The organism is Streptomyces sp. NPDC048018 (assembly GCF_043202995.1).
In the GTDB taxonomy this organism is placed as follows: domain Bacteria; phylum Actinomycetota; class Actinomycetes; order Streptomycetales; family Streptomycetaceae; genus Streptomyces.
The window spans coordinates 112850-170520 of the sequence record NZ_JBIDBK010000006.1; the positions used below are offsets into that span (position 1 = coordinate 112850).

Annotated in this window: 39 protein-coding genes and 1 tRNA gene (2 of these 40 running past the window's edge); 21 read left to right on the forward strand and 19 right to left on the reverse strand. The window is 71.7% G+C overall.

Annotated features, from left to right (window positions below):
- On the forward strand, positions 1-267 hold the final stretch of the coding sequence (lon, locus tag ACGF1Z_RS23830; RefSeq protein ID WP_393007141.1) for an endopeptidase La. The gene continues 2145 nt to the left of window position 1, outside the view; the window shows 267 of its 2412 coding nt (coding positions 2146-2412); its start codon lies beyond the left edge, outside the window; it ends in the stop codon at positions 265-267.
- 218 nt (positions 268-485) lie between these two features.
- Here the strand turns inward: lon and ACGF1Z_RS23835 are convergent, their stop codons facing one another.
- The 3 genes from ACGF1Z_RS23835 to ACGF1Z_RS23845 all read right to left on the reverse strand — a co-directional run bounded on the left by ACGF1Z_RS23835 (position 486) and on the right by ACGF1Z_RS23845 (position 3810).
- Positions 486-1637 carry a glutamate--cysteine ligase gene (locus ACGF1Z_RS23835; RefSeq protein ID WP_393007143.1) on the reverse strand — a complete coding sequence of 384 codons (1152 nt, stop codon included), beginning with the start codon at positions 1635-1637 and terminating at the stop codon, positions 486-488.
- A 267-nt stretch (positions 1638-1904) separates the two neighbouring features.
- On the reverse strand, positions 1905-2774 hold the full coding sequence (locus ACGF1Z_RS23840; protein WP_393007145.1) for a lytic polysaccharide monooxygenase: 870 nt from the start codon (positions 2772-2774) through the stop codon (positions 1905-1907).
- Between the two features lie 199 nt (positions 2775-2973).
- Positions 2974-3810: a lysozyme gene (locus ACGF1Z_RS23845; protein ID WP_393007147.1), complete on the reverse strand. Its 837-nt coding sequence runs from the start codon at positions 3808-3810 to the stop codon at positions 2974-2976.
- Between the two features lie 225 nt (positions 3811-4035).
- Between ACGF1Z_RS23845 and ACGF1Z_RS23850 the strand changes: the two genes are divergently transcribed.
- Positions 4036-4521: a MarR family winged helix-turn-helix transcriptional regulator gene (locus ACGF1Z_RS23850; protein WP_393007149.1), complete on the forward strand. Its 486-nt coding sequence runs from the start codon at positions 4036-4038 to the stop codon at positions 4519-4521.
- On the opposite strand, the gene ACGF1Z_RS23855 is transcribed toward ACGF1Z_RS23850, so the two are convergent.
- Positions 4496-5308 (reverse strand): hypothetical protein, encoded by an 813-nt coding sequence (locus tag ACGF1Z_RS23855; RefSeq protein ID WP_393007151.1) that lies wholly within the window; start codon positions 5306-5308, stop codon positions 4496-4498. The two genes, ACGF1Z_RS23850 and ACGF1Z_RS23855, sit on opposite strands and share 26 nt — an antisense overlap.
- A gap of 383 nt (positions 5309-5691) precedes the next feature.
- Here ACGF1Z_RS23855 and ACGF1Z_RS23860 point away from each other — a divergent pair, with 383 nt between their 5' ends.
- From ACGF1Z_RS23860 to ACGF1Z_RS23880, 5 genes are all read left to right on the forward strand, one after another.
- Positions 5692-8856 (forward strand): nitrate- and nitrite sensing domain-containing protein, encoded by a 3165-nt coding sequence (locus ACGF1Z_RS23860; RefSeq protein WP_393007153.1) that lies wholly within the window; start codon positions 5692-5694, stop codon positions 8854-8856.
- Positions 8853-9350 carry a roadblock/LC7 domain-containing protein gene (locus ACGF1Z_RS23865; protein ID WP_393007155.1) on the forward strand — a complete coding sequence of 166 codons (498 nt, stop codon included), beginning with the start codon at positions 8853-8855 and terminating at the stop codon, positions 9348-9350. The genes ACGF1Z_RS23860 and ACGF1Z_RS23865 overlap by 4 nt, the downstream gene beginning before the upstream one ends.
- Complete coding sequence (locus ACGF1Z_RS23870; RefSeq protein ID WP_376632370.1) at positions 9347-9760, forward strand: DUF742 domain-containing protein; 414 nt, start codon at positions 9347-9349, stop codon at positions 9758-9760. The genes ACGF1Z_RS23865 and ACGF1Z_RS23870 overlap by 4 nt, the downstream gene beginning before the upstream one ends.
- Positions 9741-10415, forward strand: a complete 675-nt coding sequence (locus ACGF1Z_RS23875; protein WP_393007157.1) for an ATP/GTP-binding protein — start codon at positions 9741-9743, stop codon at positions 10413-10415. Before ACGF1Z_RS23870 ends, ACGF1Z_RS23875 begins: the two co-directional genes overlap by 20 nt.
- A gap of 92 nt (positions 10416-10507) precedes the next feature.
- Positions 10508-11743, forward strand: a complete 1236-nt coding sequence (locus ACGF1Z_RS23880) for a styrene monooxygenase/indole monooxygenase family protein (RefSeq protein WP_393007159.1) — start codon at positions 10508-10510, stop codon at positions 11741-11743.
- A gap of 182 nt (positions 11744-11925) precedes the next feature.
- On the opposite strand, the gene ACGF1Z_RS23885 is transcribed toward ACGF1Z_RS23880, so the two are convergent.
- The 4 genes from ACGF1Z_RS23885 to ACGF1Z_RS23900 form a co-directional block, all read right to left on the reverse strand.
- Entirely contained in the window at positions 11926-13227 is a 1302-nt protein-coding gene (locus tag ACGF1Z_RS23885) for an NlpC/P60 family protein (RefSeq protein WP_393007161.1), read from the reverse strand.
- Positions 13228-13301: 74 nt separating this feature from the next.
- On the reverse strand, positions 13302-13580 hold the full coding sequence (locus ACGF1Z_RS23890) for a hypothetical protein (RefSeq protein ID WP_393007163.1): 279 nt from the start codon (positions 13578-13580) through the stop codon (positions 13302-13304).
- A 25-nt stretch (positions 13581-13605) separates the two neighbouring features.
- Complete coding sequence (locus tag ACGF1Z_RS23895; protein WP_393007165.1) at positions 13606-14328, reverse strand: TetR/AcrR family transcriptional regulator; 723 nt, start codon at positions 14326-14328, stop codon at positions 13606-13608.
- Positions 14329-14358: 30 nt separating this feature from the next.
- Positions 14359-15294: a diiron oxygenase gene (locus tag ACGF1Z_RS23900; RefSeq protein ID WP_393007167.1), complete on the reverse strand. Its 936-nt coding sequence runs from the start codon at positions 15292-15294 to the stop codon at positions 14359-14361.
- A gap of 231 nt (positions 15295-15525) precedes the next feature.
- Between ACGF1Z_RS23900 and ACGF1Z_RS23905 the strand changes: the two genes are divergently transcribed.
- Complete coding sequence (locus ACGF1Z_RS23905; RefSeq protein ID WP_393007169.1) at positions 15526-16644, forward strand: ferritin-like domain-containing protein; 1119 nt, start codon at positions 15526-15528, stop codon at positions 16642-16644.
- A 150-nt stretch (positions 16645-16794) separates the two neighbouring features.
- On the opposite strand, the gene ACGF1Z_RS23910 is transcribed toward ACGF1Z_RS23905, so the two are convergent.
- The gene (locus tag ACGF1Z_RS23910) at positions 16795-20007 is read right to left on the reverse strand and encodes an FG-GAP-like repeat-containing protein (protein ID WP_393007171.1); all 3213 of its coding nucleotides are present in this window, start codon (positions 20005-20007) and stop codon (positions 16795-16797) included.
- 610 nt (positions 20008-20617) lie between these two features.
- On the opposite strand from ACGF1Z_RS23910, the gene ACGF1Z_RS23915 reads away from it, so the two are divergent.
- Together ACGF1Z_RS23915 and ACGF1Z_RS23920 are read left to right on the forward strand one after the other, a co-directional pair.
- Positions 20618-28549 carry a ricin-type beta-trefoil lectin domain protein gene (locus ACGF1Z_RS23915; RefSeq protein ID WP_393007842.1) on the forward strand — a complete coding sequence of 2644 codons (7932 nt, stop codon included), beginning with the start codon at positions 20618-20620 and terminating at the stop codon, positions 28547-28549.
- Between the two features lie 16 nt (positions 28550-28565).
- Positions 28566-29048 carry an SMI1/KNR4 family protein gene (locus tag ACGF1Z_RS23920; RefSeq protein ID WP_393007173.1) on the forward strand — a complete coding sequence of 161 codons (483 nt, stop codon included), beginning with the start codon at positions 28566-28568 and terminating at the stop codon, positions 29046-29048.
- A gap of 66 nt (positions 29049-29114) precedes the next feature.
- Here the strand turns inward: ACGF1Z_RS23920 and ACGF1Z_RS23925 are convergent, their stop codons facing one another.
- From ACGF1Z_RS23925 to ligD, 7 genes are all read right to left on the reverse strand, one after another.
- Positions 29115-30596, reverse strand: coding sequence for a penicillin-binding transpeptidase domain-containing protein (locus tag ACGF1Z_RS23925; RefSeq protein ID WP_393007175.1), 1482 nt, complete (start codon positions 30594-30596; stop codon positions 29115-29117).
- Positions 30597-30635: 39 nt separating this feature from the next.
- Entirely contained in the window at positions 30636-32024 is a 1389-nt protein-coding gene (locus ACGF1Z_RS23930) for an FtsW/RodA/SpoVE family cell cycle protein (protein ID WP_393007177.1), read from the reverse strand.
- 251 nt (positions 32025-32275) lie between these two features.
- The gene (locus ACGF1Z_RS23935) at positions 32276-33604 is read right to left on the reverse strand and encodes an ATP-binding protein (RefSeq protein ID WP_393007179.1); all 1329 of its coding nucleotides are present in this window, start codon (positions 33602-33604) and stop codon (positions 32276-32278) included.
- Positions 33601-34404: a hypothetical protein gene (locus tag ACGF1Z_RS23940; RefSeq protein WP_393007181.1), complete on the reverse strand. Its 804-nt coding sequence runs from the start codon at positions 34402-34404 to the stop codon at positions 33601-33603. Before ACGF1Z_RS23940 ends, ACGF1Z_RS23935 begins: the two co-directional genes overlap by 4 nt.
- A 505-nt stretch (positions 34405-34909) precedes the next feature.
- Positions 34910-36997 carry a PBS lyase gene (locus tag ACGF1Z_RS23945; protein WP_393007183.1) on the reverse strand — a complete coding sequence of 696 codons (2088 nt, stop codon included), beginning with the start codon at positions 36995-36997 and terminating at the stop codon, positions 34910-34912.
- A 618-nt stretch (positions 36998-37615) separates the two neighbouring features.
- Entirely contained in the window at positions 37616-38608 is a 993-nt protein-coding gene (locus ACGF1Z_RS23950) for a DNA ligase (protein ID WP_393007185.1), read from the reverse strand.
- Entirely contained in the window at positions 38605-39699 is a 1095-nt protein-coding gene (gene ligD / locus ACGF1Z_RS23955; protein ID WP_393007187.1) for a non-homologous end-joining DNA ligase, read from the reverse strand. The genes ACGF1Z_RS23950 and ligD overlap by 4 nt, the downstream gene beginning before the upstream one ends.
- Before the next feature lie 69 nt (positions 39700-39768).
- On the opposite strand from ligD, the gene ACGF1Z_RS23960 reads away from it, so the two are divergent.
- The 7 genes from ACGF1Z_RS23960 (at position 39769) to ACGF1Z_RS23990 (ending at position 47948) form a co-directional block, all read left to right on the forward strand.
- Entirely contained in the window at positions 39769-40875 is a 1107-nt protein-coding gene (locus tag ACGF1Z_RS23960) for a Ku protein (protein ID WP_393007189.1), read from the forward strand.
- Positions 40876-41246: 371 nt separating this feature from the next.
- Positions 41247-42167, forward strand: a complete 921-nt coding sequence (locus tag ACGF1Z_RS23965) for a 4'-phosphopantetheinyl transferase family protein (protein WP_393007191.1) — start codon at positions 41247-41249, stop codon at positions 42165-42167.
- 502 nt (positions 42168-42669) lie between these two features.
- Entirely contained in the window at positions 42670-44286 is a 1617-nt protein-coding gene (locus ACGF1Z_RS23970; RefSeq protein WP_393007193.1) for a M4 family metallopeptidase, read from the forward strand.
- A 426-nt stretch (positions 44287-44712) separates the two neighbouring features.
- Positions 44713-45180, forward strand: coding sequence for a hypothetical protein (locus ACGF1Z_RS23975; protein ID WP_393007195.1), 468 nt, complete (start codon positions 44713-44715; stop codon positions 45178-45180).
- An 8-nt stretch (positions 45181-45188) separates the two neighbouring features.
- On the forward strand, positions 45189-46700 hold the full coding sequence (locus ACGF1Z_RS23980) for a hypothetical protein (protein ID WP_393007197.1): 1512 nt from the start codon (positions 45189-45191) through the stop codon (positions 46698-46700).
- Positions 46697-47374, forward strand: coding sequence for a hypothetical protein (locus tag ACGF1Z_RS23985; RefSeq protein ID WP_393007199.1), 678 nt, complete (start codon positions 46697-46699; stop codon positions 47372-47374). Before ACGF1Z_RS23980 ends, ACGF1Z_RS23985 begins: the two co-directional genes overlap by 4 nt.
- Positions 47375-47630: 256 nt before the next feature.
- Positions 47631-47948, forward strand: a complete 318-nt coding sequence (locus ACGF1Z_RS23990; protein WP_393007201.1) for a hypothetical protein — start codon at positions 47631-47633, stop codon at positions 47946-47948.
- 55 nt (positions 47949-48003) lie between these two features.
- Here ACGF1Z_RS23990 and ACGF1Z_RS23995 read toward each other — a convergent pair whose 3' ends face one another.
- From ACGF1Z_RS23995 to ACGF1Z_RS24005, 3 genes are all read right to left on the reverse strand, one after another.
- Positions 48004-48243 (reverse strand): hypothetical protein, encoded by a 240-nt coding sequence (locus ACGF1Z_RS23995; RefSeq protein ID WP_393007203.1) that lies wholly within the window; start codon positions 48241-48243, stop codon positions 48004-48006.
- Between the two features lie 461 nt (positions 48244-48704).
- Positions 48705-48783 (reverse strand) — tRNA-OTHER (locus ACGF1Z_RS24000).
- A gap of 411 nt (positions 48784-49194) precedes the next feature.
- Positions 49195-50880, reverse strand: a complete 1686-nt coding sequence (locus ACGF1Z_RS24005; protein WP_393007205.1) for a DUF6119 family protein — start codon at positions 50878-50880, stop codon at positions 49195-49197.
- A 144-nt stretch (positions 50881-51024) separates the two neighbouring features.
- On the opposite strand from ACGF1Z_RS24005, the gene ACGF1Z_RS24010 reads away from it, so the two are divergent.
- The 4 genes from ACGF1Z_RS24010 to ACGF1Z_RS24025 form a co-directional block, all read left to right on the forward strand.
- The gene (locus ACGF1Z_RS24010; protein WP_393007207.1) at positions 51025-53181 is read left to right on the forward strand and encodes an N-6 DNA methylase; all 2157 of its coding nucleotides are present in this window, start codon (positions 51025-51027) and stop codon (positions 53179-53181) included.
- 88 nt (positions 53182-53269) lie between these two features.
- Positions 53270-55267, forward strand: a complete 1998-nt coding sequence (locus ACGF1Z_RS24015; RefSeq protein WP_393007209.1) for an N-6 DNA methylase — start codon at positions 53270-53272, stop codon at positions 55265-55267.
- Entirely contained in the window at positions 55264-56580 is a 1317-nt protein-coding gene (locus tag ACGF1Z_RS24020) for a restriction endonuclease subunit S (RefSeq protein ID WP_393007211.1), read from the forward strand. Before ACGF1Z_RS24015 ends, ACGF1Z_RS24020 begins: the two co-directional genes overlap by 4 nt.
- On the forward strand, positions 56577-57671 hold the 5' portion of the coding sequence (locus tag ACGF1Z_RS24025; protein WP_393007213.1) for a type I restriction endonuclease subunit R. The gene runs 2100 nt beyond the window's last position; the window shows 1095 of its 3195 coding nt (coding positions 1-1095); the start codon lies at positions 56577-56579; its stop codon lies beyond the right edge, outside the window. The genes ACGF1Z_RS24020 and ACGF1Z_RS24025 overlap by 4 nt, the downstream gene beginning before the upstream one ends.

Consider the following 57671-nt stretch of genomic DNA (forward strand, 5'->3'; position numbering starts at 1 on the left):
CGGCAGGTCCGCACGGACGTCGCGATGACCGGCGAGGTCTCCCTGACCGGCCGGGTGCTGCCCATCGGCGGCCTGAAGCAGAAGCTGCTGGCCGCACACCGGGCGGGCATCACCACCGTCGTGATCCCCAAGCGGAACGAGGCGGACCTGGACGACGTCCCCGCCGAGATCCTGGAGAAGCTGGAGGTCCACCCGGTCACGGACGTCCGGCAGGTCCTGGAGATCGCCCTCACCCCGGCGGAGGTGGCGGTGAGCGCGGCGGCCTGACCCACCCGCCTGACGCACGCGGAGTCCGGCGGCCGGGCGCACCCGTCAGCCCACTGCCGGACGAGCCCGGGCGCCGGCGGCTCCGGGCGTACCCGGCGGCGACACGACGCGCCCCGGCGACGGCCGGCCCGACGCGCCCCGGCGTTCGGCGGCTCCCGGCACGCCCCCGCGTCCCGTGACGGGGCGCCCTCCCTGGCGGAGGGCGCCCCCTCGGCGTCTCAGGCGGGGACGGTACGGCGCACGGCGTCGGCCACGACCGGGGCCAGGCTCACCCCGCCGGTGTGCGCGGCGCGCTGGAGGTCGGCCCCGGTGCCCCGGGCGAGCAGCAGCTCCGTGCCGCGCACCGCCCGGTCGAGGTCGCCCGTGGCCCGCAGCGCCGGGGTGACATGGTCGACCAGGGCCTCCAGCACGGCTGCGGCCGGGGCCGGGCGCCAGGTCAGCGGGTGCAGCAGCTCGCCGCCGAGACCGAAACGGCTGGCCCGCCAGGCCGCGAGGCGCAGCACGACGGTCGGCACCGGGTCGGCCTCACGGCCGGCCCGCCAGGCCCGCGCCTCCGTCTCCACCAGGGCGCGCACGAGCACGGCGAGGAGCAGGGCGTCCTCGGGGTGCTGGCACACGTCGCCGACCCGCACCTCCACCGTCGGGTAGCTGCGGGACAGCCGGGCGTCGAAGTAGACCATGTGGTCGTCGACGAGCACCTCGCTCGCCAGCATCGCCCGCGTGGTCTCCTCGTGGGCGTCGACGTCGCCGTACAGCTCGGCGGGCCCGCTCATCGGCCAGCGTGACCACAGCTGGTGGCGCCAGCTTGCGTACCCCGTGTCCTGGCCCTGCCAGAACGGCGAGTTGGCGCTGAGCGCGAGGAGCGGCGCGAGCCAGGGCCGGATCCGGTCCAGGACCCCGACGCCCTCCTCGGCCGAGGCGAGGTGCACGTGGACGTGGCAGGCGCAGGTCAGTTTGTCGTCGATGAGACGGGCGTAGCGGTCCTGGATGAGCCGGTAGCGGTCGCTGGGGGTGAGGAGCGGGTCGTAGCGCATGGGCGCGGTCGCGAGCGCCGCGACCGCGACCCCCGCCTCCTTGGCCGCGGCCGCGGCGGCGGACCTGGCCTGGCGCAGCTGTTCGGCGAGCTCGTCCGCCGTGACGCACGGCCGGGTGCCGATCTCCAGCATCTCGCGGAACAATTCGGGCTTCACCGGCTCGCCCCGGTCCGCCTTCGGCCGCACGTCGGCGTGCCAGGCGGCGATCTCGGTGACGGTGCCGGCGAGCGGCTGCGGAAGCCCGCTCCCGGGATCGACCAGGAGCAGCTCCTCCTCCACCCCGAGCGTGCGTGGTCCCGGCCCGCGGTGGTAGTCCCACGGCTGCTGATCCCGCATGGAGTGCTCTCCTTCACGGTCGGACGAGGTGCGCTGGCGGCCGTTCGAACAGAGCTCTCCCGAAGCTTGTCCACGGAGGCACCGCCTCCCACCCGTCCCGGGACGGATGGCGTGAAATCGATACCGGAGCACCGGAAAGGCCCCGGGAAGAGGACGTCGAACGTCCTCTTCCCGGGGCCGGGGCGAGCGGGCCGTCACCCGGTTGTGCGCGGCCTCACCGGGTGCGTGGGGCGGGCGGCGGCGGGCGGGTGGGCGCGGCCGGTCGGTCTACGACTCGCCGCGGCGGCGGGTGAGGAGGAGGCTGCCCGCGCCGAAGACGGCGAGTGCTCCGGCGCCCGCGAGGGCGAGGGGGAGCGGGGACGCGGGCGTCTCGGCGATGTCGGCGGAGAGCGCCGGGGGCCGCTCGTCGCCGCCGTGGCCCGCGTGGCTGACCGTGGAGAGCGGTGCGCCCGCGGTGAGTTCGGCCTCGGTGGGTGCCTCGGCCGCGGCCGAGGCCGCCGTACCGCCGAAGGTGACGTCCGAGCAGCTGTAGAAGGCCTCGGGGCTGTCGTTGCGCTGCCAGACCATGTAGACGATGTGGCGGCCGGTGCGGTTCGGGAGGGTGCCGTTGAAGGTGTAGTAGCCGTCGGTCGAGGTGCGGGTGGTGGTGTGGACGGCGACGGGGGTGGTGTCGAGGTCGGACCACTTCAGCGGCTGGGTGGGGTCGAAGCCCGGCCTGGTGATGTACATCGTCATGGTGCCCGAGTGCGGGGCGGTGACCCGGATCCGGAAGCCGAAGGTGCCGGCGGCGACCGCCGTGGCCGGCCAGTCGGTGCGGGCCCAGTCGAGCGCGCGGTACTTCTCGCGGTTGGCCGAGCAGAGCTTTCCGTCGGGGATCACCGTCTGGTGCCTGCCGTCGGCGTTGGCGATGTTGACCTCGTTCCAGTCGTAGAGCGGCTGGGTGCCCGAGTCGGCGACGAGGTCCTTGCACACCTGCGAGTCGGGGGACTCCGGTCCCTCCGCGTAGCAGGCCGCGATCCGGCTGACCGGGTCGAACACGGCGCCGTGGGCCTGCGCGGCGGTCGGGGTGAGGGCGGTCAGCGCCGCCGCCGCGGAGAGCGCGGCGACGAGGGCGGGGGTGCGGCGGTAAGGCGGCATGCGGGGGCTCTCTCTCGTGCGTGGGGGAGTACGGGTGAGCAACACACTGCGGACGTACGGGAGTTGCCGGCCGTACGCCGCCCCGAGGGTCGCATTGGTCCATACCAATGGGCAAGGGGTGTGACGAAGAAGGCGGGCCCCCGGGTGTGCCGCTCACCCGAGGGCCCGCCGCCCCACGCACGCGTCGCTCGCGCGCCCGTCAGCCGTTGGCCAGGGCCTGCACCCGCGAGTAGTCCCCGTTGAAGTGGTTGTGGTCGCCGACCGTCGGGCCGGACGAGGTGTACTGCCACATCGTGTAGTAGCCCCAGCCGGCCGGCAGCGTGCCGACCTCGGAGGCGTACCGGGCGATCCACAGCGGGTTGGCGCCGGCGAAGCCGCCGTAGTTGCCCGTGCACTGGGTCCACCAGCTCGTCGCCGTGTAGATCACCGGGTCGCGGCCGGTCCGCGCCTTGTAGCGGTCCACGAAGTCCCGGATCCAGGCGACCATCCCGGACTGCGTCTTGCCGTAGCAGGTCGCGCCGTACGGGTTCCACTCGATGTCCAGCGCACCCGGGAGCGTCCGGCCGTCCCTCGACCAGCCGCCGCCGTTGTTCACGAAGTAGTCCGCCTGCGCCGCGCCCGTCGTCGTGTCGGGGGTCGCGAAGTGGTACGTGCCGCGGATCATGCCCACGTTGTACGAGCCGTTGTACTGCTGCGTGAAGTAGGTGTTCTTGTAGTACGTGCCTTCCGTCGCCTTGACGTAGGCCCACTTCACCCCGCTGTTCCACAGCGTCTGCCAGGCCACGTTCCCGTTGTGGCTGGAGACGTCCACGCCCTCGGTCTGGACGGCCTGCGCGGAGACGCCGCCGGGCGCGCCGCCCTGGCCGTCGTGCGCGATCACGCCCATGCCCATGTAGGCGGAGCCGCGGGCCGGCGCCTGCCGGGCGCCGGGGTCCTGGGCGGCGTCGGCGGTCCCGGAGAGGGGCAGCGGGAGGAGGAGGGCCAGGGCCGCGAGGGCGGCGCCGGCGAGGGTCGTTCCGGATCTGTGCACACGCATTGCGTGCCTCCGAAAGGCTCGGTGGGGGGAGCGAGGTCGACATGTCTATGGTGTGGACATGTCAGGCGGGGTCGCCGTGGACGACGCTACGCACGTAGACCCGCCGGCGGAAGGGGGCCAGGGGGCTGCCGTTGGTCTACGCCTGCGAAATACTGAAAGAGCTGCGGCGATGGCCCGCGGCGCAAGAAACTTTCAGCGAGCGGAAAGCGTGCGAGGGGTGCTGACGTGCACGTAAGCGGTACGGGGAGTGAATCCGGACCCGAGGGCGGGAGTGGTGTGGACCAGGAGTTCCTCGCCCTGGAGCGCGAACTGGCGGTCTTCCTGCGCCGCGCCCGCTCCCAGTCCGGCGAGATGGCCCGCGAGGTCCACCCCGAACTGGAGCCCGCCGCCTACGGACTCTTCGTGCGCCTCGACGACGCCGGACCCCAGCGCGCCACCGACCTCGCCGGCTATTTCGGCGTCGGCAAGGCCACGATGAGCCGCCAGCTGCGCGCCCTGGAGGAGCTCGGCCTGGTCGCCCGCGACCCCGACCCCGCCGACGGCCGCGCCTCGCTCGTCCGTCTCACCGAGGAGGGCCAGGGCCGCTTCCGGCACGTGCGGGACGCCCGCCGCGAGCGGTACGTGCGCAAGCTCGCCGACTGGGACCGCGCGGAGGTCGCGGAACTGGCCCGGCTGCTGCACCACTTCAACGTGCGGTCGGCGGAGGGCTGACCGGCCGCAGCTCCGCGTACACCGCCGTCGCGTCGTCGTGGAGCTTCCGGCGGCGGGTGCCGCCCGCCCCGGCGGCCGCCGTCTCCAGGGCCCGCACCCGGCGGAGCAGGCCGCTCGGGCCCTCCGCGTCGAGGACGTCGAAGAGGTCCGCCCAGTCGCCCTCGCCGAACAGCTGGACCCAGCGCGTCGCCCCGTCGCTGAGGGCGGCGAGGGCCCGGACCCGCGCCCGGGGGCTCGTGCCCGACACCGCGCGGGCCGCCACGGACGGGTCGGCGGCCGCCGTGAAGAAGCCGCCCTCCCGGTTGCGCAGCCGGTCCGTCGCCTCCAGGGAGCGCAGGATCACGTCCGGGACGTGGTCGAGCCGGTCGTCGAGCACGGCCCGCACCGCGCCGTCGGGGGACCGCAGGAGCACGGCCGCGTCCGACAGGACGAGGTGCTCCACCACCTCCGCGTCCCAGCGGGCCAGGGCCACCGTCGCCTGCGGAGTACGGACGTGAGAAAGGTCACAGGTGTCCCGGTGGGTGTCCGCGGTGCGCCGGATTGCCAGCGACAGGATCTCGGGCAGCGTCAGATCGCGTCGCGAAGCGGACAGTTCCGTCAAAGCGCCGCCGAGCCGCGCGGTGAACCAGGGCACCCCGTGCACGCAGCCGTCCTCGCCCGCCGGAGGCGTCACCCCGTCGAGGACCACCGCCACGCCCCCCGTCCCCGCGGCGGGCAGAGCGGCGGCCGCCCAGTCCTCATTGGGGCGTTCGGGACTGCCGGGGAGGGTCGCCGCTTCCGTACGCATGATCCACAGTCTGCCCCGTGTGCGCCCGGTCTGCATCGCTCCTTCACAACGCCTCCAAACGGCCGAATCTGGCCTATACCAAGGTGGCGTGGGGGTGCGCGAGCCCGGAGCCGCGGGCTCCGGGAAGCTGCGGGCGGGCATCCTGCCAAAGCCCGCGCGGAAGATCCAACCGGGGGTAGGCCCGGCGCCCCGGACGCCCCCGCGCGAAGTTGTTCGCCAACTCATGAGTGTTGTTCACTCGTTCGGGTGGCGGAGCGGCCGTTGCGAGTCCCCCGACCAGAACCGCTGAAATGGTCGGAAGACACACCAGGGGTGGGGGCTCTTACATGTGACCGGTCGTCACCTCTGCTTCATGGGCGGACGAGTCAAGGATGCGAGCACCGGTGCAGAAGAAGCGGCCTCGGAGCAACAACGGCACGCGGAGCCAGACCCCCGGTGACCCGCAGAGCCCCGGCCTGCCCGCCGAGCCCCCGGCCGGCCGTACGAAGCGGGTCCGCAGCCGGCTCGTCGCCGGCGTCGCCCTCGTCGGCATCACCGTGCTCGCCGCCGGAGCCCCCGCCGTCCTCACCGCGTCCGGCGACCTCGACGACACCGTCGAACTCGTCGCCCTCGCCGAGCTCGACCGCCAGGCCGTCACCCTCGCCCACTCGCTCTCCGACGAGCGCGACGAGGTCGTCGCCTACGTCGCCGCGGGCCGCGACGAGCAGTCCGGAGACGGCGCCGACAGCGGCCCCCAGCGCCGGATCACCGCGGCCAGGTCCGCCCGCGTCGACCGCCAGATCGACGAGATCCACGAGGCCGCCCCCGCCGACCTGCGCCGCGACCTCGCCGCCCTGCCCTCCATCCGCCGCGCCGCCCTCACCGGCAAGGGCGGCGCCCTGGAGGCCCACCGGGCCTACACCGACGTCATCGCCAAGCTCCAGGCCCTCGCCGACCAGCTCGCCGAGAACACCCCGGCCCGCGCCGCCGAGGCCGTCCGTGCCCCTGCCGCCCTCGGCCGGGCCAGCGAACAGGCCTCCGCCGAGCGCGGCCTGCTCCTGGCGGCCCTCGCCGTCCCCCGGCCCGAGTCCGGCGGCACCCGCCGCTACGACCCGTCCACCGGCTCCTACGTCACCGACCGGCCCGAGGGCGCCGCCGAGGCCGACCGGACCCGCAACGCCCTCTCCGCCGCCGCCCAGCAGGCCCGGGTCCGCGAACTCGCCGCCCTCGCCGACTTCGACCAGGCCGCCCCCACCGCCGCCCGCGACTCCCTGGCCGCCGGCGTCACCGGACCCGACGTCAAGAACGCCGAGCGCTACCTCGCCCGGCTCACCGACCGTCCCGAACTCTCCGAGTCCGAACTCGACACCGACCCGGTCCGCCTGGAGGCCGCGCTCTCCGCGCGCATCGAGCAGATGCGCGGCGTCGAGTCCGCGTTCGCCACCCAGCGCGCCGAACGCTTCGCCCAGCTCCGCGACGACGACGTCACCGCCCTCGAACTGCGCATCGCCTTCCTCGGTGGCTGCCTGATCATCGCCATCGGCATCTCCACGTACGTCGCCCGCAGCCTCACCCGGCCGCTCGCCGTCCTGCGCATCGGCGCCGCCCGGCTCGCCGCGGCCCCCGAGCCGCAGCACGAGCAGCCCCTTCGCTTCACCGGGCGCAACGACGAGTTCGCCCAGGTCGTCCGGTCCCTCAACACCCTCCAGGGCAAGCTCGCCGGGCTCGCGGGCCGCGTGGAACAGCTCGACGGCGAAAGCGCCGACCTGGCTGGCGCCCGCGACACCCTCGCCGCCGAACTCGCGGCCCAGCGGGCCGAGCTCCAGGGCCACACCGCCCTGCTCACCGCCGAGCTCGAACGCCTCCGCGGCACCGTCCAGCACACCTTCGTCAACCTCTCGCTGCGCAGCCTCGGCCTGGTCGAGCGCCAGCTCGGCGTCATCGAGAAGCTGGAAGAGCGCGAGCAGGACCCGGACCGGCTCGCCACCCTCTTCAAGCTCGACCACATGGCGACCGTCATGCGCCGCCACAGCGAGAACCTGCTCGTCCTCGCGGGCCACGAGCACCACCACGGCCACCCCGGCCCGGTCCCGCTCGTCGACGTGCTGCGCGCCGCCGTCAGCGAGATCGAGCGCTACGAGCGGGTCAGCATCCAGTCGCTGCCGCCGCACGCGCAGGTCGCCGGCTTCGCCGCCGACGACCTCAGCCACCTGCTCGCCGAACTGCTGGAGAACGCCACCTCCTTCTCGCCGCCCGACACCCAGGTCCAGCTCTCCGGCTGGCTGCTGGAGTCCGGCGAGGTCATGCTCTCCGTCCAGGACGGCGGCATCGGCATCACCGCGTCCCGGCTGGCCGAGCTGAACGCGCGGCTGGCCGACCCCGAGATCACCGACACCGACGGCGAGGGCCTCGGCATCCGCGTGACGGCACTGCTGGCCTCCCGGCACGGCGTGCGGGTCGAGCTGCGCGAGCAGAAGCAGGGCGGCACCGCGGCCGTCGTGGTCCTCCCGCTCCCGCTCCTCCCCACCGCCCCGCCGGCCGCGGTCCCGCCGACCGTCGCCGTCTCCGGCACGGGCCCGGCCGCCGTGGTCAACCTCCCGGGCTCGGTCGCCGAGGCCAACTCCAACACGCTGCCCTCGCGGCACCGCGACCCGCTGGTCGAGGCGGCGGAGCGGGCGATCGCGGCGGCCGGGGCGGAGCCGGAGACGCGGACCCCGACGGACCAGGCGCCCACGGCCGACCCTGTGGCCGCCGAGGCCACGGCGGCCCCCGGCTTCCCGGGGGGCGCCGCCGAGTCGGGCGCCGCCGAGTCCGTGTACGAGCCCGACGCGGGCGCTGCCGAGCCGGCGTACGGGACCGAGGCCCGCGCTGCCGAGCCGGCGTACGGGCCCGAGGCCGGGCTCCCGGTGCGTCCCGAGGCCGCGTACGCACCCCCGACCGAGGGGCCCGAGGCCGGGGCGTACGCCTCCGACTCCGTGGCCGCCTTCGGCGCGGGGCCCGCGTCCCCGGAAGCCTCCGGGCCCGACGCCGCCGAACCCGCGCCCGCCCCCGGCGAGTCCGTCTCCGAGACGACCCTCCAGGTCCGCCTGCCCGACCCGCCGCCCGAGCCGGACGCGCACGAGCGCGCCGCGGAGCAGCCCTCGGACGGGCACCAGGCACCGGCCACGCCCGAGCCCCTGGCCCGGCGCCGGCCGCCGGCCGTGGCCACCGCGCCCGACGCACCGACCGACCCCGCACCCGAGCCGGAGCCCGGCCCCGGGACGACCACGGGCGCCCCCGAGCCCGAGGCCGATCCCGCGGGTCCGCGCCCGGGCCAGTGGGAGCGGGTCACCGACAAGGGGCTGCCCAAGCGCACGCCGCGGATAGTGCGTCAGGCCGGTGCCCCCGCCGCGCCGGCACGCCGCGGTGGCGTGGACGCCGAGGCGTTGCGTCGGCGGCTCGGCGGTTTCCAGCGGGGAGCCGAGGACGGCCGCCGTGACGTGGCCGCCGAGATCCACGCCGCACAGACAGCACGGCCCGATGAGAACACGGAGAAGACGGGGGACACAGTCGAGGAGGCACGCAGTTGACTGCGACCGGAACATTCGGACTGAGCAGCGAGGCCCGCAACCTGCAATGGCTGCTGGGCAACCTCGTCGAGGAGGTGCCGGGCGTCCGCTCCGTCGCGGTCGTCTCCTCCGACGGACTGCTCCTGCTCTCGTCGGACCCGGAGGTGCAGGCGCAGGCCGCCGCACCCGACGCGGATCGGACCGCCGGGCCGCGCGGCTCCAGCGCCGACCTCGCCACCATCGTCTCGGGCATCGGCAGCCTCACCGTGGGCGCCGCCCGGCTGATGGACGGCGGCGGGGTCAAGCAGACGATGGTCGCGATGGAGGACGGCAGCGTCTTCGTCATGTCGATCAGCGACGGCTCGCTGCTCGGCGTGCACGCCGCACCGGACTGCGACATGAGCGTCATCGCGTACCACATGGCGCTCTTCGTCGGCCGGGCCGGACACGTCCTGACGCCCGAACTCCGCAGCGAGCTGGCCAAGTCCGCCCATGCCGTGGAGACCGACCGGTGACCGCCGCCGCGCACGCCCACCGGCTGCCGATACGCGGGGAGGGGCGCCGCCCCTCCCGGGTCCGTCCCTACTCGCTCACCGGCGGCCGCACCCGCTTCGGCCACATCCTCCTCGTGGAGACCTTCGTGGCCGCGCTCGAGGCGGCGCCCGAGCGCAAGGTCCTCACCGACGGAGGGCCGGCCGCGCGCGGGCTGATGCCGGAGATGCGGGCCATCGTCGAGGTCTGCCGCCGCATGCGGACGGTCGCGGAGATCTCGGCGCTCCTGAAGATGCCGTTGGGAGTCGTCCGGGTGCTCCTCAGCGACCTGGCCGACCAGGGAAAGATCCGTGTGTACGGGACCGGTCACGGTACCGGCCAGCCCGACCGCGCGCTCCTCGAAAGGGTGCTGAGTGGACTCCGCCGTCTCTGACGCCTCCGTCGTCACCGAACCCCCGGCCCTCGCCGGGATCCCCGCCCAGTCCACCGGCGAGCCCGAACCCGAAGAGGGCGCGCAGGACTGGCAGCTCGACCACACCCGCGCCCCGATAGCGACCAAGGTCGTCGTCGCGGGCGGTTTCGGCGTCGGCAAGACCACCTTCGTCCGCGCGGTCTCGGAGATCACCCCGCTCCAGACCGAGGCGCTGATGACGCAGGCGAGCGAGGAGACCGACGACCTCACCGCCACGCCGGACAAGCTGACCACGACCGTCGCGATGGACTTCGGGCGGATCACGCTCGACGACGACCTGGTGCTGTACGTCTTCGGCACGCCCGGGCAGCAGCGCTTCTGGTTCATGTGGGACGACCTGGTGCGCGGCGCTATCGGCGCGATCGTCCTGGCCGACACGCGCCGGCTCACCGACTGCTTCCCGGCGCTCGACTACTTCGAGAGCTGCGGGCTGCCGTACGTCGTGGCCGTCAACCACTTCGAAGGCACCGAGCGCTTCGAGGTCGAGGACGTCCGGGACGCCCTGACCGTCCCGCCGCACGTCCCGATCACGATCATGGACGCGCGCAAGCGGTACAGCGTGGTCGAGACGCTGCTCGCGATGGTCGAGCACGCCCTGGCCGCCACCCCCGAGTAGCCCCGGGCCCCGCGCAGCCCCCCGCGCAGACGCCCGGCCCCACCCCCCGCACCCCCTTCCCCAGCACTCCCCAGCACTCTCAAGGTCGCCCCATGCGGAAGATACTCATAGTCGGCGCCGGCCAGTCCGGTCTCCAGCTCGCCCTCGGACTGCAGTCGAAGGGCTACGAAGTCACCCTCATGTCCAACCGGACCGCGGACGAGATCCGCTCCGGGCGGGTCATGTCCACGCAGTGCATGTTCGACACCGCCCTCCAGCACGAGCGCGACCTGGGCATCAACTTCTGGGAGTCCCAGGCCCCGCGGATCGAGGGCCTCGGCGTCTCGGTGGCAGGCCCCGAGTCCCAGCGGGTCATCGACTGGGTCGGCAGGCTCGACGGATACGCGCAGTCCGTGGACCAGCGGGTGAAGATGGCCGGCTGGATGGAGACCTTCGCGCAGCGCGGCGGTCAGCTCGTCATCCACGGCGCGGCCGTCGGCGACCTGGACTACTTCGCGCGCGGCTACGACCTGGTGCTCGTGGCGGCCGGCAAGGGCGAGCTCGTGTCGATGTTCGGCCGGGACGCCGCCCGCTCCCCGTACAGCGAGCCGCAGCGCGCCCTCGCGGTCGCGTACGTGCACGGGCTCGGCCCCCGCCCCGAGCACCCCGACTTCGACGCGGTGCGCTGCAACCTGGTGCCGGGCGTCGGCGAGCTGTTCGTGATGCCGACCCTCACCACCTCCGGCCGCGCCGACATCCTCTTCTGGGAGGGCGTGCCCGGCGGTCCGCTGGACGTGTTCCAGGGCGTGAAGGACCCGGCCGACCACCTGGCCCTCACGCTGGAGCTGATGGAGAGGTTCACGCCCTGGGAGTACGCGCGGGCCACGAAGGTCGAACTGACCGACGCGGGCGGCACGCTGGCCGGCCGGTACGCCCCGACCGTGCGCAACCCGATCGGCCACCTGCCCGGCGGCGGCCTGGTCCTCGGCGTCGCGGACGTGGTCGTGGCCAACGACCCGATCACCGGCCAGGGCTCCAACTCGGCCGCCAAGTGCGCGGCCGCCTACCTCGCCTCGATCGTCGAGCACGGCGACCGCCCCTTCGACGAGGCCTGGATGCAGTCCACCTTCGACCGCTACTGGCAGACCGCCCAGCACGTCACCAAGTGGACCAACGCGATGCTCGGCGTCCCGCCGGAGCACGTCCTGAACCTGATCGGCGCCGCGGGCCAACTCCAGCCGGTCGCCGACCGCTTCGCGAACGGCTTCGACAACCCGGCGGACTTCGAGAACTTCTTCTTCGACCCGGAGAAGACGGCTGCCTACCTGGAGTCCGTCACCGGCGCCTGACGATCCCCGGACCGCCCCCGCCACCCGGTCTCCGGACCGCCCGGCCCCGGGGCCGTACGGCCGGTCTCCGAGCCCGCCCGACTGCTGCCGCCCGGTGCCACGCGCCGGGCGGCAGCGGCTTTCGGGCCGGCGCGGGGGACGCGGCCGTGGCGTTCCCGCTCGGGGCGGTGCCCGGTCCGGTCTCAGCCGCTCCCGCTCCCGGCCCGGCTTTCGGGGACGGTCCCGGGCTCGGGAGAGGTATCGGATGCGGCCCCGGCCCCTGCCGCCCCGACGCCGGCCCCGGCCCCGCTGTCGGCCGCGCTCCCCGTTCCTGTCCCCGTCCCCGTCCCGGTCGGAGGCTGATCGGAGCCGGAGAAGCCCTCGTCCGAGCCGTCCGTGGCTCCCGCCGGGAGTTCGGGCGGCGCGAACGTCTTCAGGGGCACGCCGTCGGGGTCGGGGCGGACGGCGCCCAGGACGGGGTTGGCGGCGAGGGGGGAGACCTTGACGCGGGCGCCGGGGCGGGGGGCGTGGATGACCAGGCCGTCGCCGAGGTAGAGCGCGACGTGGGTGGCGTCGGGGAAGTACACGACCAGGTCGCCGGGGCGCAGCTCGGTGAGCGGGACGCGGGGGAGCGTCTGCCACTGTTCCTGGCTCGTGCGGGGGAGTTCGCGGCCCGCCACCGCCCAGGACCGCTGGGTGAGGCCCGAGCAGTCGTACGTGTCGGGGCCTTCGGCGCCCCACTCGTAGGGCTTGCCGATCTGGAGTGCCGCGAAGCGCAGGGCCTCGGCGCCCTCCCGCGAGGGCGTGAGGGTGTCGTCGAGGGTGCCGGAGCCGAGGAGCTCGCTCTGGGCGCCGGCGGTCTGGGTGGTCTCCAGGGAGGTCAGGCGGGCGAGCTGGGCGGGGGAGAGGGAGGCGAGGAGCTTCTCGACCTCGTCGAGCCTGGTGCGTACCGCCGCCCGCTGCTTCTGCCGGGCGGCGAGGAGGGTCTGGCGGCGGGTCAGGGCCGTGCGGGAGGCCGTCGCGAGGGTCGCCGCCTTGCGCTCGGCGGCCTCCAGGCGGGAGATCAGGGCGACGCGTTCGCGGGCCGCCCGGGTCACCAGGTGGTTCTCGTCGAGCGCGCGCCGCGGGTCGGGGGCGAGCAGCAGGCTCAGGTAGGGGGAGAGCTCCGTGCGGCCCTGGTACTGCTGCCGGGCCAGTCGGCCGGCCTCGTCGCGTCCGCGGGCGAGCGCCTGGCGGGCGGCGGCCAGCGCGGTGTCGGTGCGGCGGGTGTCGGCGGTCTGCCTCTTCAGCGCCTCGTCGGCCCTGTTGTAGGCCTCGGCGGCCCGCTCGGTCTCCTGGTACAGGGTGCGCAGCCGGGTGAGCAGGCCGGCGACCGAGTTCTCGCCCCCGTCGACCGGCGCCGCCGCGGCCGTCCCGCTCAGGGCGGTCCCCGTCAGGGCCGTCGTGGCCGCCAGCACTCCCGCCAGGGCCCCCGTGCAGATCGTGCGCAGCAGTCGTCCCGGCACGTCACCACCTCCATCGGGATGATGACGTTCACGATGATGTGATCAGTGGATGAAATGGCGGGTGTCCGGACGGCTCACTCCTTCGGCGCAGCCGGCTTCTGCCACGGCCACCGGATCGCCCGGCGCTCCCGCCCCTCCGGCGCGTAGACGTACACCCAGCCCCGGTGCAGCCCGAGCCGCTTCGTGTAGCCGATCGGCTCGCGGTGGTACGCGTACACCGTCGCCGGGTGGCCCCCGTGGGCCGGGACCGGGACCTCGTACCACTTCGGCGGATGACCGGTCGGCCCGAGCAGGATGGGCAGCACCCGGCCGTCGAGGGGGCCGCCGCGGAAGGGGGTGTTCTCGCTCTTCACCCCACCAGTGTCCCCTCCCCGCGGCTCAGAGGAGGTGCGCGGCCTCGCTCACCACGGGGATGACGTTCCTGGCGAGCGTGCCGACCCGTCCCGTGGCGCGCTCCTGGGCCAGCAGCCGGGTCACCACCCCGCCGGTCTCCGCGTCGCTCGCCGCGGTCGCCGCGAGCAGCGCCACCAGATGGTCGACCAGCCAGTCCCGGAGGTTCTCGGCCCGCGGCCGCTTCCCCTCGTCGACCCAGATCAGCGAGGCCGCCTCCACGGCCGCGATCCAGGTCCTGACCATCATCCCGAGCCGCGGCCCGGGCCGTTCCGCACCCAGGTGGAAGAGGATCTGCTCGGCCGCGGCCCGCCGGACCTCGTCGACGATCGCCGTGGTCCGCGAGGTCTCGGCGACGCTGCCGCCGCGAAGGAGCGCGGCGAACCCGGCGTCGTGCTGGTCGACGAAGGCCAGATAGCGGTCCAGGACCCTGGCGAGCCGCTCGGTGGGCGGGCCCTCGGGCGGCTCGGCGAAGCAGTGTTCCAGGGCGTCCGCGGAGGAGCGCAGCGCCGCCTCGTACAGCTGCTGCTTCCCGCCCGGGAAGTAGCGGTAGACGAGCGGGCGCGAGACCCCCGCGGCCTCGGCGACGTCGTCGAGCGAGACGTCCTCCGGCGGCCGGTGCGCGAACAGCGTCTGGGCCGCGTCGAGCAGCTGGATCCGCCGCTCCTCGACGCTGAGCCGGCGGTACGCGGGCGAGGCGGCACTGGTCATGTCCCGCAGCGTAACCCCGCCGCCGGTCCCTCAGGCCAGCAATCCGGACGACTTCCAGAGCCTGCGGCCGGCGCCGCGCAGCACGCCGATGTCGTCCAGGAAGTCGGTCAGCCGCTTCGCCCCGGACTGCATCACCTCGCGCCGGTGGCCGCTCGCCCTGACCTGGGCGACGGCCTCGCGGCGGTCCAGGCCGACGTTCTCGTAGACGGCCGGGTTGACGAAGCAGGTCGAGAAGACCCGGGCCGCCTCGCCGCAGCTGAGCCGGGTGAACTCCTGCTCCCAGCGCGGCGCGGTGATCATCTGGCGGCGCAGCTCCTCGCGTGCGTAGCGCACATGGCGGGCCTCCTCGACGACGTGGATCCGGGTGACGCCGCGGACCAGCGGCTGGACGCGCTCGTCCGGGAAGGTCAGCCGCTGCATCCAGTCGAGGATCTCCTCGCCGAGCAGGGTCGCGGCGAAGGACCCGGGGGTGGTGGAGACGGTCTTCAGGACGCGGCCGAGGTTGTGGTAGATCCGCGGCACCGGGTACTCCGGCGCGCCGCCGCGCTTGATCAGCTTGGCGAACATCATCGAGTGCCGGCACTCGTCGGCGATCTCGGTGAGGGCGTAGCGCACGTGGTCGCTGGTCAGCGCCTTGTCGTAGATGTGCCGGACGAGCAGCTGCATGAGGATGATCTCGAACCAGATGCCGAGCGAGGCGAGCGAGGCGGCCTCGTGGCGCGAGAGGTCGACGCGCTGCTCCTCGGACATCCGCCGCCACAGCGGGGTGTCGTAGAGCGAGACCAGCTCCGGCGGCCAGAACCACTTGCCGTCCTCGAAGGGCGCGTCCCAGTCGAGCTCGGTCTCGGGGTCGAAGGAGTGCTTGAGGGAGGACTCCAGGAGGCGCCGGGCGACCTGCTCGCGGTCGCGGAGCGGGCCGAGGGCGTCCTTGAGGAGGGCGAAGTCGGGCTCGGTGAGACTGGCCATGGCGGGAGGCACCTCGCGCTGGGTCGTCGATGGGGTCGAGGGGCGCCGACGGACGTGCGGCAGCCTGGGAGGGTCAACGTCGCCTTCCCGAAGCCGAGTTGGCCGGCGCGTCGATTCTCCCGGCTTTATGAGACTCCCCGTCAGTAACGCCGTCAATCCCCCGCGCACGACTTGTTGACCCTGCGTCTACCAACGTGTGAGCCTGCTGGGAACCGTAGGAAGGAGCCGTCAGTGTCGACGCACGACCTCTACGCCCAGGCCCCACCGGAGCGCCTCTGGCAGGTGCCGGCGAGCGGCGCTGCCCGCTTCACCTGGGAATACGACGTGAACGCCACCGGACGTGACCGCCTCCTCGCCCTCTACCAGAAGGGCAAGGACAAGCAGTGGGACGGCGCCACCCGGATCGACTGGGACCTGGACGTCGACCCGTACGACCCCCTCGGCACCCCCGACGAGGCGCTGGCCCTCTACGGCAGCCGCCACTGGGCCAAGCTCACCGACAGGGACAAGGGCGAGCTGCGCCGGCAGTACACGTCCTGGCAGTTCAGCCAGTTCCTGCACGGCGAGCAGGGCGCGATGGTCTGCGCCGCCCGGATCGTCGAGTCCGTCCCCGACCTGGACGCCAAGTTCTACTCGGCCACCCAGACCATGGACGAGGCCCGGCACGCCGAGATCTACGGGCGCTTCCTGCACGAGAAGATCGGGCTGCTCTACCCGATCAACGACAACCTCCAGAGCCTGCTCGGCGACACCCTGCGCGACTCCCGCTGGGACATGCCCTACCTCGGCATGCAGGTCCTCATCGAGGGGCTCGCGCTCGCCGCCTTCGGCATGATCCGCGACACCACCGACAAGCCGCTGCCCAAGCAGATCCTGGCGTACGTGATGCAGGACGAGGCCCGGCACGTGGCCTTCGGACGCATGGCGCTGCGCGACTACTACCGGCAGCTCACCGACGCCGAACTGCGCGAACGCGAGGAGTTCGTCATCGAGGGCTGCTACCTCATGCGCGACCGGCTGCGCGGGGTCGAGGTCCTGGAGAACTTCGGCATCCCGAAGAAGGAGGCGGAGGAACTCAGCGAGCAGAGCGAGTTCCTGCACCTGTTCCGCAGGCTGCTCTTCAGCCGGATCGTGCCCTGCGTCAAGGACATCGGCCTGTGGGGCGAACGCCTCCAGAAGGCCTACCTCGACATGGGCGTCTTCGACCTCGGCGACTCCAACCTCGACCTCCTCATGACCCAGGACGAGGAGATCGCCGAGGCCCTCGACCGCGAACGCTTCGCCGCCGAGGAGGCGGCGCGGGTCGCGGAGGTGGCGCGGGCGATCGCGGAGGGCGGGGCGGGGGCTTAGGGCGGCGGAACGGGGGAGCGCCCGGGACGGGGCCGGGGGGCTCCCGGGACGGCGCAGGGGCGAGCCCCCGCCGCGGGAAAGGGGTGAGCCCCCGGCGCCTCGACGGCGCCGGGGGCTCACCCGTGCGGAACGATCAGATCGGTCGGGACGTCATCCGAAGGCCAGCTTGTCGCCCCAGCCCGATCCGATGACCGTCTTCACCGGGGGGTTGGTGTTGGTGGTCGACGGGTGGTAGATGGCCATGTGGCCGTCGGACTTGAAGCGGGCCCAGATGTCCGGGATCCCGTCGTTGTTGATGTCCGGGATGCCGATCGCCGCGTCGACGTTGGCCTCGGTCCAGCTGGTGCCGAAGGCCTCGTCCCCGGCGACCGCGTTGGCCGCCAGCATCAGCGAGTTGAGGTCGACGCTGCCCGCCACCGCGCCCGGCTTGCCGCGGCGGAGGTACATGGTGCCGTTGTCCAGGTTCCGCCAGAGGAGGTCGGGCGTGCCGTCCTTGTTCATGTCGGCCAGGTTGACGATGTCACGGCGCGCCCAGGCGTCCGGGTTCATCTGCGTCGCGGTCTGGAAGGCGCCGCCGGTGTAACCCGAGAGCACCCAGAAGCCCGCCGCGTCGCGCAGCACGATGTCGGGCAGCTTGTCGCCCGTGATGTCGCCGAGGACCTTCATCTGGATCCAGGTGGACGGCGCGGGCGCGTTCGCCGGGAGCCGGACCTTCATCCGCTGCGCCACGTCGAAGGAACCGTAGCCGTCACCGGGGTAGAGCCAGAAGCCGCCGTCCGGCGTGCGGGCGAACAGGTCCGTCGTGCCGTCACCCGGGTAGACGTCCTGGTAGTGCCCGATCAGCGCGGCCTTGTTGCCGAGCGTGGACGCGGCGTCGTACCAGTGGCCCGGCGGGTTCAGGGTCGTCGTGCCGTCCTTGTTCCTGAGGTACGAGGACGTCAGCTGGCCGTACAGCTCGCCACCCGGCTGGTCCGTGCCGCCGGCCGGCTGGCCGGGATACGTCCGCAGGACACCGGTGGCGTCGATGACCATCAGGTCGGGGGTGCCGTCGCCGCCCACGTCGCCGGGGCTGTCGGCGGAGTCCTTCGGCGGGACGTAGGTGGTGTAGTCGGTCCGCGCGCTCGCGTTGCCGAGGCTGTCGTAGGCGTACACCTGGAGGGTGTTGGGGCCCGCGTTCACCGGCTTGAGGGCGGTGACGGTGGCGAGGCCGTTCGCGTCGGCGTTCACCGTGACCGGGGCGACGCCGCCCCACGCGTACGTGAACTTCACGGCGCCCGGCGACTCGAAGGTGATCGGGCCGGTCTGGCCGAACTTCACCGTGGCCCAGGTGGCGCCGTCCGAGGTGGTGCGCAGCCAGACGTCACTGGTGACGATCGGCTGCGAGGGGCCGCTCGGGTCGACCGTGATGCGGCAGGGCTCGGTGCCCGGCGGGTAGTTGGTGGACGTCGCGCCCGCCAGGTCCTCGCCCATGGCGTCCCACGAGAAGGTGGTGTTGGCGGTGATGTCCTTCAGCAGCGGATCGGTGACCGGGATGGTCAGCGAGGCGGTGCCGCCGGTCTGACCGATCGTGACGTAGGTGCCGGTCGGGACCGTGCCGCCCGTCTTCCAGAACCGGAAGCGGACCCGCTTCATGTTGTTGTCGGGGTCCTTGGCGGTGACCTTCAGGGTGATGTTGGTCTTGCCGACCGTCACTCCCGCGCCGGGGCCGGGGGTGCAGGGACCGCCGGGGGTCGAGGTGCCGGCGGTGGGCTCGGACGGGTTGCGGTTGTAGACCGCCTCGATCGTCGCGGAGGTCGCCCTGAACTTGCGCCAGGTCTGGCTGTCCGACTCGCTGGTGGCACGCATGCCCAGGGTGAGGGTGGAGCTGCCCTGGTCGGTGGCGTACTGCGCGGCGGACTTGACGTTGAAGGCCTCGTAGTCGTCCGGGCAGGAGGACGAGGACCAGCCGTGCGCGAAGGACTTGCGCTGGATCTCGGAGGACCAGCTCGGCTGCGCGTTCCACGTCGTACCGGACGAGATGGCGCCGGTGCGCCACAGCTGGAACTCGCGCGTGGTGCAGGACCAGGAGTGGTTGTTGAGGACCTTGAAGGTGGCGCTGGTGATCTCCGCGCCCTTGATGGTCTTGTCCCAGTCCATCCGCCAGAACGAGCGTGCGGTGCCGCCGGTGTCGCTCTCGTGGCCCACGCGGGCGTCGGAGGTGCCGGAGGAGAAGTTGGTGCCGTTGAAGAAGCTGGTGCTCGGGTACGGCTTGTACGCGACGGTCCAGGCGTCCCAGCCGGGGTTCAGCGGCGGGTCGACGTACAGCGGGTACGTGACGTCCTTGCGCGTCGCCAGGCCGGTGGCGGCGAAGCCCAGGCCGAGCCGGGCGGCGTGGGTGTTCTCGCCGTCCAGGGTGATCGGCAGGGGCGCGGACCGCGCGCCGGGCTCGACGCCGGTGAGGCCGGACAGCTTCAGCACGTCGGCGGGCGTGGCGACCGACGTACGGTTCGGGGTGCCCTGGGGCAGCTCGGGGTCACGGCCGCTGGAGTCCCACGCGAACGGCGTCGGGATCGAGGCGACCTCCTTGCCGGCCCCGTCCAGGACCTGGACCCGGCTGGCCTTGCGGTCCTGCCGGAAGGTGGCCGTGCCGGAGCGCAGCCCGTAGGTGACGGTCTTCAGGGACTGCTGGGCCGCGGCCTCGGGGGTCTTGACGATCAGGACCTGGGCCAGACCGCCCTCCTCGCGGGCCACGAGCAGCAGGTCGACCCCGGGGAGGACCTCCGGGTAGAGGGCGCGCGGACCGTCGAGCACCGGCTCGGGCAGCGTGCCCGGCCAGGTGTAGGCGATGGTGTGCCCGGCGTAGTCCACCTCGGCGAGCACCGTCTCGCCCGGGGCCTCGGCGCGGGCGAAGGAACGGTCCGCACGGGTCTTCCGCGCGTTGCCGCTCGCGAAGCGCACCGGAACGGCGGGGTTCGCGGGTGCGATGCCGAGCCCGCGGGGGGCCTTGGCCGAGCGCTTCAGCCGGTTGTCGACGGGAGCCCAGTGGCCCTCGGCGTTCTTCGCCCGGGTGGGCGCGGCCGTGATCCGGGTCTTGAACTGTCCGTCGGGCAGGGCCCAGGTCAGCGCGGTCTGGGTGGTCGCCGTGTCGACGAGCACCTGCTTGCCGGTGCGGACGGCTTCGGCCACGGCGACGGCTTCGTCGCGGGGACCGGTCGAGGCGGGGGTGACGTCGGTCGTCCCGCCCGCTGTGGTCGGGGAGTCGGCGCTCGGCTGCCACCAGGGCAACAGGGCGGCGGTGAGGGCGGCCAGTACGAGGCCTAGGGTCAGGGACAGCCGCGTGCGCGTGCGCACGAAGGGGCTGAGAAATCGGGGCGGCGCGGTCACGGCGGTCTACTCCCGTGGGAACCAAGCGGATTGGGGACAACACGGACAGCCCCGAACGGCAGGCCGCGGGGCAGAAGGCGCGCACACGATCACACACGTGAAGGGCAGCGTCTACGCGTGGAGATGTTGTGAACCCGTTATGCAAACGCGGAACCGATGTGAGGGCTCGTCAACTACGGCCGGTTAAGGGCTTTTGTGGGGCCCTATTGACGGCAATCGGCAATTTCATCCGAACTGCCGGGTCGGTCGTAAGCGGAGTGGTCTGGTCCAGTTCAGCCTGTGACGGGGATCACTTCGACGCGCGTAGCCCGCATGGATCGATCTTGAATCTGTGTCGTACATGACAGAGAGTGCGCACGCACGCGCCTGAGCCAGGCGTGTGCCGTTTGGTGTTTCCGCACCTCGTCCGTTGTCTGAATTGCCAGGGTGGGAGTCGACGCGCATGCGTGCTTCAGGTCCGCTGTCATGGCTGGGGCGGGGACGCCCAGCCATGACGGAGTCACAACGAAGGCGCCGGCGGCGAAGCCGCGCGGCGATCGTCCTCTTGTTGTCCTCGACATTGACGGTGACCAGCCTGGGCGGGCAGGCGCTCGCCATCCCCGGTCCCGGCATGAACCGAGAGAAGGACATCGCCCAGGTCGACCTCCCGGACCTGCCGAAGGCCACCGAGGTCGACGGTGACGAGGCGTCCGAGAAGAGCCTGACCCTGGCTCCCGAGGATCCCGCCGACCCCTACAGCCCCAAGGCCGTCGCGCCGTGGACCTCGGGCACCGGCAACGCCCCGATCGCCGCGACCGACACCCCCGGCACGACCGTGCCCGTCACCAACGGCACGACCACCCTGCCGGTCGCCATCGGCGTCCCCGAGGGCGGCGACGCCGCGGCCCTCGCCGGCAACTGGACCGTGGGCGTGGCCCCGCAGACGACCTCGCAGGACGCGGGCGTCTCCGGCATCATCATGAAGCTCACCCCGCCGGCCACGGTCGACCCGGCCGCCGAGGTGGCGGTCAGCATCGACACCACCGGCTTCGCCGACCTCTACGGGCCCGAGGCGGCAGACCGCTTCGGTCTGGTGCTGCTGCCCGAGTGCGTCTACTCCTCCCCGACCACCGGCGACTGCGCCGACGGCGGCGGCACGAGCCCGATGTCCCTCTCCGACGGGGACAAGGACGTCAAGAACGGCAAGAAGCACTTCCAGCGGCTGGACAGCACGGTGGAGACCGTGCCGGCCAAGGACGCGCCCACCAGGGCCACCGCGGTCAAGAACTCCCCCACCCGCAAGATCCTGAGCGGCACCGTCCCGGTCTCCAGCCTCGTCGGCGAGGGCTTCGTCCCCGCCAAGGCGACGAAGGCCTCCTACCAGGACGGTGTCCAGCCCGCGGTCGCCGCGAACGGCGGCGCCGCCCTCGGTGGCCTCGACACCGGCGCCTCGGGCTCCGGCGACTTCACGGCCTCGCCGCTGCTGTCGTCCGGCGCCTGGGCGGCCGGCTCCTCCTCGGGTGCCTTCACCTACTCCTACGACGTGCAGGTCCCGGAGACCGCCGGCGGCCTGATGCCGAAGGTGTCCCTCGGGTACTCCTCGCAGACCGTCGACGGCCGCACCTCGTCGAGCAACAACCAGGCCTCGTGGATCGGTGACGGCTGGGACTACAACGCGGGCTCCATCACCCGCACGTACGCCAACTGCCGGCAGGACTCCAAGAAGGACGGCTCCAACAACAAGACGCACCGCACCGCGGACCTGTGCTGGGGCTCGAACAACGCCACCCTCTCGCTCGGCGGCATGACCACCGAGCTGGTGTGGGACGCGGCCAAGAGCAAGTGGTTCACTGCCAACGGTGACGGCTCGAAGATCGAGCAGGTCAAGGGCCAGGCCACCGGCAACGGCGCCAAGGACGGCGAGTACTGGATCGTCACCACCAAGGACGGCACCAGGTACCACTTCGGCCTGAACAAGCTGCCGGGCTGGTCCGACCACGGCACGGCCGCCGACGACCCGACGACGGACTCCGTCCTGAACGTCCGCGTCTACGGCAACCACCCGGGCGAGGACTGCTACAAGGGCTCCACGACCGACGACTGGAAGAACTCCTACTGCACGCAGGGCTGGCGCTGGGGCCTCGACTACGTCGAGGACGTCCACGGCAACGCCATGTCGCTGTGGTGGAAGAAGGACCAGAACTACTACGCGCCGAACTTCGACTTCTCGCACCCGATCTCGTACGACCGGGACGGCTGGCTCGACCACATCTACTACGGCCAGCGCAGCGACAACATCTTCACCGCGACCGCGCCGGCCCGGGTCGGCTTCACGGTCGACGAGCGCTGCTACACCGTCGACGGCGTCACCTGCACCGAGGCCAACTTCACCTCGAAGGACCCGCGCAACTACCGGCCCTGGTTCGACACCCCGGTCGACCTGCGCTGCGAGTCCGGCAAGAAGTGCTGGAACGCCGGCCCGTCCTTCTGGACACGCAAGCGCCTCGCCAAGATCACGACCTCGGCCCAGCGGCGCACCGACACCGACGCCCGCCAGGCCGTCGACGAGTACGAGCTGACGCAGAGCTTCGCCGCGAACGGCGACCCGGACCACGCCGACCCGCTCAAGACCGGCCCGAACACCGCCCTGTGGCTGGAGTCCGTCCAGCGCACCGGCTACGCCCGCAAGGGCAGCACCGACGCGAGCGTCAAGCTCAACTCGGTGTACTTCGAGGCCAACGCCGAGGACATGCCGAACCGCGTCAAGGCGGTCCACCCGAACCGGCCCGGCTTCTCCCGGCTGCGCATCGCGCGCGTCATCAACGAGTACGGCGGCGAGACCGTCGTCCGCTACAAGCCGATCACCGGCGACTGCGCCAGCGGCGCCCTGCCGCTGCTCGACCAGCAGCCCGGTGAGACCAGGGACGCGGCCATGGCCCGTCTCCAGGCCCAGCTGAAGACGAACGACCGGCTCTGCTACCCGTCCTTCTGGAACCCGGACCCCGAGGTCGAGGACATCGACTGGTTCCACAAGTACGTCGTGGACACCGTCGAGGAACTGCCGAACATCGACGGCAGCTTCAGCACGCGGACCGAGTACGGGTACAAGAACCCGGCCTGGAAGCTCGCCGAGGCCGAGTTCACCAAGAAGTCCCAGCGCACCTACTCGCAGTTCGCGGGCTTCGAGCAGACCACGGTCCTCACCGGCCCGGTCGTCGAGGGCACCGCGGACGCCCCCGGTCAGCGCTCCAAGGCCGTCACCCGCTTCTTCCGGGGCCTCGGTGCCACGGTGCCCGTGAAGGACATCACCGGCGCCGAGATCGCCAAGGACGAGGAGCCCTTCGCCGGCCGGATCGCCGAGGAGCTCACGTACACCGACTCCACCAAGGCCGACTCGGACTGGCTCTCGCGCTCCATCACCAAGCCGGAGGCCACCGAGCTCGCCAGGCGCGACCGCGACGACGGCCTGAGCCCGCTGCGGGCCTGGCGGGTCACGGAGCCGGAGGAGACCGCGTACACGAAGTCGTCCGGCACGAACACGGACGACCCGCGCACGGTCCGCTCGGTGAAGACGTCGACGACCTACGAGTCGACGTACGGTCTGCCGACGCTGGTGGAGTCGCTGGGCGACGTCGACAAGAGCGGCGACGAGTCGTGCACCAAGCTGGAGTACCTGCACCAGACGACGAAGAACATCATCGGTCTGTCGAAGCAGGTGCTGGTCTCGCCCACCCTGTGCGCAAACGCCAACTGGACCGACCTCAGCACCCTGAGCGACGCTAGCCGTACCTCGTACGACGGCACGCCCTACGGGACGGCGATCGCCGCCAACACCCGTGGTCTGGCCACCGAATCGTGGTCCCTCAAGGGTGACGGCACCGGTTTCCGGTCCAACGGCACCACGGGCTTCGACTCCGTCGGCCGCGTGATCCGGGAGACCGACCCGGACCAGATGCAGCAGGCGAACCCGAAGTCCTCGACCATCAGCTACGACTCCATCGGGCCCGCCACCGGCCAGGTCTTCAAGGTCACGACGACCAACGAACTCGGGCACACCCAGGTCCAGGAACTGGAGCCGGGGCGCTCGACCACGCTGAAGACCACCGACGCCAACGGCTACGTGAGCGAGGCTGTCTACGACCCGCTGGGCCGTCTCGCCGAGGCCTGGGCTCCGGGGCGTTCTCCCGGCTCCGGCGTGCCGGACTTCCGCGCGGTCTACACGATCCCGGCGGAGGAGACCGACCCCAGCGACGCGAAGATCAAGATCCGCAAGCCTCCGTACGTCACCACCTACGCGCGGGGCTACGAGAACAGGATCGAGACCTCCGTCACCCTCTACGACGGCCTGGGCCGCGAGCGTCAGACCCAGGAGGAGGCGGACAACGACGCCGGCTGGTTGATCACCGACACGCTGTACAACAACTCCGGTGAGGTCTACCAGACCAACAACGCCTACCTGACGCAGGACGCGAAGCCGGGCGAACTGTTCAGCCCGCTCGCCGACACGGCCGTCCCCAACATCACGCGCTACACCTACGACGGTCTCGGCCGCGTGTTGAAGGAGACGCCCTACCTGAAGTGGATCGACCCGACCACCAAGGAGTCCTTCTCGAAGGCCTACGAGGACCGGGCCGTCAGCTACGAGTACGGCGAGGACTGGTCGAAGGTCATCCAGCCTCAAGGTGACTCGTCCTACCGGGTGTGGACCGACGCGCTGGGCCGGACCCTCCGCACCGACACCTTCAACCCGGCCGCGCCGGGGGGCTTCACGTCGACTCGCTACGAGTACGACCAGCACGGCCAGGTCGTGAAGGCGACGCCTTCCGCGGATCAGACCCACCCCTGGACCTGGACCTACGACCACAACGGGCGTGAGGAGACGGCCACCGACCCGGACACCGGCACCACGCGCACCCAGTACGACAACCGGGGTCGCGTTCTCACCGTCACGAATGCCCGCGGTGTCAAGGTCTGGAGCGGCTACGACGAGCTGTCGCGGCCGACGCAGCAGCGTGTGGACAGCGCGGGCGGTGCGCTGCTGGCCGAGTTCACGTACGACACCACGCCGGGCGGCAAGGGGATGCCCGCGTCCGCCGTCCGCTACACGGACGGCCTGGCGTACACGCAGAAGATCAACGGCTACACGAAGGACTACCAGCCGACCTCCACCACCCTTTCGCTGCCGCAGTCGATCGCCGACACGTGGGGGCTGAGGAAGGACTACGACTACGGCTACAGCTACTCGGACACGGGTGCGCTGGAGGAGACCACGCTGCCGGCGGTCGGCAAGTTCGACGCCGAGAAGCTGGTCGTTCGCTACAACAAGGACGGCAAGCCGCTCTCGATTTCCGGCAAGGACTGGTACGGCTCCGAGACGGCCTACTCCCCGTACGGCCAGGTCCTCCGTTCCACCCTTGGTGCCCAGCCCTACCGGGTGTGGACGCAGAGCTCGTACGACGAGGCCGGTGGTGAGCTCCAGGAGCAGTCGGTCTACCGGGAGCAGAACACCGCTTCCCTGGTCGGCGGCAACCTGGTGTCGAACCGGGCGTACACCTACGACCCGGCGGGCAACGTCACCTCGATCCAGGAGAAGTCCGTCGGGATCGACGAGCGCCAGTGCTTCGTCTACGACCCCATCGGTCAGCTGAAGTCGGCCTGGACCTCCAAGGACCAGACGACCTGTGTCAACCCGCGCAACGCCGACGGTTCGCTGAACAAGAACACCGACGGCACGATGCGGGTCGCCGCCGGCGCGGACGGCTCCGGCTACTGGCAGGAGTACGAGTACGACCTGGTCGGCAACCGCACCAAGCTGACCGAGAACGACCTGTCCGGCGACAGCACCAAGAACGCGGTCACCACGTACGCGTACGGCAAGAACGCCGCCAAGGACCAGCCGCACACGCTGACCAAGGTGTCGAAGGCCTACAAGACCCCCGCGGGGGCGCAGGTCACGGCCGAGGCCACGCGGCTGTACGAGCTGACCGGCGAGACCAAATCGGTCACGTCTATCCAGAACGGTGACAAGCAGGACCTGACCTGGACGTTTGATGGCAAGGTCGACCGGATCACCGGTCAGGGCAGTGGTGGCAAGACCCCGTACGTGGGTCTCGGCCAGAAGTGCCTCGACCTGAAGTCCGGTCTCGCGGCCGCAGGCCAGGGCGTCCAGCTGTACGGCTGCAACGGCACGGTGGCGCAGTCCTGGCACTTCGACCCGGCCCCGGGCCAGGCGGACGCCAACGTCGGCACCATGGAGGTCTACGACACCTGGTGTCTCCAGCCGGCGGCGAACACCGCGGGCTCGGCGGTCCAGCTGCAGAAGTGCGGCACGACCACCGCGGCCGCGACCGCGCAGCAGCTCAAGCGCAACGCGACCGGTCAGCTGACCCACGTCGCCTCCGGTCTGTGCCTCGCGGTGCAGGGCGCGGCGAACGTGAACGGCACCGCGATCGTGCTCGCCACCTGTGACGCGGCCCAGGCCGCCCAGCAGTGGCTGGCGCAGAACGACACCCGCCACATCTATGCTCCGGACGGCGAGCGACTGCTCACCATCCAGGGCAAGCAGGCCACGCTGAACCTGGGCGAGGCGCAGGTCACCGTCCAGGCGGGCGGCGTCCTCGTGCGCACCGAGCGCACCTACTCGGCACCGGGCGGCGCGATCCTGCGCTACGCCAACGGCACGGGCTCGGAAACGCTCAACGCGCTCACCATGGATCACCAGGGCAGCGTGTACTCGGAGGTCGCCCTCTACGCCGGCATGCCGGTGCGTGTACGGAAGCAGGACCCGTTCGGCAACCAGCGCGGCGCCGACACGGCGGGGCAGAACATCCAGACCCACGAGGGCTTCCTCGGCAAACTCCGGGATGACGCCTCCGGCTACATGCCGCTGGGTGCCCGTCTGTACGACCCGGCGGTCGGGCGCTTCCTGTCCGCCGACCCAGTGCTCGACGTGAACGACCCGCTGCAGTCCAACGGGTACGCCTACGCACAGAACAACCCGGTCACCTACTCCGACCCGACCGGTGAGTCGATCGCTCTGACCGCTTCCGAGCGCGCCGCTGCCCTGGCCGGCGCCGGTCTGTCGGCCGCCCAGGTCGCTCAGGCGCAGGCGATGCAGGGCAAGTCCCTGACCTCGGTGATCCTGGCTGTCGCCTGGGAGACGCTGAAGGACTTCATCGGCATCAACGACGCCATCGCCTGTTTCGGCGGCGACATGTGGTCCTGCGTCAGCATCGTGGTCGACGCCATTCCCTGGGCGAAGCTCGGGAAGATTCCGGCCGTCATCAAGGCGGTCAACCGCACGATTGACGCCATCAAGGCGTTCAAGGTCGCGAAGCGGGCGGCCGAAGCGGTCCTCAAGGCGGCCAAGGCTGCCGAATCAGCCGCGCTGAAGGCCAAGAAGCTGGCGATCGAAAAGGCCAAGAAGGAGGCCGCGCAGAGAGCCAAGAAGAAGGCAGCCGAAGCCGCCAAGAGAAAGGCGGAGGCTGCGGCCGCCGCGAAGCGCAAAACCGGAAACAACGTCCACAAGCAGGCCCAGGCCAAGGCGGCACCCAAGTCCTCTTCGCACACGGGCGGACGTGGGAAGAATTCCTCCGGTGGCGGCAAGGGCTCCGGTGACGGGGGCAAGAGCGGCGGAGGCGGCGGCAAGTCCGGTGGCTCCGCCCGCAGCAAGGGTGGAACCAGCGGCAGCGGTGGCTCCGGCAAGGTCGACGGCGACAGTGACGCCGGCGCGGCCGGCGCTTCGTGCCCGATCAACAACAGTTTCGTGCCGGGCACGAAGGTGCTGATGGCGGACGGCACCACCAAGCCGATCGAGAAGGTCAAGGCAGGCGACAAGGTCGTCGCGACCGACCCGAAGACCGGCGAGACTCGCATCGAGACGGTCACCGCTCGAATCAAGGGACAGGGTCTCAAGCACCTCGTCAAGATCACGATTGATGCCGACGGGGCCAAGGGCTCGAAGACGGCCGAGATCACGGCGACCGACCGCCACCCCTTCTGGGTGCCCACGCTGCGCAAGTGGGTGGACGCCACCGATCTCACGGCCGGCCAGCGGGTCCGGACCAAGACGGGCTCCGACGCGTCGATCACATCGGTCCGGCACTGGGTCGCGCAGGGTGCGACGGTCCACAACCTGACGGTCTCCGACATCCACACGTACTACGTGCTGGCCGGGGACACGACCGCTCTCGTGCACAACTGCGGAGGTACCGTCGGCGGTCACACCGCCGCGTGCACGTGTGCCTCGGGCGGGCCTCCGGTGGGACCGATCAACGCCCATCTCGCCGGCAGCACCCACCCGGTGACGGGCGTGCCGTTCGACGCCCAGGGATTCCCGGACTTCAGCAACTACCGGGACCCCGCCACGCCGGATGTCGTCATCACCCTGACCGGTAACAGACGGAAGGATTTCGCTGCGGCTGACAAGGCAGCCGGAATCACGGCGTCGTACCGAAAGGGGAAGTGGACGTGGAACCATCACCAGAACTGCGGAGTGATGCAGCTCGTCGACATGTCCGTTCACGCGAAGACCGGCCATACCGGCGGGTTCTCGATCTGCTAGAGAGGAGTCTGTGATCGTGATCTTCGATCAGGCGGAAGAGTCCGAGTTCGTCGGTCCGCCGGTGGACGCCGAGATGATTCGGCAGGCCGAGGACGTTCTGCGGGTTCGCCTGCCCAAGAGCTACGTCGATCTGCTGGCCGTCCAGAACGGCGGCCTGCTGAAGAACCGGTGCTTCCCCACGGAGTTCGCCAATTCCTGGGCGGACGACCACATCTGTGTCGACGCGCTCTGGGGCGTCGGCGGCGATTGGGGAGTGGACGTCGTGTCACCCGGCCTGATCGCCGAATGGCAGTACCCCGAGATCGGTGTCGTCCTGGGCATCACGCCCTCGGCGGGTCACGACACGGTGATGCTCGACTATTCCGAGTGCGGACCGCTCGGTGAGCCCTCCGTGGCGTACGTCGACGAGGACCGGGTGCCTCGGCGCCTGGCCGACTCCTTCACGGAGTTCGTGAACGGCCTCGTCTCTTGTCGCACGTACGGCGATGACGAGGACTGATCTCTGATCGGTCTCCGCAGTGGCCCCGTCGGTTTCCGGCGGGGCCACTGGCGTGTTCCGGTGGTGTCACGGTGCTTCCCGTCCCTCCCTCTCCAGCCGCAGCCCCTCCTCCATCACCGCCCGCGCGATCGGCGCCGCGTTCCCCCCTCCGCTGATGTCCGTGCGGTTCGCCTCGGCGTCCTCGACGACCACCGCGACCGCGACGGCCGGCTGGGCGGAGTCGGTGGCCTGGGCCCAGGCGATGAACCAGGCGTAGGGGGTGCCGGTGTTGCCGAGGCCGTGCTGGGCGGTGCCGGTCTTGCCGCCGACCCGGGCGTCGGGGATGGCGGCGTTCGTGCCGGTGCCGTCCTCGACCGCGCGGATCATCAGGTCCTGGAGGCGGGCCGCGGTGGACGGGCTCATGGCCTGGCGGTAGCTGCGGCGGCCGCTCGTGTCGACCGTCGTGCCGCGCGAGGTGGTGGTGCGCTCGACCAGGTGGGGCTGGGCGATCTCGCCGTTGTTGGCGACGGCCGCCGCGACCATCGCCATCTGCAGCGGGGTGGCCGCCGTGTCGAACTGGCCGATCGACGACAGGGCCAGCTGGTCGGGGCTCATGTCGGTGTCGAAGTTCGACTTCGCCACCCAGGACGGGATCCGCAGGCCCGTGTCGTTGAAGCCGAAGTCCTGCACCTTGGCCACCATGTCGTCCAGGCCCACCTTCACACTCAGCCCGGCCATCACCGTGTTGCACGACCACCGGATCGCGTACGCGAGCGAGGCGTTCGCGCAGCCGGTGGCCTCGTTCGGGAGCACCTGGCGGGTACCGGGCAGCACGAACGGGTCCGGGATGCCCGTCGGCGCGTCGACGTCCGTCACCACCCCCGCGTCCAGCGCCGCCGCCGCCGTCACGATCTTGAAGGTCGAGCCGGGCGGGTACGTCTGCCGGATCGCCCGGTCCAGCATCGGCTGGTGCGGCGAGGTGTTCAGCCGCTTCCACGCCTCGGAGACCGCCGACCCCGTGCCGGACAGCAGCCCGGGGTCGTACGAGGGGGAGGACACCAGCGCGAGGATGCGGCCGCTCGACGGTTCGATCGCCGCGACCGCGCCCCGCTTTCCGCCCAGGCCGCGGTAGGCCGCCTCCTGCATCCGGGACCGGATCGTCGTCACCACGTCCCCGCCCGGCTGCCGGCCGCGGCTGACGCCGGCCCACAGCGGCAGCGGCGCCAGCATCGGATCGGTGCCCGACAGCAGGTCGTCCTCGGCGTTCTCCAGGAGCGTCGTCCCGTACGTCTGCGAGGCGTAGCCGGTCACCGGCGCGTACAACGGGCCCTGGGTGTACGTGCGTTCCCAGCGCAGCTGCTGGCCGCTGTCGCGGGAGCCGGTCACCGGCCTTCCGTCCACGACGATCTCGCCGCGCGGCTGGCCCCAGCGGGTGATCGCGATGCGGCGGTTGGCCGGGTTGTCGTCGTACGCGTCCGCCTCGAAGACCATCACCCGGGCCGCGTTCACGAGCAGCGCCGCCAGCAGGAGGAGACAGAGCGCGGCGGCCCGCCTGATGTAGCGGATCATTCGACCTCCCTCATCTCGCGGCCTTCCTCTCGGCGTTCCTCATCGCGCGTCCTCCGTGATCGGGGCGATGACGCCCGCGTCCGCCATGTCCGGTCGCGGCGCGCGGGCCGAGTCGGAGACCCGGACGAGCAGCGCGACGATCACCCAGTTCGTGACGACCGACGAACCGCCCTGTGCCAGGAACGGCATCGCCATGCCCGTCAGCGGGATCAGCCCCATCACCCCGCCCGCGATGACGAACACCTGGAGCGCTAGGATCGACGCGAGGCCGATGGCCAGCAGCCGGCCGAAGGGGTCGCGCAGGGCCAGCCCGGCCCGGTAGCCGCGGGCCACGAGCAGCGCGTAGAGCAGGAACAGGGCGGTCAGGCCCACCAGGCCCAGCTCCTCGCCCGCCGTGGCCAGGATGAAGTCCGACTTGGTGGCGAAGCCGATGAGGACCGAGTGCCCGAGGCCGAGCCCGGCGCCGAGCATCCCGCCCGCGGCGAACGCGAAGAGGGACTGGGCCAGCTGGCCGGGGCCGTCGCCGGCCCGGATCGAGGCGAAGGGGTCGAGCCAGTCCTGGACCCGGGTGTGCACGTGCGGTTCGAGGCTGCCGACCAGGAACGCGCCCGCCGCCGCGAGCAGCAGGCCGACCGCGATCCAGCCGGTGCGCCCGGTCGCCACGTACAGCATGATCACGAACAGGCCGAAGAAGAGCAGCGACGTGCCCAGGTCCCGTTCCAGGACCAGGACGCCGACGCTCAGCACCCAGATCGCCACGATCGGGCCGAGGACCCGCCCGGTGGGGAACTGCAGCCTCCAGACCTTCCGGCCGGTGTACGCGAGCGCGTTGCGGTTGGCGGCGAGGTACGCGGCGAAGAACACGGCCAGCAGGATCTTGGCGAACTCGCCGGGCTGGAAGGAGAGTCCGCCGATCCGGATCCAGATCTTGGCGCCGTTCACGGCGGGGAAGAAGATCGGCAGCGTCAGCAGCCCGAGCGCCGCCGCCACCGACAGGTAGGCGTACCGCTGCAGCACCCGGTGGTCGCGCAGCAGCACCACGACCACGATGAACAGGGCGATCCCGAGCGTCGACCAGACCAGCTGGGTGGGGGCCGCCCGGTCGTTCGGCGTCTCCAGGTCGAGCCGGTAGATGAGCACCAGGCCGAGTCCGTTCAGCAGGACGGCGATCGGGAGCAGGAGGGGGTCCGCGAACGGGGCGCGCAGCCGCACCGCGAGATGCGCGAACAGCGCGAGCAGTCCGAGCTTGGCGCCGTAGCGGGCGGCGTCCGGGGGTACCGCGCCGCTGCGGGCGAGGCCGACCTCGGCGTAGCCGTACACGCAGATCAGGACCGCCCCGACCAGCAGCGACAGCTCCACCCCGCGCCGCTTCGGGACGCGCACCCCGGGCGGGGGCGCGTCCTGGGGAGCGGGGCGGGGTGCGGTCATGGACCGCAACGTAGCAAGCAGTAAGCCTTATGTCCCTTTTGTGTGACGGTGCGCCGTCACGCCCTTCCTCCGGGCGCTTCGAGGTCGGGGGAAGGCTCCGGGGGCGGGCCGGGGCCGGGGCGCTGTCCGGGGCCGGGTCCGTGGTGTGTGTGGGGTGCGTGGGGTGCGGTCCGGGTCCGGGGCGCGTGGGTGTCCGGGGGTTGGGGTCCCGGCGGGGCCGGGTCCCGGGCCTGGTCCCCCTTCGCGCACCGTTACGGCTTCGCGCTCCGGTCCGGGTCCGGGTTGCCTTCCGTGTCCGCGGCGGGGTCGGTCAGGTGTACGTACTCCGGGAGCGTCAGGCGGGCCACCGCGCCGCCGCCCTCCTCCGCGGGCGCGTTGGCGAAGACCAGCTCCGCACCGATCACCTCCGCCTGGCCCACCGCGATCGTCAGGCCGAGCCCGTGGCCCTTGCCGCCGCTCTCCGTGCGGAAGCGCTGCGGCCCGGTCGCCAGCAGGTAGTCCGGATAGCCCGCGCCGTGGTCCCGTACGGTCACCACCGGCCCGTCCACCGTCAGGACCACCGGCGGGGCGCCGTGTTTGTGCGCGTTGGCGACCAGGTTGCCGAGTACCCGCTCCAGGCGCCGCTTGTCCGTCTCGACCGCCGCGGCACGCACCACCCGCGTCTCGGTGCTCGTGCCGGAGGTGGCGGCGGAGGCGCGCGCCACCCGCTCCGCGAGCGGCGCCAGGTCGTACACGTCCAGGTCGACCCTCTCCGTGCCGGCGTCGAGCCGCGAGATCTCCAGGAGGTCCTCGGTGAGCCCGCGCATCGCGCTGACCCGGTCCCGCACGAGCTCCGACGGGCGTCCCTCGGGCAGCAGTTCGGCCGCGGCGGACAGCCCGGTCAGCGGGGTGCGCAGCTCGTGCGCCACGTCCGCGGTGAACCGCTGCTCGGTCTGCAGCTTGCGCTGCAGCGAGGTGGCCATCGTGTCGAGGGCCCCCGCGACGATGGCCACCTCGTCCTGCGGCCGCGAAGGGTCCTTCGTACGGGGATCGTCGACGCGCGCGTCCAGGTCGCCGGCGCTGATCCGCCGGGCCACCTGCGCGGTCGCGTGCAGGCGTCGCGTGATCCGCGTGACGGCGAAGGCCCCCACGAGCAGGGTCGCGCCGATGGCCAGGACGGAGGAGCCGAGGATCGAGCGGTCGAGTCCCTCGATGGTGTCGGAACTCTGCGTGTAGTCGACCCTGACGGCCAGGGCGCGGCCGTCCGCCGGGCCCGCCGCCCACATCGTCGGGCGCCCCTGGTACTCGGTGACCATCGTGCCGCTCTCGCCGCGCAGCGCGAGCGCCCGCAGCGAGTCCGGCAGCCCGGGCGGGTCCACGCCGGCGAACCGGGGGAGCGGTTCGCCCGCCTCGTACAGCCGGCCGACCTCGCCGAGCCGCGTCAGTGCCTTGTCGCGCGAGTCCTTCACGGTCTGGCCGGCGACGGAGACGTGCACGAGCACACCGAGCAGCGCCGCCAGCGCGCAGCACATCACGGTGATGAAGACCGCGGCCTTCCAGGTGAGGGTCGCGGTCCACGCCGGCAGGCGCGGCCGCCTCACTGGCCCGCCTCGGGGGCCACGGGCGGCGGCGCCGGGATCGGTTCCGTGCTGCCGGAGGGCGCCGGGGTGGGGGTGGGCGTGACGAAGACGGGGGCCGGGACGAGCGTGGCGCCGGTGCCGGGCGGTTTGACCCGGACGATCTCGTCCCGGGCCGGCAGCATCGCACCCTGCTGTTCGTCCCAGGACCAGGCGGTCCGGTACTCGTAGCCGGGGATCCCGGCCGAGCTCGACCGCGTGATCAGGTCCCGGCCGGCCAGCTCGACGCTGATCACCTGGTCGACGGTCGCCATGATGCGGGTCAGCCCGTCGTTCTCGGCGAGGTAGACCCGGACCCCGAGCTGCTGGTCGGGCATCCGGATGCCGACGATCAGCTCGTCGCGCCCGTTGCCGGTGAGGTCGCGGTAGTACGGGGCGAGGATCGGGCAGTGCGCGCGGTCGGTGTCGCAGGCCTCGATGGCCCGTGCGGTCTCCGCGTACATCCCGTCCGCCCCGGAGCGCGCGTCGGCGTGCGCCCGGACCTCGGACCGGACCACCTCGACCGGGTCGACCCGGTGCACGTCGTTGTCCGGGACCCTGATCCCGGCGACCCGCTCGGTGTCGGTCTCGCCGTAGTCGATCGGCGGGTTGGTCGCGGGCGGCAGATCGGGCCAGAGCCGGACCGGGCCGACCGCGTCGGGGGTACGGCCCGCGCTCCGCAGGCCGCCCTGGCCGCTGCAGCCGGTGAGGACGAGGGCGAGCGCGCAGAGCACCGCGACCGGGACGGCCGCGGTGGCGGCGATCTGTACGGGGCGCGCTCCCACGCTCTTCCTCTCTCCTCCTCCGGGGTCCCTTCGGGCCTCGGGGTTCCCTTCGGGCCTCCGGCTACCTTCCGGTCCCTCGCCCGCTTCCGGTCTCCGGGGCCCTTCGGGGCCCTGGGCGGGGCCGCCGCAGGTGAGGAGGCGTGGCTCGGGACGGGCGGTTCTCCCGTAGACCTTATTCGTATGGAAGTCCTTTTTGTCTACTTACTTGCTCTCGCGCAGCGTGGACCGAGCCTTCTCGCCGTCCGGCGGCCGGCGTCGATCACCTCCCCGACCTGCGGTTTTGCCGGGGTGCCGTGGGGCCGGGGCGGGGGTCGGGGCCGGGGGGGCGGGTGCCGGGTTGCCGCAGTGCTGCGGGACCGCAGTGCCCGCAGTGCCCGCAGTGCCGCCGTGCCGCAGCGATGCGCGCCGGGGGCCGCCGGGCTGCTCTACGGGCGCGGCTTCGCGCGCGGGCACGCACGTGTAGGGGGAAAGGCCGCCGGCCCTCCCCCCACACCCACCCGTTCCGTCAGAACCCGCGCCGCTCCAACTGGGACAGCGCGGCCCGGCACAGGGTGAGGAGCTTCTCGTCGTCATGGACGTCGTGCGAGCCGGCACCGTCCTCGCGGGCGTTGTGGCGGCGGGCGCGGGCCAGCTCCGCGCGGATGGCCGGTTCCGCCGCGGCCGCCGCCGGACCCATCTCCGCGAGGCACTCCGCCACGGCCACGCGGGCGTGGCGGTTCTCCTCCCAGGCCGCGAGCAGCGCCGGAAGCACCGGGCCGGCGTCCCCGGCGACCCGCCACAGCGCCGCGGCCGAACGCACCCGCACCCACAGGTCCCGGGCGCCCAGGCCGGCCCGCAGGGCCGGGGCCGCCTCCGCCGCCGCCGGGCCGATCGCGCCCAGCGCCTGCGCCGCGGCGCACCACTCGACGCCCGTCGCCCCCGGCCGCAGCCATCGCTCCAGGGTGCCGAGGGCCTCCGTGAGCGAACCGTCCAGCGACCACACGGCCCGCGCCGCCATCGAGGAGACCGCCGCCGAGTCCGAGCCGAGCAGCCGCCGCGCCTCCGGCAGCGCCTCCCGGGCCCCCGGTCCGAACGCCGCGAGCGTGCGCAGACACGCCTCGCGCACCCAGTCCTGCCGGTTCGACGGCGCGCCGCGCAGCACCCGCAGCACCTCCGGCAGCGCCTGGGTGCCCCGGACCGACGCGAGGGCGAAGAGCAGCGGCGCCGCACGGTCGTACAGCAGGTCGTCGAGCTCCACCTCCGCGAGCCTGCGCCGCAGCAGCGGCGCGAGCGGCAGCGCGGCCGGCCCGAGCGCGTCCACCGCGTAGAGCAGCTCCCGCCGCACCTCGCGCTCCTCCTCCAGGGCCCGCGCGAGCAGCGGGATGGCGCGGGCGTCGCCCGAGCGGGCGAGCGCGAGCAGCGCACCGCCCCGGCCGGCCCGCGTGCCCGGCATCCCCAGCGGCCCGGCCGGCGACGTGGCCAGCCTTACGGCCAGTGCGTCCGCGGCCGGACCGCCCAGCTCGAACAGCCGCTCGAGGAAGGACGTGGCCGCCTCTCGCAACCGCGGCTCCGGGTCGCTCAGCTGCTCCCCGACGAGCCGTACGACCTCGTCGTAGCGCCCGCGCCAGACCCGTATCAACCCCCCGCACAGCCAGATCGCGTCCGAGCGCTGCCCCCAGTCGGGGCTGCGCAGCTGGGCCGCGATGAGTGCGATGCGGTCGTCGACCCGGTCGTCGAGGGCGCCGTGCAGCGTCCGGAGCAGTTCCTCCGTCCAGGGGGTGGGGCGGCCTGCGGAGTGCTCCTCCAGGAGCTCGCGGACCTGTCCGATCAGCGTCGGCGCGGCCGCTCTGGGCGTCTCGACGGGCCGGTCGAGCGGCGCGGTGCGGACCTCGTCGAGCAGGACCGTCACCCTCTCCACGACGTCCATCGGGATGGCCGCGGGCGCGCAGCGGGCGAGCTGGGCGAGCGCCGCGAGCCGGAGGCCCGGTGCCTGCGCCGCGCGGGACAGCCAGTCCAGCCAGTCGACGGTCTGGGCGCGCAGCGACTCGTGGCGCAGGGCGATCCGGCCGACGGCGGCGACGAGCGCCAGCCGCACCTCGGTGTCCCGCTCGATCGTGAGCCGCTCGCGCAGCAGGTCGAGCACCCGCGCCGGTTCGTGGTGCAGCGAGGCCAGTGCGCAGGGCGCCGCGAGCCGCACCTCGGGGTCGGGGTCGTCGACGAGGTCGAAGAAGACGTCGGCGCCGGCCGCGACCGCGGCGGCCGCCATGGCGTAGTTCGCCGCCGGGAGGAAATCGGCGTCGTCCGGGTCGAGTTCGTCCGTCTCCTCGTCGCCGCACAGGTCGATGCCGCCGACGCTGGTGAGTAACTCGACGATGCCGCCCCGGTCCTGGACCGTGGGGTCGGCGACGAGTTCGAGGAGGAAGGGGATGCACGCGAGCGTCGAGTCGTACACGTCGCCCTGGTGGTGCACCGCCCCGTACATGCCGTCGAGGGCGTTCTCGCGTTCGGCGGGGTCGTCGGAGGCGAGTCCCCGCAGCAGCTCCGGAACGTCGTCCGCGGGGCCGTACGCATGCCCCAACGAGGCCCAGTCGACCTCCTCGATCCCCGTCAGCATGCCCGACCGCCTTCCCCGTGAGCGCTGTACCAGGCAGCAAGTGTGCACCAGCGCAAGGGCAACAAGGCCCTGCCTGCCGGACGCGGTCCCGAAACCCCCTCACGGCCGCTCGCTTTGCGCCACCCGGAGGTCCGCCGGGGGCCCCGGCCGACCCCCGACCCGCCCCTCCGGGGCCCTCGTGACGGCCCTCCAGCGGGTCCGCGGCCCCGCGCGCGCACGGCGGACATGCGCACTTGCGCGCCGGGGCGCGGGGAGGGGCTCCCGCGGCGGGCGCACAGGGAGTTTGTCCTGAACGGAGCGGAGGAGAGGAGGAGGCGAGATCCGGCCGAGGGGCGCGTTCCCGTACGAGGAGAGGGCGGGGCCGTGTATGGCGGGGCGCCCGACGGGGATGCGCGCGCCCACGCCGCCCGCGACGGCCGGGCCGGCGGCCGCGTCGGCGGCGGGGTCGTCCGCCGGCGCGCCCTGGGCCGTCGGAACGTCCTGGGCCGCCGGAACGCCAGGGGCCGACGGTGCCAGGGCGGTGCGTCGGTGCCGGGCGGCGAGTCGGTGTCGTGGGAGAGGGGGCAGGCGGCGAGTCGGTGTCGTGTGGCGGGGTCGGCGTCATGTGGCGCGTCGGCGTCAGGCAGCGCCCTCGTGGGGGGTGCCGTCGCCCGGACCGTCGGTCTCCCGCGCCTCCGGGGTCTCCTCCCGTACACGGACGAACCGTGCGACGTCCTGGCGGCTGCGGATCAGCCGGAGCTCGACGGGCAGCGGGTCGGCCAGGGGACGGACGGGACCGTGCTCGGGGTCGGTCACCGGGTCCGCGGCGAGCCGGCCCGCCGCGAACTCGGCGACCTCGCGGGCCTGCTGCCCGGTCAGCCGCGGGGCGGTCCGCAGGGTGCGCCCGTCCGCCAGCCGTACGAGGGCGGCGTGCGGCCGCCCGGGCGGCCCGAACACCCCGACCAGCAGGGCGTCTTCGGTGTCCGCGTGCCGGATCTTCCGCCAGGACCAGGTGTGACCCGGCCGGTACGTCGAGTCCCAGGCCTTGGCCACGACCCCCTCGACGCCCGCGTCCCGCAGTGCGCCGAACCACTCGCGGGCGGTCCGCTCGTCCTCGGTGGCGAGCACCCGCTGGAGCGGGGGCCCGGTCCCGGCGAGGGCGGTGCCGAGGAGCGTCCAGCGTTCGCGGAGGGTGCGGCCGCGGAGGTCGTGGCCGGGGAGGGCGAGCAGGTCGAAGGCGATGTACGAGACGGGGATCCCGGCCCGCTCGCGATCGCGGTGGGAGCGGAGGAGGTCGGTGAAGCTGAGCCGTCCGTCGCGGTAGGCGCAGAGCTCGCCGTCCAGGACGATCCCCGGGGGCAGGGCCTCGCCGAGGTAGGCGGCGATGCCGGGGAACTCGGGCGCCAGGTCGCGCCGGTTCCGGGACTGGAGGAAGACCTGGCCGCCGTCGAGGACGAAGGCGAGGGCGCGGAAGCCGTCGAGCTTGAGGGAGTACTGGAAGCCGCCGCGGGTGCTGCCCTGCCGGGGCATCTCGTCGACGGCCTTCGGCCGCATGACCTCCAGGGGCGGTCGCAGGACGACGTCCGGATCCGCGCCGGCCCCCGCGCTCTGTCCGCGGGCCGGGGGTGTCACGGCAGGACCCCCGCCGCGTCCGGGTCGAAGAGCGGGGCGAGCAGCTCGCCGTACGTCTCCAGGCGGGGAGCGATGTCGTCCATGAGGAACACGAGCGGATCCGGAGCCCCGACCGCCGCAGCCGCAGCCGCAGCCGCCGCAGCGCCTGCGGTGCTCCCCCCGGCCGCGTCGGTCCCCTCTGCCCCCGCGGGGGCACGCCTTCCACCCCTCCGGCCCTGCCCGTCCCTCCCGTCCCTCCCGTCCTTCCCATCCCTCCCGTCCGTCCTGCCCCTCCCGCGGCTCCCGCCCGTCCCCGCCCCGCCCGCATCCCTCGCCTCCGCGGCCTCCCGGACCTCGTCCCAGGTGACCGGCGCGGAGACGGTCGGCAGCCGGCGGGCCCGCAGGGTGTACGGCGTGGCCGTGGTCTTCGCGGCGGCGTTCTGGCTGTGGTCGACGAAGACCTTGCCCGGCCGCAGCGCCTTCGCCATCCGGTGCACGACGAGCCGCGGCAGCGCGGCCTCCGCCTCGACGGCGAGCCGGCGCGCGTAGGCGGAGACCCGGTCGGAGGGGGTCGGGACCAGGGGGACGAGGAGGTGCAGACCCTTGGACCCGGAGGTCTTCACGCAGGCGGTGAGGCCATCGGCGGCGAGGCGTTCCCGCAGGTGGAGGGCGACCCGGCAGCATTCGACGACCGTCGCGGGCGGGCCCGGGTCGAGGTCGAGGACCAGCCGGTCGGCGACGGCGGGGGAGTCCTCGCGCCACTGCGGCGTGTGGAACTCGACGACCAGGTTCGCCGCCCACATCAGGGAGGGCAGGTCCTGGATCATGACCTGCCGGGCGCGGGGCGCGTCGGAGCGGGGCACGGGGGTGGTGTTCACCCAGGCGGGGGTGCCGGGCGGCGGGTTCTTGGTGAAGAAGAGCTGCCCGTCCGGGCCGTCCGGGTAGCGCAGGAAGGACACCGGGCGATCGCGCAGATGCGGCAGGATCGCGGCCCCGACGGTCGCGTAGTAGTGCAGGAGCTCGCCCTTGGTGGTGCCGGTGGCCGGGTGGAGGACCTTGTCGAGGTTGCTGAGCGCAAGGCGTCGCCCCTCCACCTCTGTGATGGGCGTCATACGATGAGAATCCCATGATTCCCGTACATCTGGCGTGAACCACAGAAATCCTGTGAAAGGGGATGAATCGTGCGATCAATCTGGAACGGGGCCATATCCTTCGGGCTGGTCAGCATTCCGATCAAGCTGGTCAACGCCACCGAGAGCCACTCGGTCTCGTTCCGGCAGATCCACGCCGAGGACGGCGGGCGCATCCGCTACAAGAAGGTGTGCGAGCTGGACGGGGAGGAGGTCACCCAGGCGGAGATCGGCAAGGCGTACGAGGACGCCGACGGGACCATGATCCCGATCACCGACGAGGACCTGGCCACCCTGCCGCTGCCGACGGCGAAGACGATCGAGATCGTGGCCTTCGTGGCGGCCGGCGAGATCGACCCGCTCCAGATGGACGCCGCCTACTACCTCTCCGCCAACGGCGTGCCGGCCGCCAAGCCGTACACCCTGCTGCGCGAGGCGCTGAAGCGCAGCGACAAGGTGGCCGTGGCGAAGTACGCCCTGCGCGGGCGCGAGCGGCTCGGGATGCTGCGGGTCGTGGACGACGTGATCGCCATGCACGGACTGCTCTGGCCGGACGAGATCCGCGCGCCGGAGGGCGTGGCGCCCGAGACCCAGGTGACGGTGCGCGACGCCGAACTCGACCTGGCGGACGCCCTGATGGCCACGCTCGGCGAGGTCGACATCAACTCGCTGCACGACGACTACCGCGAGGCCGTGGAGGAGATGATCGCGGCGAAGGCGGAGGGCGGCGCGGGCGTGGCCCCGGCCGAGCCGGAGACGGGCGGCGGCCAGGTCATCGACCTGATGGCGGCCCTGGAGAGCAGCGTACGGGCGGCCAAGGAGGCCCGCGGCGAGAAGGCGGAGGCCGCGGAGGCGGAGGTCACCGAGCTCCGTTCCCGGAAGAGGACGGCCGCCCCGGTGCCGAAGGAGACGGGCGCGAAGAAGTCCACGGCGCGGACGGCCGCGAAGAAGACGGCGGCGCCGGCCCGGAAGTCGACGGCGAAGACGGCGAAGACGGCCAGGTCGACGGCGTCGGCGACGAAGTCGACCGCCACGAAGTCGACGGCGAAGAAGGCGGCGGCGAAGAAGGCGCCGGAGAAGAAGGCGACGGCGGCGAAGAAGCAGCCGGCCAAGACCCAGACGGCGAAGAAGGCGACCCCGCGCAAGCGTTCGGCGTGACGTGACGTGACCGCTCTCTGTCCTGGTGGCGCGGCGTGCGGGGGATAGGGGCGCGGGGGTGCGGTGATGCGCCGATGGCCGGAAGCCGTGAGGTCGAGGTCTCGCTTTCGCCGCCCTCCGGACGCGCACACGTGTACGGTCAGGGAGGCCCGCAGCCCCGCGGGAACGGTCGCACGGCACCAGGCCTGCGGGCGAGCGGGCGGACGCGCCGCGTACAGCGCACCAGCACGGCGGACGAGCAGGGGATCACCGCTACGGATCACCGCCACCGGTGACCGCTGCCGATCGCCCTCACGCGGCACCGTCACCGATCACGCCCACGGGCCGCCGCGGCGCACCGCCGCCCCAGGACAGCCGGAGGACACCGACCGATGCAGGCCGACGCCTGGCTCCTGGACCTCGACACGGCGCGTGACGCCGCCCTCGTCGCGAGGCTGGACACCTCCGTACTCGACGCGCGCGAGCGGGAGCGCGCCGCCGCCTTCGTCCGTGCCGCGGACCGGGCCCTGTACGTCACGGCCCACGTCGTGCTGCGCGCCGTGCTCGCCGAACTCCACGGCGTACGGCCCCAGGACCTGACCTTCACGCGGGAGCCGTGTCCCTGCTGCGGGGCGCCGCACGGCCGCCCGGCACTCGACGCCGGGGCCCTCCCCGTACCGCCGCTGCACTTCTCCCTGTCGCACACCCAGGGGCGGATCCTGATCGCGACTGCGCCGGTCCCGGTCGGCGCAGACGTCGAACGGCGCCCGGAGCCGGCGTCCGTGCGGGAGCTGCTGTCCGTACTGCACCCCCTGGAGCGGGCGGAGATCGAGGCGGCGGGGGAGCCGGCGGGGCGGGCCGCCGCGTTCGGCCGCATCTGGGCGCGCAAGGAGGCGTACCTGAAGGGCCTGGGTACGGGGCTGGGCAGGGCCCCCCACTTGGACTACGTGGGCGGCGAGCCGGAGGGGAGCGGCGCCCTGGAGGAACGGCGGGACCCCACAGGGGCAACGCCGCAACGGACGCCACCTGCGCCCCCCGCCCCACCTGCGCCCCCCGCCCCACCCGAGACCCGTACCGACCCCGCGGCCCCGGCCCCACCCGCGACCCCCGCCCCGACCCCTGCTCCGTCGCGGACCCCGGCCCCGACCCCGCCCCGCCATCCCGACGCGTGGGTCCTCCATGACCTGCCCTGCGGCCCGGCGCACCACGGCGCGGTGGCCCTGAACGCCCCGCGTTCGGAGGCCGGGCCGCCGGTGCTGCACCGCCTCGCCCTCGACGCGTTCGCCGCCACGGCCGCGCGGCCCGGGACGTGAGGGGGCAACCGCCCGTCGCACCACGGTGGTTAACCCCGTAAACCGGGATGAACCGAACCCGTCCCATGAGGCGCCCCTTCTCCCCGCACCCGCGCCATCCGCCCCCGAGGGGCACGCCCGCACCCGCGCCGTCCGGCCCGAGGGGCACGCCCGCACCCGCGCCGTCCGGCCCGAGGGGCACGCCCGCACCCGCGCCGTCCGGCCCGAGGGGCTCGCCCGCACCCGTGCCATCTGTCTCCGTGGAGCCCGCCCGCACCCGTGCCATCCGTCTCCGTGGAGCCCGCCCGCACCCTCGGCGGCGCCCCTACCCCACCCCCATAGGACCCCTCGACGACCCTCAAGGCGGTCAGCTCGCCGTATAGCGGACGCAGTTGGCCGCCCTTCGGACAACTGTCGGTCAAATCCTTGTTGCATACCTGTCAATCAGGCCTGCTCGCTGGCACGCTCGCTCCCGCACCACCCCCCACACAGATCCCCCACGCGTAACAGCGAAGGAGCCCGCGTGACCCGCCAGCAGTCCTCGCGCCGTACCCCCCGCACCACCGCCCGCGCCGCCGCCCTGATCGCATCGGCCGCCATGGTCGTCGTCGGATTCCAGACCGGATCCGCCAACGCCGATGCCCAGCGCGAAGCCGGCGCGACCGCACTCGTGCTCTCCGGCGGCCAGCGTGCCGCCGCCATCCACGAGGCGCAGACCGAAGCGGCCGGCACCGCGAAGGCCATCGGCCTGTCCGGCCAGGAGAAGCTCGTCGCCCGTGACGTCGTCAAGGACGCCGACGGCACCGTCCACACCCGCTACGAGCGCACCTACGAGGGCCTCCCGGTCCTCGGCGGCGACCTCGTCGTGCACGAGAAGAAGAACGGCGCCCGCTCCACCACCAAGGCGACCGAGGCCCGGATATCCGTGGCGAGCACCACCCCGGCCCTCGCCGCGTCGGCCGCCGCCAAGACGGCCGTCGCGTCGGCGGACACGAAGGCGGCCACCGCCTCCAACGCCCGCAAGGTGATCTGGGCGGCCACCGGCAAGCCGGTCCTCGCCTGGGAGACCGTGGTCACGGGCACGCAGGCCGACGGCACCCCGAGTCGCCGCCACGTCATCACGGACGCCAACAGCGGCAAGGAGCTGTACGCGTACGAGGCCATCGAGACCGGCGTCGGCAACACGATGTACAGCGGCCAGGTGACGCTCGGCACCGCCCCCTCGTACACCCTCACGGACACCGCCCGCGGCGGCCACAAGACGTACGACCTGAACGGCGGCACGTCCGGCACCGGCACGCTCTTCACCAACTCCACCGACACGTGGGGCAACGGCCTGGCCTCCAACCGCGAGACGGCGGCCGCGGACGCCCACTACGGCGCGGCCGTCACGTGGGACTTCTACAAGAACGAGCTGGGCCGCAACGGCATCCGCGGCGACGGCGCCGCCGCCTACTCCCGCGTCCACTACGGCAACGCCTACGTGAACGCGTTCTGGGACGACAGCTGCTTCTGCATGACGTACGGCGACGGCATCAGCAACACCCACCCGCTGACGTCCCTCGACGTGGCCGGCCACGAGATGTCCCACGGCCTGACCTCCTCCACCGCCAACCTCCGCTACAGCGGCGAGTCCGGCGGCCTGAACGAGGCGACGTCCGACATCTTCGGCACCTCGGTCGAGTTCTTTGCGAACAACTCCACGGACGTCGGCGACTACCTCATCGGCGAGAAGATCGACATCAACGGCAACGGCACGCCGCTCCGTTACATGGACAAGCCGAGCAAGGACGGCAAGTCGGCCGACTACTGGTCGAAGTCCGTCGGCCGCCTGAACGTCCACTACTCCTCGGGCCCGGCCAACCACTTCTTCTTCCTGCTGTCCGAGGGCAGCGGCACGAAGACGGTCAACGGCGTCACCTACAACTCGCCGACCTACGACGGCTCCACCGTCACGGGCATCGGCCGCCAGAAGGCCTACAAGATCTGGTACAAGGCCCTCTCCACCTACATGACCTCCTCCACCGGCTACTCCGGCGCCCGCACGGCCACCCTCTCGGCGGCCAAGGACCTCTACGGCGCGGGCAGCGCCGAGTACAACGCGGTCGCGGCGGCCTGGACGGCGATCAACGTCAAGTAAGGCCGAGTAAGGCCGAGTAAGGCCGAGGGTTCGCGTAAGCGAGGCGAGGTCACCCGAGCGCGAAGGGTGTCCCGGGGCCGTTCCCGTCCACGCCGGACGGGAACGGCCCTTCGCCGTCAGGTGCGCGACCGGGGACCGCGCCCGCCGACGCCCCTCCCCGTGACGCGCCCCGCCGCCACCTCAACTACCGCAGTCCAGGCGGTTCGTGACGGGGCGCCGGCAGGGTGCGGAACGGTTGGGACGTTGTTAGGGTCTTCCGTGCGGTGGATCGGACAGCGGCCGGATCGGACGTCGGGGATCACCTGGGACGGGATCACCCGTCGCGGAACATCTGTGACGGATCGCGGCAAAGGATCGCGGCAAAGGATCGCGGAAGCGAATCCCTGTCTTCCCGCCGCACGCGACGACGGGGGAGGGACGGGGAGCATGCCCTGGGACGAGTGGGAGCGGGCCAAGGCCGCGGTGCGGGCACGCCACGACGCCGGGACGCGGCTGAACCAGCTGGCGCCCGGAGGCGGCGGCGGTGACGCGGATCTGGTGGTGTACCAGGACGACCTGGGGGCCGTCGGCCACGAGGCGTTCGTTCTCCACGGAGAGCTGAAGAAGAAGGCCGACATCGCCGGGGCGGGAGCCGACAAGGCGGGATCGGGCTCCACGATGCAGGCGGCCGCCGCGCTCAAGAGCCACGACCTGGGGCTCGGTGGGGCACTCGAGTTGACGGTCGAGGTGTGGACTTCGCAGGTGAAGCACGTCCTGCAGGCGTGCGCGCACATCTCGAACCACCTCGACTACAGCAAGAAGCTGCACGCGCGGGAGGACGAGGCGATCGCCGCCGAACTCCGCGGCCGGACGGGGCCGGTGTCCGTGTCGGCGCTGAACGACTACTTCACGTAGGAGGAATCATGGGTGACTTCTCCTATTCGGACCTCATGGCGCTGGACCTCACGAAGCTGGGGACCGCGGCGACCGACTGGAAGACCATGGCCGGCGACCTGGCCAAGCTCGCCACCGACGTCCGCGACGGACTGGCCAGGAAGGCCGACGCGGCGCGCTGGCAGGGCGTCAACGCCACCGTGACGCGGGAGTTCGTCGGAAAGACCGCCAAGGAGTTCTCCGACCTCCAGAAGGAGGCGGAAAGCATCGCGAACGTCCTGGCCGATGCCCACAGCGAGCTCACGCGCTACCAGAAGCAGGCGCGAACCCTCACCGAGTCGGCCGGCCAGGGGGACCCGTCCCACAATCCGCCCGACCCCGGGCTCCTGGTCTTCGACGGCCCCCACGGCACCGTCCGCGTCTCCGAGAAGATGTGCACCCCGGAGGGCACGGACCAGCGGACCAAGGACCGCATCCGCTGGTACGCGGACACCCTCACCGGCATCGTCCAGCACGCCGCCGAGGTCGACGCGGCAGCCGTACGCGCCCTCGGCAAGAGCCACGGCAACGACCCGCAGAACGCGGGCCACGCCCGGTACACCTCCCTGGACGAGGAGCAGCTGCCGCGCGCGAACGAACTCGCCGGTCTCGGGAAGGACGCGAACCCGCAGCAGCGGGCGGAGCTCCGTCGCCTGTGGGACTCCCTGAGCCCGGAGGCGCGGGCCCAGCTGTGGCTCGCGCAGAAGGACGACCTGATGGCGGCGGGCATCCTCAGCCCGACGATGCCGCAGATCGCGGCGGACGCCGGCGCGGGAAGGCACGGCTCCGAGTCGCCGGGCTTCGAGGAATGGGCCACCGAACAGAAGATGAAGCTCCTGGCGGAGGGCGCCGACTGGAAGGGCATGACGGACGCGTCCCGCCACATGGCGCACTACCTGGGCAACAGCGGCAGCCCCATGAACCTGCCCGTGGACAAGATGATGACGGACGTGCCCGGCTTCGCGTCGTACGTCGACGACATCGTCCGCGTGAACCAGGACGACTGGCGCAAGCAGGCCCTGGAAGAGTTCCGGAGGAACGGCGGCAAGCCGGTCGCCTTCCCGGTGGAGGCGAAGGCGCCGGAGGGCTTCTACTTCACCCAGGAGACCGACCAGAACTGGTTCTACGCGGTGGGCGGCGCCAACTCGAACGTCACCGGCGTCGTGACCGCCGTTCCCGACGCCCACGGCAACCCCAGGATCGGCATCGACTACCAGGCCAACGTCTGGGACCGCTACAACTGGGACGAGGGCAAGGGCGTCAAGGTCGGCCCGATGGAGATCCCCGACGGGCAGATGGCCAAGCTGCACCGGGTGGGGCTCGCCCAGGAGTTCGACATGTCCGGCAGCAGCACCGTGAAGCACTACGACCTGGGCTCCGCGGCGCCCAACAACGACCCGCTCCCGGGTCCGGAAGAGAGCAGGGACGGACGGATGAACCCCGGCCGAGAGCAACAGCAGGACCGGACGACCGGGGGTCCGAGGACGGGGGTCGTCCGATGAGCCGACCGCGGACGAACAGCAGCCGCGCGGGCCGCGGACGGCTGGTGGCGTGGGCCGCGGCCGGTGCGACGGCGGTCGCCCTCGGCGTGGCGGGATGCGGCGACCCGGGCGGCAGCGGCGCCGGCGGCGGACGCACCACCACGGGCGGCACCCACGCGCCGGGCCGGACGACGGACTCCACCTGGGCCGAGGGCATCACGCCGGAGTGGATGAGCCGGCAGATGGGCCTCCCGGTGCCGGCCACGGCGCAGTCGCCCAAGGCGGCGTACGAGATCACGTCGCGCTTCGACACGGGCCTGCTCACCTTCACGCTGACCCGGTCCGAGGCCGAGACCTACCTGAAGGCGAACCCGCCGAAGGGCAGATGGCTGGAGCCCACGGCCCCGACCGAGGTCAAGCCCCACGACTTCGCCCACTTCGGCCTGCCGGAGCCGGAGACCCTCAGGGACGGCGTCCGCTACGGCTACGTCTGCCCGGGCACGGCCACCGGCTCCCCCTCCCCGACGTCCGAGGACCCGTTCGGCTCACCCGACGCGTACGACACGTCCGAGGGGCGCTGCGTCCGCCTCTACGCCCATGAGTACGCCCCGGACCGCACCCGCCTCTACCTCCGAGCCCACTACGAACCGGGCATCAGCCCCCTCCCGGTCCCCCCGTCCCCCTCACCGAACTGACGAGCGGCCCAGCCGCACAGGGCAGCCCCGGCCCCTCGCCGGCCGGCTGCCCGCGGGGGTGCCCGAGCACGTACGCCTCCACCGACGGCACGGCCCCGACGCCCGACTCACCGCCGTGACCAGCGCCCCCCACGGAGGCCGGTCGGAGTCTCCTCGGACCGCAGCATCCGTGGCCAACCGCGAGGTACTGTTCGATCCCGGCCGACCGGCCCCGGCCCGGGACCGACCAGCCACCGGCTACCGGGGGGAACGACCGTTGACCACACCCTGGACCGACCTGGGCAACAACGTGTGCGGCATCCTGCACGACCGTCACGACGCCACCGCCGTGACCGCCCGCTTCGCCCGAACGGGCTGGCGCTCTCGTTCGTCGTCCTGGTACGGCTACGAGGTGGAAACCGGTTGGTGTCGGCTGGAGGTCGATCCCGTCGACGGCCCGGACATCCTGCTCAACGGAGCCGTGGACCCCGCGCGCCTCGACGACTTGGCGCAGCTCCTCACGTCGTTCGGCTTCGCGTACACGCTGGAACTGCGCGACGGGAACGACACCTTGGTGCGAGAGCTCCGGGGTTGACCCACCGACCCTGCCGAAGGCGCGAAGAGGACTCGGTCAGGCTGCCGCCCTCCGTCTACTCGTAGAGGGTGGCTGCCCTGAGCGCCCGGGCCATGAAGGTCCAGTCTCCGTCCGGCGGAGCGGGATCTCCCGAGCGGCGGTACAAGCCCGGGCAGTCGTCAACGCACGCAGCCAGGGCTTCGAGGAACGAGTCCAGGGTGTTGTTCTCCCACTCGTGGCCACGGGCACGGAACTCGTCGTGCAGGTCACGAAGGAAGGCGACGAGTTCCTCACGGCTGCGCGGCTCCGGAAGCATGCCGACAGGCTACCGAACGAGATCTCGCAGGAGCCGCGCCCAGCCGGACGCCCACCGCTTGCTGATCGCCGGAAGGTGCTGGGACGAGTCGGAAAGCGATCCGCCACCAGTGATGGGGAGGTGGCTCGTACGGATGGGCGTCGGGACCTTCGAGGATGAGCAGGTCAAGACTCTGCACGATGGTGCGCAGTTCCCGGGAACTCTTCTTGGGTAGTGCGCAGATGGCCAGCTTCAGCAGATCACGCTCGTCTGCCGACTCCGGGCCGCCGACCAGCCGGACCGCATCGCTCCGACGCCCGAGGCCCTGGGCCCCGTTCCGGGCCTCCGTCGTCTCCGGGCTCCCGCTGAGCGCAACCAGTGACACATAACGACGAAGGGTCGGACTCAGTGAGACTGAGTCCGACCCTTCGTCTTCGGCACTTCAGCAGGTCAGCGGCTTGATCACGCTGTCCGAACTGGAGTGCCCCCGGCAGGATTCGAACCTGCGCACACGGCTCCGGAGGCCGTCGGTGTTTCCGGCGTTCTTCGCAGTTCAGAGGCATTGCTGATGTACCGTCAGGCGCCTTGTCCCACACATGTCCCGCGAAAATGAAATGTCCTACTTGGTTATCATTCTGTGTTGGGGTCAGTCGTGTTGAGGTCGGGTCACGCGGCCTGGTGGGCGACCGCGACACACGGACGCCCATGACGGTCAGTGGCTCGCCTTCGCCGACCAGGCCGCTTCATCTGCTGGCCGCCCCGCTCGCCGGCCAGGCCGGGCAACGTGGTCTATGAACGGTGGACTGGTCCGCTCGGGCATCCAGGATGATGCTGTCACCCAGTTGCTCGGCGAGGGGGCCAGCGTGGCACCGTCTCATGCCGGGACGGATGTAAGGCGGACGGCGGTGCTGCCGACGCCCCCGGCCTGTGAAGGCGGCACGCGATGCGGCAGCGTGGGTGACGCGGTGCGGCTCAGTAGTCGGCGTTCGGCGACGAAATGCCGACTACTGCCACGTCGATGCCCTGCGCACGCAGCGCCCGGGCCGCCTGGAGCAGGGACACCTGGGCGAAGGTGAACAGGTTCTTCGTCGTCAGGGCCTTGCCGCTCTTGAGCGAGATGGCGTAGACGACCTTCCGCGGGGTGAAGTCCTCGCCGACAGCGTGCCCCGGGTGCCTTTCCTGCGCGCGCCGGGCGAACTCGGCGCGCGCCTCGGCATCGAAGCGCAGGGCGTCGGCGGAGACCCTGCCCTGGGCGAAGAGGTGGCTCAGCGGCGCCGAGGAGGCGACCCTCTTGACGTGGATCAGGGTCCCGTCCTCGGAGAGCAGGTCCGCGGCCTCGAAGCCGTGCGGATGCTGGGCGGTCCGGATGAGCCGACGATCCAGGCAGAGGTAACCGTGCTTCGACGCCACCAGGTTGTACTCCTCCTCCGTCGTGAGGTCGGTCGTCCAGGCCGGCAGGGGACAGTCGGCTGGTGTGGTGAGCAGGGTGTCGACCTCGCTCCTGATGCCCTCCAGGTACTGGTCCCCGATCTCGAACCAGCGTCCCTCGTGGTGGAAGTAGCGGCTGGCGTCGAGCGGGATCTCGGCCGTGATCCACTTGTGGGCCTTCACCTGGGCACTCACCGGGTCGGTGCCCTCCTCGTCACGATGCATCTGTATGTAGCCCGCGGACAGGGCTTCGAGGCGCCTGCCGGGAGGGATGCCGTCGAGTAGCTCCAGGATGTCGTCGATCGCCGGAGAAGCCATGAGCCGGCGGACGGGTCCGACCTTCACCTGGTAGGAAAGTGCGGCGTCCTCCTGGTCGAGGCAGGCCGCGGGGACGGCCAGAGCGAGCGATCCGGTGTCCGCCGAGGCGCCCAGCAGATCGTCCAGGCGGGCCTCCAGGACGCTGCGCCGTGGGTCTCCGCTTTTGAGCGGTCGAACGCGAGCGATCGCCTCGAATTCGGGTGCCGGAGACCGGCGGGCGAGGATCGCCCGGATCTGTGTGAGGTCGTGAAGCAGGTTCTCGGGCTCCGCACCGAGATGGATCTTCAGGGCGTCCGTACCGGCGACCTGAGCCGTGCGCCGACTGCGCTTGCCGATCGTGAGCTCCGTCGAGCTCAGGGTGCCGACCAGTCGGCTGACCACTTCGCCGTACTCCTCGATGGGGAACGCGCGGATGTGCTGCCCCTGGGCGGCCGAGCTCCGGTCCGTGCGTCCTCTGGCGTCCATCAGACTGTGTGTGACCTGGCGGATGGCGTCGGGCTGCGCGGCGCGCAAGACGAAGTCGAACCCGAAGCCGGGGGAGATCCTGCTCTGATCCAGCAGGAGGTGCCCCATGCCGAAGGTGAGGGCGAAGACGTCGTCGGCTACGGGGAGGAGCAGCGCGCATGCCGACGTGCGGTTCTCCACAGGCGGCTTGCGCCCGGTGAGGACGTGCACAGCCGACGCCCAGTCGGGCGGACGGTGGCGGCCGATCACCCCGTGACACAAGAGCGCGGGAGTGCCTGCGGTGATCACGTCCTCCATGACGAAGGAGTGATCACGCTCGTACCTGCCATTGAGCGCGGCGCGCAGGTCGGAGGGAGACGCGCCTGTGTTCCGGAGCAGGTAGAGGGTGCTGTGCCGGGTCTTGAGGGGGGTGGCAGGGCTGTGGGTGCGGGTCGGGTCGAGTGGCACGGTGGCTCCTGGGGTTGCGGGGTGAGGCCAGTGATAGCTGCGTTCAGTAGATGGTCTGGTGAAAGCACTGTCAAACATTAATCTTCGTTTGGCTTCTGGTGTACTGTGTGAGCTGTTCGCCCTGAGGAGAGGTGCCGGCAGGCCATGTCAGAGACAACAGCCCATGTGACAGCCGCGGAGATCTCGCGCATCGCCGGTGTCACCCGGGCCACGGTCAGCAACTGGCGCCGACGACACGCCGACTTCCCCGCCCCGTCCGCCGGCACCGAGACGAGTCCGCTCTACGATCTTGGAGCGGTACGAGAATGGCTCGGCACGCGCGGGCACTCGCAGGCTGCCGACCCGCGGGAGGAACTGCGCACGGCGGTCCGCTTCCACGCGCCCGACCCGGATGGGACGACCGGCCGCATCGGCTTCGTTCTCACCCTCGCCCGCCGCTCCCCGGACGAGAGGGCGGCGCTGGCTGACCTCACGGACGCCGAGCTCGCCGATCGCGCCGCTGAAGAGGTGGCCGGGCCCCTGGCCTCGCTCCCCGGTCCGACGCCCCCGAGTCCCGTCTTCTCCGCCGCGGACGGCCCTGTCCTGCGCGCGCTCCTTCGCTGCGTACGCGAGGAAGGCGGTCAGGCCGCGCTGACGGTGCTGGCCGAAAGGGAACTGGAGGACAGCGCCGCGACCGGCGTCCACGGAACCCCGGAACCCCTGGCGCGCCTGGTCGCCGCCCTGCTCCCCGCCGGGGTCGAGCGTGTGCTTGATCCGGCCTGCGGCAGCGGCGCGCTGCTGGCGGCCGCCGCCGAGTGCGGCGCCACCACCCTCCTCGGCCAGGACTCCGTGCCCGTACAGGCTCAGCGCGCCGCCGTCGGGCTGAGCCTCACCGCCCCGCGGGCCGAGGTCACCGTACGCGTCGGGGACAGCCTGCGCGCTGACTGCTTCGATGATCTGAAGGCGGACGCGGTGGTGTGCAACCCGCCGTACGGAGACCGTGAGTGGGGCCACGACGAGCTCGCCTACGACCCGCGCTGGGCGTACGGCGTGCCCGGCCGGTCCGAGTCCGAGCTCGCCTGGGTGCAGCACTGCCTCGCTCACCTCGCTCCCGGCGGCTGGGCCGTACTGATCCTGCCTCCGGCCACCGCCTCCCGCCCCGCCGGGCGCCGCGTCAGGGCCGAGCTGGTGCGCAGTGGCGCTGTGCGGGCCGTGCTCGCCCTCCCGGCCGGGGCGGCGGCGCCGCTCCACGTGGGCCTGCAGCTGTGGGTACTTCAGCGGCCCGAGCCGGGCGGCCCGGAGCGCAAGGCGGTGCTGTTCGTCGACACGGCCGGGACACCCTCGTCGAGTACGGGGGGACAGGCGACGGGCGCGCCGCGTACGGGCTCCTCCCGTGCCCCCGTCGACTGGGTCGGCCTGACTGCCCGGACCCTCTCCCACTGGCACGCCTTCACCGCCGACCCGGATCGGTTCACGGCCGAGCCCGGCACCGCGCGTGCGGTGCCGGTCCTCGACCTCCTCGACGACCTCGTCGACCTCACCCCGGCCCGCCAGGTCCGCATCTCGCGCACGGACGTCGATCCCGCCGAGCTGTTCACCCGTACGGAGACAGGCCGCCGCGAGCTGACAGAGGCGGCCCGCCGTCTCCTCGACGCGGCGGACCTCGCCGGCCGGTCCGAACCCGGCGGCTCGCCCCGGGAATGGCGCACGGCCACCGCCTCCGATCTCACCAGGGGCGGGGCGCTGACCCTGCTCCGTACCGTGGCGGACACCAAGGGGCCGGAGCCGGACGGCGCTTCCTCCGCCCCAGGGGCGCCAGTGCTCACCGGGGCCGACATCGCCCGCGGTACGGGCCCGACCGGCGACCCGGCGGACCTCCACTCCCTGGCTCCCGCCCCGGTGATCGCCGCGGGCGACGTCCTCGTACGGGCGATTGTGGGCGGTACGGGGCCGATGGCCCGCGTGGCCGACGAGATGGACGCGGGTGCGCTCCTCGGCCCCCAGGTCCATCTCCTGCGCCCCGATCCGGCCCGCCTGGACTCCTGGTTCCTCGCCGGTTTCATCGGCTCGGCGGAGAACATCGCGGGCGCCTCCACCGGCAGCACCGTCCTGCACGTCGCTCCGGGCCGGCTGCGGGTCCCGCTGCTGCCCCTGGGCGAACAGCGCCGTTACGGAGAGGCGTTCCGGCACGTCCACGAGCTACGTGCGCGGGCGCGTCGGGCGGCGCGGCTCGCGGAAGAGACGGCGGCTCTGCTGGCGGACGGTCTCACGGGCGGCGCGCTCCTGCCGTCCGGGACTCCGGCGGACGCCGATCCGTCCTGAACCCGACTCGTACGCACTCCCATCGACCACACTTGTCCGCACCCGCTCCGGTTGGGCGGGACGGTTCGGAAGGAAACCGGGGAACCCCTTGAACAGCAGTAAGCACACGGAACTGGCGAACCACGCCTGGTCCGTCGCCGACCTCCTGCGCGGTGACTACAAGCAGTCCGACTACGGCAAGGTCATCCTGCCGTTCACGGTGCTGCGCCGCCTGGAATGCGTCCTGGAGCCCACCCGCGACAAGGTCGTGGAGACCGTGGCCCGCTTCGAGGGCCAGGACCTCGACACCGACCACTTCCTCCGCCGCGCCTCGGGGCACTCCTTCTACAACAAGAGCGACCTGACCCTGAAGAAGATCGCGGGCGACCCCAGGAACGCCGCGGTCCTTCTGCAGAAGTACGTGGGCGCCTTCTCGGACAACGCCCGCGAGGTCCTCGACAAATACGAGTTCGCCCAGCAGATCAAGCGGCTGGACGGCGCCGACCTGCTCTACAAGGTCATCGGGAAGTTCACCGACCTGGACCTGCACCCGAAGAACGTGCCCAACCACAACATGGGCTACATCTTCGAGGAGCTGATCCGCCGCTTCGCGGAGCAGTCCAACGAGACCGCCGGTGAGCACTTCACGCCTCGCGAGGTCATCAAGCTCATGGTGAACCTGCTGATCGAGCCGGACGGCGACGCGCTCACCATTCCGGGCGCGGTCCGCACCGTCATGGACCCGGCCTGCGGCACGGGCGGCATGCTGTCGGCGGCCGAGGAGTTCATCAGGAAGCACAACCCCGACGCCACGGTGGAGGTGTACGGGCAGGAGCTCAACCCCGAGTCCTGGGCCATCTGCCGGTCCGACCTGATGATCAAGGGCCAGGACCCGGAGCACATCGCCTTCGGCAACTCCTTCAGCGACCCCGGCCACGGCCGCGAGAAGTTCGACTTCCTCCTGGCCAACCCGCCATTCGGCGTGGAGTGGAAGAAGGTCAAGGACGAGGTCGAGTACGAGCACAAGCACCTTGGTGAGGCAGGCCGCTTCGCTGCGGGCCTGCCGCGCATCAACGACGGCTCACTCCTCTTCCTCCAGCACATGATCTCGATGATGAAGCCGGTCGACGTGAAGGGCGGCGGCGGCTCCCGCATCGCCATCGTCTTCAACGGCTCTCCGCTCTTCACCGGCGCGGCCGGCTCCGGCGAATCCGAGATTCGCCGCTGGATCCTGGAGAACGACTGGCTCGAGGGCATCGTCGCGCTCCCGGACCAGCTCTTCTACAACACCGGCATTTCCACGTACTTCTGGATCCTGACCAACAAGAAGTCCCCCGACCACAAGGGCAAGGTCATCCTGCTGGACGCGCGCGACCAGTTCCAGAAGATGCGCAAGTCGCTGGGCGACAAGCGCAAGGAATTGGGCAAGCAGCACATCAAGGACGTGACGCGCCTCTACGGCGAGGCGATCCAGGTCGCGGCGGACCCCGAGCACCCTCAGCACTCCAAGGTCAAGGTCTTCGACAATTCGGCCTTCGGCTACCAGCGCATCACGGTCGAGCGCCCGCTGAAGCTCCGTTTCGAGGTCACGGAGGAGACGCTGGCGGCTCTGGCAGCGGCGAAGCCGGTCCAGAAGCTGCCGGACGCGGAGTCGTTCGTGGCGGCTGTGCGTACGCTGCTGGGCTCGACATGGTCGAAGAAGTCCGACGCGCTGGTGGCCTTGAAGGACGCGGTGGTAGCGGCGGGCCTGCTGTGGCCGACGGGCGCCCCCTTTGCGAAGGCGCTGCGGGACGCGGTGGGCGTCCGGGATTCCGAGGGCGAGGTGCAGCTCGTCAAGGGTGAGCCGGAGCCGGAGCCGGACGCGGAGCTGCGGGACTACGAGAACGTGCCGTTGGGCGAGGACGTCGAGGAGTACCTGAAGCGCGAGGTGCTGCCGCACGTGCCGGACGCGTGGATCGACCACACGAAGACGAAGATCGGCTACGAGATCCCGTTCACGCGGCACTTTTACGTATACGAGCCGCCAAGGCCGCTGGCGGAGATCGACGCGGAGTTGAAGGCGCTGGAGGCGGAGATTCAGGAGCTGCTGGGGGAGGTGACGGAATGAGCGAGGTACTGGGCATCGGGCTGCCGAGTGGTTGGGCAGCAGCACCGCTGAAGCACGTGACTAGTGTGCTCAACCGTGGTTCGGGGCCTAACTACGTCGACGATGGTCCGGTTCGCGCCATCAGTCAGGCTGCGAACCAAGCCGGTGGTCTTGACTGGTCACGCACGCGGTTCCATGACTTCGCGGGCGATCCGTTGTCGCTTAAGGGGGCTCTCCATCCCGGAGACGTGCTGATTAATTCCACGGGAACCGGAACGCTTGGCCGGGTTGGTTATTTCACTGGTGCGCCGGATGAGATTCCCTGCATGGCCGACAGTCACGTCACGGTAGCGCGCGCTGAGGCTAACCAACTGGATTCGCGGTTCGTTTACTACTGGCTTAGTTCAATGCCGTTCTATCATTACATCTACGCGGCCCTCGTAGTTGGCGCGACAAATCAGATCGAGCTCAACAGGGACCGGCTGGGTGATGCACCCGTTCCGCTGCCCCCGCTTGAGGAGCAGCGCCGCATCGCTGACTTCCTCGACGCCGAAACCTCCCGGATCGACAGGATCGTTTTCGCGAAGGAGAAGGCCTCGGCGAGTATCGATGAGCGGCGAGTGTCTCTCATCAGTCAGCTTTGCCTGCGTGGGTTGGGGGGTGAATATTCGCTGCGCGACAGTGGGGTCGGCCCGCTCGGCCCCGTTCCGGAGCATTGGACCGTCACGCGTAACAAGAACTTCCTGCGCGAGATCGTGGATCTGTCAGAAGGTGGAGAAGAAGAGCTCCTCACGGTGTCTCACCTCACAGGTGTGACCCCTCGAAGCGAGAAGAACGTTTTCATGTTCAAGGCCGAGTCCATGGTCGGCTACAAGATCTGCCGCCCCGGCGACCTGGTCATCAACACGCTCTGGGCTTGGATGGGTGCGCTTGGAGTGTCCAGCCACGAAGGCATTGTGAGTCCGGCGTATGGGGTATATCGCTTTACGTCGCAGGACATGGTTCCTGAGTACTTTGACCTTTTGTATCGAACGCCTGAGTATGTCTGCGAGATGACTCGCTATTCGAAGGGTGTCTGGACATCTCGTCTTCGCTTGTACCCGGAATCCTTTCTGGCTCTCAGTGCACCAGTGCCGCCGCGGGATGAGCAGGCGGAAATCGTCCGAACCGTTGAGCGTGAGGTTCAGCCGGGTGCCAGGTTGCAGAACGCCATCCGGCGTTCTAATGCACTTCTTACCGAGCGACGCCAAGCCCTTATCGCCGCCGCCGTAACCGGCCAGTTCGACGTCTCCACTGCCAGCGGACGCAACGTCACGGAGGGAATCACCGCATGAGCAACGGCCCCGTCCACCGCGAGTCCGCCTTCGGCGACGCCATAGTCACCGCCATGACCACGCGCGGCTGGCGCGAGGCCAGCCCCGCCGGCTATCAGCCCGACCTCGGTCTGGACACCCAGGAACTGTTCGAGTTCCTCGGGAAGACCCAGGCCGAGGAGTGGCACGGGCTCCGCACCGTCTACGGCGACGCGGACGAGGCCCAGCGTGGCTTCGCTCGGCGCCTGGACCAGGCGATCGCCACCGACGGGCTGCTCCACGTCCTCCGGAACGGCGTGAAGGACCGCGGCGTACGCCTCCGCGTCGCCTACTTCAAGCCAAACCTCGTCCCGGACGACTCCGTCCTCGACGGCTACCGGGCCAACCGCCTCACCGTCGTCCGCGAGCTCCCGTACGCCACCAAGCAGCGCGACTGGCACAACCGCCTCGACCTGACCCTCTTCCTCAACGGCATCCCCATCGCCACCGCCGAGCTGAAGAACCCCCTCACCGGTCAGGGCGTCGAGCACGCCATGGACCAGTACCGGACCGACCGCGATCCCACCGAACTGATCTTCACTCGCCGGGTCATCGCCAACTTCGCCGTCGACCCGGATTTGGTCTTCGTCACGACCACCCTCAAGGGCAAGAACACCCGTTTCCTGCCCTTCAACACCGGATCCGAGGGCCCCGGCCGCCCCGGTGGCGCCGGGAACCCCGCGCCCACCGCCTTCGGCCAGTACGCGACCTCCTACCTCTGGGAGCAGGTCTGGCAGCGGGACAACTGGCTGGATCTCCTCCAGCGGTTCGTGCACCAGCACAAGACGAAGACGCCCGGCGGCGGCACCACCCGCACCACGATCTTCCCCCGCTACCACCAGTGGGACGTGGTCAAGAAGCTGACCGCCCACGCCGCCACCCACGGCGCCGGGCACAACTACCTGGTCATGGCCTCCGCCGGATCGGGCAAGTCCAACACCATCGGCTGGCTCGCTCACCGCCTCTCCGACCTGCACGCCGACAACGACCCCCGCGCCCTTGACACCGAGGCCCTGGCGGCCGGCTTCGTCAAGCCCGGCGCACCGGTGTTCGACAAGGTCATCGTCATCACC

What these genes read in the sequence shown, in the direction of transcription:
- ACGF1Z_RS23995 (WP_393007203.1), bottom strand. Translation starts at nt 48,243, where the DNA reads ATGCTTCCGGAGCCGCGCAGCCGTGAGGAACTCGTCGCCTTCCTTCGT.
- ligD (WP_393007187.1), bottom strand. Translation starts at nt 39,699, where the DNA reads ATGACGCCCATCACAGAGGTGGAGGGGCGACGCCTTGCGCTCAGCAAC.
- ACGF1Z_RS23840 (WP_393007145.1), bottom strand. Translation starts at nt 2,774, where the DNA reads ATGCCGCCTTACCGCCGCACCCCCGCCCTCGTCGCCGCGCTCTCCGCG.
- ACGF1Z_RS23925 (WP_393007175.1), bottom strand. Translation starts at nt 30,596, where the DNA reads ATGATCCGCTACATCAGGCGGGCCGCCGCGCTCTGTCTCCTCCTGCTG.
- ACGF1Z_RS24010 (WP_393007207.1), top strand. Translation starts at nt 51,025, where the DNA reads ATGTCAGAGACAACAGCCCATGTGACAGCCGCGGAGATCTCGCGCATC.
- ACGF1Z_RS24020 (WP_393007211.1), top strand. Translation starts at nt 55,264, where the DNA reads ATGAGCGAGGTACTGGGCATCGGGCTGCCGAGTGGTTGGGCAGCAGCA.
- ACGF1Z_RS23845 (WP_393007147.1), bottom strand. Translation starts at nt 3,810, where the DNA reads ATGCGTGTGCACAGATCCGGAACGACCCTCGCCGGCGCCGCCCTCGCG.
- ACGF1Z_RS23900 (WP_393007167.1), bottom strand. Translation starts at nt 15,294, where the DNA reads ATGGCCAGTCTCACCGAGCCCGACTTCGCCCTCCTCAAGGACGCCCTC.
- ACGF1Z_RS23915 (WP_393007842.1), top strand. Translation starts at nt 20,618, where the DNA reads ATGAACCGAGAGAAGGACATCGCCCAGGTCGACCTCCCGGACCTGCCG.
- ACGF1Z_RS23835 (WP_393007143.1), bottom strand. Translation starts at nt 1,637, where the DNA reads ATGCGGGATCAGCAGCCGTGGGACTACCACCGCGGGCCGGGACCACGC.
- ACGF1Z_RS23965 (WP_393007191.1), top strand. Translation starts at nt 41,247, where the DNA reads ATGCAGGCCGACGCCTGGCTCCTGGACCTCGACACGGCGCGTGACGCC.
- ACGF1Z_RS23855 (WP_393007151.1), bottom strand. Translation starts at nt 5,308, where the DNA reads ATGCGTACGGAAGCGGCGACCCTCCCCGGCAGTCCCGAACGCCCCAAT.
- ACGF1Z_RS23975 (WP_393007195.1), top strand. Translation starts at nt 44,713, where the DNA reads ATGCCCTGGGACGAGTGGGAGCGGGCCAAGGCCGCGGTGCGGGCACGC.
- ACGF1Z_RS23880 (WP_393007159.1), top strand. Translation starts at nt 10,508, where the DNA reads ATGCGGAAGATACTCATAGTCGGCGCCGGCCAGTCCGGTCTCCAGCTC.
- ACGF1Z_RS23945 (WP_393007183.1), bottom strand. Translation starts at nt 36,997, where the DNA reads ATGCTGACGGGGATCGAGGAGGTCGACTGGGCCTCGTTGGGGCATGCG.
- ACGF1Z_RS23930 (WP_393007177.1), bottom strand. Translation starts at nt 32,024, where the DNA reads ATGACCGCACCCCGCCCCGCTCCCCAGGACGCGCCCCCGCCCGGGGTG.
- ACGF1Z_RS23985 (WP_393007199.1), top strand. Translation starts at nt 46,697, where the DNA reads ATGAGCCGACCGCGGACGAACAGCAGCCGCGCGGGCCGCGGACGGCTG.
- ACGF1Z_RS23980 (WP_393007197.1), top strand. Translation starts at nt 45,189, where the DNA reads ATGGGTGACTTCTCCTATTCGGACCTCATGGCGCTGGACCTCACGAAG.
- ACGF1Z_RS23895 (WP_393007165.1), bottom strand. Translation starts at nt 14,328, where the DNA reads ATGACCAGTGCCGCCTCGCCCGCGTACCGCCGGCTCAGCGTCGAGGAG.